Genomic DNA, 42,973 nt, shown 5'->3' with positions numbered 1-42,973 from the left:
GTGACCACGCTGTCGGCCTCGATGGGCGCGGCGTGGAGCGGGGTGTTGTCGGTGTTTCCGCTGCTCGGCAGCGTGCTCGCGGTGTCGGCGCAGCGCGAGCACGGCGCGGACTTCGTCGCGCGGCTGACGCGCGGCATGGTGATCGGGCGCGGCTCGTTCGCGGCGTTCTTCGCCGTGACCGCGACGATGCTGCCGCAATACGGCGTGACGGCGAGCTTCGCGTGCGCGGCGGTGGTATCGGTCGTCGTGCAGGGCTTGACGCGGCGCATGCTCGCCGCGCCGCGCAGCGAGCGCGCGGCGCGCGAAGTGGCCGCCGGGCCACGGGCGGAGTGAGGCACGCCGGGCGATGCACGATTACCTGACTTCTTCCGGCGTCCCGCCATCGGCGAATGCGCAGCTTCGGCCTCGCCAGATCGGCTTGCAGGACCGCCATGCGGGCGATCGGCGCGCCGGCACGGCGGGCAGCGCCTCGCGTGCGGACGAGGTGCGCTCCGTGCGCTCTTTCCCCCGCGCGAGCCGCATCGGGCTCATCTCCGACACGCACAATCTCGTGCGCCCCGAAGCTTTGCGCTACCTCGAAGGCTGCGACGCGATCGTGCACGCGGGCGACATCTGCAACCCGGACGTGCTCGATGCGCTCGCACGGATCGCGCCGGTCACGGCGGTGCGCGGCAACAACGATACCGGCGACTGGGCCGCTTCGTTGCCGACGCACGCGCGGCTGATCGTGCAGCAGGTGACGATTCTCGTCGTGCACGATATCGCCGACCTCGGTTGCGCGCCGCGCGACGAAGGCATCGCCGTGGTCGTGAGCGGCCATTCGCACAAACCGTCGATCGGCGAGCGCGACGGCGTGCTGTTCGTCAATCCCGGCAGCGCGGGGCCACGACGTTTCAAGCTGCCGGTGTGCGCGGGCATGCTGCTTATCGACGGCGAGCAGGTCAGCGCGACGTTCGATGCGCTGCTGACGTAAAAAAAGCGGGCCGGTGAAGGTCACCGGCCCGCTTTCGTCTGGCGGGAACTGCTTTCTGGGGGGGCGGAGCACTCGCTCACGCATCGCCGGGCTGAACGCGGGCAGTTGCGCCTGCGCGATGGCCACGCACTCGATTACCGAGGTCGGCGATTTGACCATGGAGTCGGCGCGCGGCTGCATGTGGTGCACGCATGTGATGTACTCACGCCGGCGGGTAATCGCAGATCAATTGCGTGGCGGCGAACAGCTTCGCTTGTGCGTGCGGTCCGTATTCAACAGCACCGCGCCATCCGCTCATGAATCGATCGGCATGTAGCGGTAGCGCGCGTGGCTTACTCCCGAGTCACACCATCAGGCACGCGCCGCCGCCGCATACCGCTCGTCCATCTCCTCGGCTTCGCGCTCGCCGCGCAGCACCGCGTGGGCTTCGGCGCGCGTCGCGACGCTCGGACCTGAGCCGGGCAGCGGCTTGCGCGCGGTTTCGCGCAGCGCGAGCACCGACACGATGCCGATCAGCGATGCGCCCATCAGGTAGTACGCGGGCATCATCAGATTGCCGGTCCGCTCGACGAGCCATGCGGTCATGAGCGGCGTGGTGCCGCCGAACAGCGATACCGAAATGTTGAAGCCGATCGCGAGCGCGCCGTAGCGGATCTTCGTCGGGAACAGCGCCGGCAGCGCCGACGGCATCACACCCGTGAAGCACGACAGCAGCATGCCGAGCATCATCAGGCCGGCGAATACCGGCAGCACCGTGCCCATGCGGATCAGCAGCAGCGCCGGCACCGACAGCGCGAACAGGCCCACGCAGCCGAACAGCATGACCGGCTTGCGGCCGACCGTGTCGGACAGGCGGCCGGCGGCAAGCGTCATCGGCATCATCAGGACCATCACGAGCAGCACGAGGAACAGGCCGTGCGTTTCGTTGAAGTTCAGCGTCGCTGACAGATAGCTCGGCAGATACGACAGCGCCATGTAGTCGGTCACGTTGAAGATCAGCACGAGGCCGACGCACAGCAGCAGCGGCTTCCATTGCTGCGCGAGCAACTGGCTGAACGACTGCTTCGGCAGCGCGCGGTCTTCGGCTTCGCGTTGCTCGGCCTGCTTCTTGAACGCGGGCGTTTCCTCGAGCTTCATGCGGATATAGAGGCCGACCAGGCCGAGCGGGCCGGCGATCAGGAACGGCACGCGCCAGCCCCACGAGAGCAGCGCATCGCTCGGCAGCGCCGCGCTCAGCAGTGCGACCGTGCCCGCACCGAGCACGTAGCCGATCAGCGTGCCGAATTCGAGGAAGCTGCCCATGAAGCCGCGGCGCTTGTCGGTCGAGAATTCGGCGATGAAGGTCGCCGCGCCGCCGTATTCGCCGCCGGTCGAGAAGCCCTGCACGAGACGCGCGACGAGCAGCAGCACCGGCGCCAGAATGCCGATCGTCGCGTAGTCGGGAATCAGGCCGATCGCGAACGTGCCGGCCGCCATCAGGATCATCGTCATCGCCAGCACGCGCTGACGGCCGATGCGGTCGCCGAGCGGACCGAACACCATGCCGCCGACCGGGCGCACGAGGAACGCCGCGGCGAACGTGCCGAACGTGGCGATCAGCTGCGCGGACGGGCTCGACGACGGAAAGAACACCTTGCCGAGCGTGACGGCGATGTAGCTGTACACGCCGAAATCGAACCATTCCATCGCGTTGCCGAGCGCCATCGCGCCGACGGCCCGTTTGAGGAGTGAGTGGTCGACGACAGTGATGTCGTCGAGGGAGAGGCGTTGTTCTTTTTTGTGATGTCGCCAGAAGCCGTTGCTGGAAGCGGTCAAGGTGATAACTCCACTGACTGCGACGAAACTCGGGATGCGTTCCGCCACGGTTGCTGGAAGTGCAATTTCGCGAGCAAGGCGGTGGCCTCCGCGGCACCGGTTACCCGGCGGCGGAAGAGGCGGCGAACCAAAGCAAACGCCCATGCCCCGCGACTATGTCGCGAAAAAACACTCGTCTAGATTATGCTGACTGTTGCACCTGCGTGGCCGTGGAAGGGGGGCAGATGCATGACGGACGCCGGGTTGGCCGGAAGCTGACCCATGCGCCACTGAAGGCTTGAAACGAAAAAGGCCGATCTTGAATTTGCCGCTTGCGCGGGGAAACGACCGACGAGCCTTCTTGTTTAAAAACAGCTCGATTCAGGATGCCGCACGCGCGGAAAAAGCGTGGCGAACCAACTTGAAAAGAGCGCGAATGAAGGTGAATTGCTGTTGAAACGAAGCACATGATAGCACGATCGCAGAGGATCGTGCAAACCGGGTCTCCCCGCGAGAGCCGGTTGGATGGCGCCATCCCTTGCTGGGCGGGGGATTGGGCGGGGTCGGAACAGCCGTAAAAAACGGACTGTTTAGAACATTGGCGGGCCATGCCGGCGACAGGCCGACCACAGGCCAACGAGGTGAGGACGAAAAGAGGGCGAAAAAAATCCGCGCTCGCGGCGCGGATTTTCTGTGTCGATACCGCTCTGTGGACCGGCGTGGGCATGGGCCGGTTAGGTGACGGCGCGCGCCGATCCTCGCGCCGCCAACCAAACCGGTCCGGAAGCGGCAGACTTACGCCGAGGGCGGCACGTAACCCGAAGCCGTATCCGCGCCTTCGCCGAAGAAGAACTTTTCGGTCTGCTTCATCAGATACTGGCGCGCGCGCGGATCGGCCATGTTCAGACGGTTTTCGTTGATCAGCATGGTCTGCTGCTTCAACCAGCCTTGCCAGGCTTCCTTCGAGATGCTTTCGTAGATCCGCTTGCCGAGTTCGCCCGGCAGAGGCGGGAAATCGAGGCCTTCGGCTTCCTTGCCGAGCTTCGTGCATTGAACCATACGAGTCATGCTGTGATTCTCCTGTAATCGTGTTGGGGCGGGCAGACGCCTGTCGGGACCGGCCGGGACCGGTTAGCGGGCTAGTGGGCCGTAGGCCTGTAAGCCGCTCAAAGCTGCTTCATCAGCACGAGCGACTTGCGCTGCCAGTTGTAGAGCCGGCGCCGGTCTTCGGGCAGGTCGTCGACCGTGGCCTTGACGAAGCCGCGCTTGAGGAACCAGTGCTCGGTGCGCGTAGTGAGCACGAAAATGCGCGTGAGGCCGCGTGCCCGCGCGCGCTGCTCGATGCGCTTCAACAGACGCTCGCCGTCGCCCGTGCCTTGCGCCTCGGGGGCGACCGTCAGGCACGCCATTTCGCCGATGCGCTCCTGCGAATACGGATACAGCGCCGCGCAGCCGAACAGCACGCCATCGTGCTCGATCACCGAGAAATGGTCGATGTCGCGCTCGATCTGGTGACGGCCGCGCCGTACCAGCGTGCCGTCCGCTTCGAGCGGCTCGATCAGCGAGAGAATGCCGCCGACGTCATCCGGCGTCGCTTCGCGCAGGCTTTCGAGGTTCTCGTACGAGATCATCGTGCCGACGCCGTCGTGCAGGAACAGTTCGAGCAGCAGGCTGCCGTCGAGCGCGTACGGGATGATGTGCGCGCGCGGCACGCCGCCGCGGCAGGCGCGGATCGAATGCTTGAGGTAGAAACCCGCGTCGCCGGTGACTTCGCCGCTTTCGTGCAGCTTGTAGGCGTCGTCGAGCGAGAGTTCGTGGATCAGTTCGGGGCTTTCCTCGCCGGCGCCCATGAGGCCCGGCGTTTCGGTCAGGAAGACGATCTTGTCGGCGCGCAGCGCGATCGCGGCGGCCGAGGCCACGTCTTCCATCGACAGATTGAATGCCTCGCCCGTTGGCGAGAAACCGAGCGGCGAGAGCAGCACGAGCTTGCGGCTCGCGAGCGAGTGGCGGATCGAATCCGCGTCGATCTTGCGCACGAGGCCCGTGTGCTGGAAGTCGACGCCGTCGAGAATGCCGACCGGCCGCGCCGTCACGAAGTTGCCCGACACCACGCTGATGTGCGCGTGCGCCATCGGCGTATTCGGCAAGCCCTGGCTGATCGCGGCCTCGATGTCGAGGCGCACTTCGCCGGCCGCTTCCTTCGCGGATTCGAGCGCATGCGCGTCGGTGATGCGCATGCCGTGCGAAAACTCGGACTCGACGCCGTGCAGACTCATCTGCTCTTCGACCTGCGGACGCGAACCGTGCACGAGCACGATCTGGATGCCCATTGCCTGCAACAGCGCGATGTCGGACACGAGCGCATTCAGGAGTCCCTGATGCACCACTTCGCCGCCGAAACCGACAACGAACGTCTTGTTGCGGAACGCGTGGATATAAGGCGCGACGGAACGCATCCAGTCGACGAATTGCGCGTGCTGGGCGAGGGTTTCCGGCGAGTCGGCGGGGGCCGGACCGTTCGCGGGCGCGGGGACGAGGTCGGTTTGGGAATTCATGCCGGGGATTATAATGCGCCCCCATGTCAAATGTACCCAAAAGCCCCGCTGCGGCGAACGAGAATCCGGCGCCGTCCGCCGCTCAGACGAACCCCGGCGACGCGCCGCGCGCCCCTGCGCGGGAAACGCAGTCCGATGCATCGCAGGCGGCGCGCGAATTGCGTCGAGGGGGCGAGGCGCAGCGATCGTCTGCGTCGCTTTCCGAGCAGTTGTCCGGGCTGAAAGGCAGTTTGTCGGCGGCGCGCGAAATGCGCCGCGATGAGGGCGGTGGCGAGGTGAAACAGGGCGATGAGGGGAAGCGGGGGAAGGTTGCGCCGGCTGCCGCTGCTGTTCCGGCTGCGGGCGCCGAGCGGGATCGGCGCGGCGGGGCGCGTGAGTCCCGGCACGGCCATGCGCCGGTGCCGAGCGGTGAGTCGCGTCGCGCGTCGGATATGTCTGCGCAGAAATTGTCGTCTTCTGTGGGCGCTGCCGAAAGCGGCGGCGGACGCGATGAGGGGCGCGGCGACGGGCGGCGGGAGTCGCATCGGCCGCATGCGGAAGGTGAAGCGCGCGGAACAGGTGGGACGGGCGGACATCGCGCGACCGGTGAGGCGCGTGAGCAGCGTGAGCCACGTGAACCCCGCGCTCCGCGCGAAGTCCGCGAAGCCAGCGGCTCAAGCGGACCTCGCACGAGCGACCCACGCGAACCCCGCGCTCCGCGCCCTTCACGCGTCGTCGAGCCGAACCCGATTCCGCCGATCACGTTCCCCGAAGCGCTGCCGGTCTCCGGCCGTCGCGACGAAATCGCGCGGGCCATTGCACAGAATCAGGTTGTGATCGTCTCGGGCGAAACCGGCTCGGGCAAGACCACGCAGCTGCCGAAAATCTGCCTCGCGCTCGGCCGCGGCCTCGGCGCGGGCGGCACGGGTCTGATCGGCCATACGCAGCCGCGCCGGATCGCCGCGTCGGCGACGGGCCGCCGCATCGCCGAAGAACTCGGCACGCCGTTCGGCGAAGTGGTCGGCTACAAGGTGCGCTTCAACGACAACCTCGCGCCGGGCGCGTCGGTCAAGCTGATGACCGACGGTATCCTGCTCGCCGAAACGCAGACCGATCCGCTGCTCAAGGCGTACGACACGCTGATTATCGACGAGGCGCACGAGCGCAGCCTGAACATCGATTTCCTGCTCGGCTACCTGAAGGAAATTCTCGCGAAGCGCCCCGACCTGAAGCTGATCGTGACCTCGGCGACGATCGACGCCGACCGCTTCGCGCGCCATTTCGGCAGCGAGGACCGACCCGCGCCCGTGATCGAGGTGAGCGGGCGTCTCTATCCGGTCGAGGTGCGCTACCGGCCGATCGTCGAGGACAGCCCGGCGGTGAAGGCGGCGCAGGGTACGGCGTCATCGTCTGGACAGTCCGGGCCGTCCGGGCGCGAGCGGCCGAAAACCCAGCGCGAGACCGACCGCGATCTGATGGAAGCGATCGTCGACGCCGTCGACGAACTGTGCCGCGAAGGCCCCGGCGACGTGCTCGTCTTCCTGCCCGGCGAGCGCGAGATTCGCGACGCGGCCGAGGCATTGCGCAAGCATCATCCGCCGCATACGGAAATTCTGCCGCTGTTCGCGCGGCTGTCGGCGGCCGAGCAGGAGCGCGTGTTCCGCACCTCGAACGCGCGCCGCATCGTGCTCGCGACCAACGTCGCCGAAACCTCGCTGACGGTGCCGGGCATCCGCTACGTGGTCGACACCGGGCTCGCGCGCGTGAAGCGCTACTCGTATCGCAACAAGGTCGAGCAGTTGCAGGTCGAGTCGATTTCGCAGGCCGCTGCGAACCAGCGCGCCGGGCGTTGCGGCCGCGTGGCCGACGGCATCTGCATTCGCCTGTACGAGGAAAGCGACTTCCAGGGCCGCGTGCGCTTCACCGATCCGGAAATTCTGCGCTCGTCGCTCGCCTCGGTGATTCTGCGCATGAAGTCGCTGCATCTGACGGCGATCGAAACCTTCCCGTTTATCGAGCCGCCGCCGGGCCGCGCGATTTCCGACGGCTACCAGCTGCTCAACGAACTCGGCGCCGTCGACGACGACAACCGCCTCACGCCGCTCGGCCGCGAACTCGCGCGCCTGCCGCTCGATCCGCGCGTCGGCCGCATGATTCTGGCCGCGCGCGACCAGCAGGCGCTGAAGGAAGTGCTCATCATCGCGAGCGCGTTGTCCGTGCAGGACCCGCGCGACCGCCCGATCGAGGCGCAGGAGCAGGCCGACCAGGCGCATCGCCGCTTTGCCGACGAGCGTTCCGAGTTTCTGCAATGGCTGAGAATCTGGAACTGGTTCGAGGAAGCGATCGCGCACAAGAAGTCGAACCGGCAGTTGCAGGACGAGTGCCGCAAGAACTTTCTGTCGCAGTTGCGCTTGCGCGAATGGCGCGACGTTCACTCGCAATTGCTGACTGTGGTGCGCGAGCACGGCTGGCGCCTGAACGACGCCGAAGCGACCTTCGAGCAGATCCATCTCGCGCTCTTGACCGGCCTGCTCGGCAATATCGGTCTCAAGGCCGACGACGAGCCGTACTATCTCGGCGCGCGCAGCATCAAGTTCTACCTGTGGCCCGGCTCGGCGCTCGTGAAAAAGGCCGGCAAGTGGGTGATGGCCGCCGAGCTCGTCGAGACGAGCCGCCTGTACGCGCGCTGTATCGCGAAGATCGAGCCCGAGTGGGTCGAGAAGGTCGGCGCGCACCTGCTCAGGAAATCGCTCTCCGAGCCGCACTGGGAAAAGCGCGCGGCGCAGGTGTCCGCGTTCGAGCGCGCGATGCTGTACGGGCTGCCGATCTATCACCGGCGGCGCGTGAGCTTCGGCAAGCAGGACCCGGCGCGCGCGCGCGAGCTGTTTATTCGCGGCGCGCTCGTCGAAGGCGAGTTCGAGACGAAGCTCGCGTTCTTCGCGCACAACCGCAAGCTGCTCGCCGACATCGAACAGCTCGAACACAAGTCGCGCCGCCAGGACGTGCTGGTCGACGACGAACTGATTTTCGCGTTCTACGATCAGGCGCTGCCGGACGGCATATACACCGGCGCGTCGTTCGAGCGCTGGTATCGCGACGAGGTGAAAAAGAGCGGTCAGCCGGAAGACAAGCTGCGCCTGCTGTACCTGTCGCGCGACGATCTGATGCGGCACGAAGCGGCCGGCGTCACGACCGACCTGTTCCCGAAGCGGCTGACGATGGCCGGCATCGAGATGGCGCTCACCTATCACTTCGAGCCGGGCACGCCGCGCGACGGCGTGACGCTCGCGGTGCCGCTCTTTACGCTGAATCAGGTCGACGCGCGCCGCTGCGAATGGCTCGTGCCGGGCATGCTCAAGGAGAAAGCGCAACTGTTGCTGAAGTCGTTGCCGCAGAAGCTGCGGCGTCATTGCGTGCCGCTGCCCGAATACGCGGCCGGTTTCGCCGACCGGCACGGCGCGCAGCGTTTCGGCGCGGGCGGTCTGCTCGAAGCGCTGATCGCCGACGTGCGCGAACAGACCCAGGTCGCGATGAAGCAGTCCGACTTCAAACTCGAGACGCTGCCCGCGCATCTGTTCATGAACTTCAAGGTCGTCGACGAGCACGGGCGGCAGCTCGCGATGGGCCGCAATCTCTCGCAACTGCGCGCCGAACTCGGCGGCCAGGCGCAGCAGCATTTCCAGAAGCTCGTGTCGAGCGCGGCGGGCGCGGCGTTGGCCGATGCCGGCGGCGGCGGTGTGGCACCGCCCGCGCAAGCCGTCGATTCGAACGCGGGCGGCACGCCACGCGGCAAGGGGGCGGCCGCGGTTCCGCAGACCGCGCCGCAGGAGAGTGCGGCGGGCACGGCGCTGTATGAAAAACTGACGACGTGGAATTTCGGCAAGCTCCCCGAACTGCTGGAAATTCGCCGTGGCGGTCAGACGCTGTTCGGCTATCCGGCGCTCGTCGATCGCGGCACGCATTGCGACGTCGAGGTGTTCGATTCGCCTGAAGAAGCAGCACGGATTCATCGCGCGGGATTGCGCCGGCTGTTCGCGCTGCAACTGAAGGAGCCGATCAAGTACCTGGAGAAAAACCTGCCGGGGCTGCGCGAGATGGCGATGCAGTTCATGCCGCGCGGCACGCAGGAGGAATTGCGCGATCAACTGATCGACACCGCGCTCGACCGCGCTTGCCTGCAAGACCCGCTGCCTGACGACGACGCGAGTTTCCACACGCGCCGCGACGAAGGCCGCAGCCGCCTCACGCTGCTCGCGCAGGAAATCTCGCGGCTCGTCGGGCAGATTCTCGGCGAATACGCGAGCTTGACGAAGAAGCTGCTGCAAGCGAAGCCGTTCGCCGCCGCCTATGCCGATTTGCAGAGCCAGCTCGATGCGCTGGTTGGCAAGCGTTTTGTGGTCGATACGCCGTATGCGCAGCTTGCGCATTTCCCGCGCTACCTGAAGGGGATGGCGCTGCGCATCGACAAGCTGCGCGCGGACCAGACACGCGACGCCCGGCAATTCGCCGAATTCCAGCCGCTGCTGCAGCACTACCAGCGCGCGGTGTCGCAGCGCGGCGGTGTGCTGGACCCGCGTCTCGCCGAATTCCGCTGGCTGCTCGAGGAGTTGCGGATCTCGCTGTTTGCACAGGAGCTGCGCACGCCGATGCCGGTTTCGGTCAAGCGCCTGTACAAGGTCTGGGAGTCGATGCAGCGGTGAGGGCAGGGCGTGGCGCATGTGGCGGCATGCCGGACGCTGTCTGGGAGCGTCGCGCGCGATTCACGCTGTGCGAGTGAATCGCCGCGCGCAACGACTAGCGCGTGACGCTTGTGGGAGCGATGTCACGCGCTGGCCGTGCCGTCATTGCGTGCCTGGGTGCCGCTATGACCACTCGCTGTCTGCGCGGCTGTGATAACCGGGGCGGTCGATTATCCCGACGCACCCCGCTCGAAGCCCTAAGCCATTCCTGCTACCAGTGCATCCCCGCACCGATCGAGGCACCGAGTTGGCCACGCGAGTCCGCGCTGCCCTGGACCTTGTAGACCCATTTGCCGGTATTCGATAGCTGCGACACACCGATCGCCACCGCCGACTGCCCGCCGTAAGTGCCGCCCGCCACGGCAACCATGCCGCGTCCCGGCAAGACCGCTTGTGGCAAGCCGGCCATCGCGAGGGCGGTTGCCGTGCCGCCGTATCCGTCGCGGCGTGCCGAGCGGATCTGGTCGTCGGTGTAATGGTTGGCCTGGCTGACTGCGCCGCCCATGCCTTGCTGCAGTTGATTGACGTTGACCGCGTCGGTGCCTTGCACGCCGGCCGCGACGTTGGCGATCGTACGCTCCTGGCCTGCCGCGCCGACCGACACTGTGTTCGCCCGATCCGCAACCGAGCCTTGGCCAAGCGCCACCGAGTTGTCGGCGCTCGCGTTCGCGGCCGCGCCAAGCGCGGTGGCCTGGTTGCCGCCGGCGACGGCGTTTGCGCCGATGGCGGTTGCGTTCGCCGCGGTGGCCTGCGCGTTGGCGCCGACCGCGACCGCGTGCGTGCCCGACGCCACCGCGGCTTCGCTATTGCGGTCGCCGTCCGCGCTGAAAAGCGGGTTGGCCGAGTCGGCCACCGCGTTGCTGATCGCACCGCTGAGCGCCGAGTTCAACTGACCGAGGTTGACCGCGTCGGACGCCAGCACGCCGTCGGCGACGTTGTGAATCACGGTGCCGCTTGCCGGGTCGCCGCCGAGCGTGACGCTGTTGCGGTTGACGCTGCCGTCGGCGTTCGTGTCGTACATGACTGCACCGTCGAGCTTCGCGGCCGTCGCCGCGCTCTGGTCGCTCACCGCCTTCAACTGGGCGACGTTGACCGCGTCGGTGTCGGCGGTACCGGCGGCCACGTTCGTGATCTGGCGCTCGTTGCCCGCGGAGCCGACCGACACCGCGCCCGCGCGATCCGCAATCGACCCCTGGCCGAGCGCGACGGAGTTCGGGGCCAGCGCACTCGCGTTATAGCCGAGCGACACCGCATTGGTGGCCGTTGCGCTGGCCCCGTAACCGAGGGCGATCGCACCGGCGCCGTTCGCGACGGAATACGCACCGAGCGCGGTTGCGTCGGCACCGAAGGCCGACGAGGACGCACCGACCGCGGTCGCGTTCGTCGCGCTGGCCGCGGCTTGCGCGCCGAGCGCCGTCGTGGCGGTGCCATTCGCACTGGCGCTCGCGCCGAAGGCTGCCGCGTCGGCGCCCGTTGCGTTCGCGTTGCTGCCGGCCGCCAGCGCGTGCGTGCCGTCGGCGACGGCGTCGTCGGAGCCGTCCGCGGGATCGTCGGCCTTGAAGTAATGCTGGCTGCTGCTTTGTGCCAGCGCATCGACCTTGCCGTCGACCGCGCTCAACTGGCTGACGTTGACGGCGTCCGTGGGCGCCGCGCCTGCCGCGACATTCGTCAGGCGGCGCTCGTTGCCGGCCGAGCCGAGCGAGACTTCGCCGGTTGCGACGGGCGCCGCAATCGCTGTCGCGCCGGTTCCCGCCGGCGCATAGGCGCTTTGGGACAGGTCCGCGGTGGTGCTCGAATTTGCGCCCAGTGCGACGCTGTTGTCGGCGCTTGCGTTCGCGTTGTAACCGAGCGCAATGGCATTGCTGCCCGAGGCCACGGAGCCCGGGCCGATCGCGCTCGCATTGCCGCCGCTTGCCTGTGCGGCCGCGCCGAGTGCGACGCCGCTCACACCGCTGACGGCGGCATGAGCGCCGATCGCAATGCTGGAGTCCGCGCTGGCCGAGGCGAGGAGTCCGGCTGCGAACGCGTTGTCGCCGTTCGCCGTTGCCGCGTATCCGAGCGCGGTGGAGCCGAAGCCCGCTGTGTTGGCAAAGGCGCCGAATGCGGAGGTGGCGTCGCCCGCCGCCGTCGCGGCCGAACCGGCCGCGATCGAATCGATACCGAGCGCGGTGGCGTTGATGCCCACGGCGGTGGAACGGTCCGCCTCAGCGCTTGCGTTCATGCCGACGGCGCTGGAACTGTCGCCTTGCGCGACGCTGCCCTGGCCCAGGGCAAGACTGGCCTGGCCTTGCGCATTGGCGGACAAGCCGAGCGCCGTCGCGCCGTTGCTCTGCGCGCTGGCCTGCCGTCCGACCGCGACTGCGGCGTCGCCGTTCGCATTGGCCGCGTCGCCGATGGCGACCGCGAAATTGCCCGTGGCGCTGGCGGTGTCGGATTGAACCGTATTGATGGCGGCCGCCGCGTCTGCGGCGTAGAGCGCCGCCGCGGCCACTGCGATACCGGCCGCGCCCTGCAGGGCCCGCGCGGTGGTTTTTCTGCGCGTCGACAGACGGTTTCCGGTGAAGGGGGCGGCCTGCGGATCGGTCTTCAAAGCGGCTTCCAAAGCGGCCGGCGCCGGGTGCGACGCGGTACGGCAAATCACTACCAGGTTTTTACTCGTCAATGCAACCTCTACGTTATGGTTTGGCGCGCGGCACGCGAATCAATCGGGCGCGACCGGTCCGCTCGGTCCGTTCGGCCCGTTTGATGGCTCCGGTCAATCCCGACAACAGGCAAGGCGGAAGCGCACGGTGCCTGACAAGGTGCTTCAGGCCCGTCCGTCTGCGCTTGCGTGCGGGTGCGCCCGAGCCCCCGCGTCACGCGCCTGGGTTGATGGGGTAAGCGTCTGGAAGAGCACCGGCGCGAACGCCGGTGCCCGTGCGCTGAGAAGAAGTGTCCGGTCTCGCAGGGGCGCCTGGATATCAGAGGATTCCGAAATGCACGCAAGCCGTCGCGACGCATCGCGCCCTTCATTTTCACGGCGTCTCGTGGCGACCTGAGTCAACCGCTCGGCCCGGCAAACGTTCTACAATGACGGTTGTTCTCCGAAGCGAGTTTTCATGCGTAATTTTTTTCTTCCCGGCTTGACAGCAACGTTTGCCGCGGGCGCGGCGCTGGTCGCCGCAGCAGGCTTTTTTTCTCCGGCGGCCCACGCCAATAACGTGATCGTGCTCAATTCCGGCGAAGCCACGCTGAGCCTGATCGACGAGAACAGCCACCAGGTCGTCGGCACCGTGCCGACCGGCAAGGAACCGCACCACCTGATGGTCACGCCGGACAATTCTTCGCTGATCGTCGCCAATTCGGTGTCGAACAACCTGATGTTCGTCGATCCGAAGTCGGGCCAGGTGCAGCGCTGGGTCGAAAACATCGAAGACCCGTATCAGATCGGCTTTTCGCCCGACCACAAGTGGCTCGTCACGACCGGCCTGCGGCTCGACCGCCTCGACATCTATCACTACGACAGCCAGAAGAACCAGATGACGCTGGCGTCGCGCCTGCCGCTCGCGGTCATGCCGAGCCACATGGCGTTCACGAACGACAGCAGGACGGTGTTCGTCACGCTGCAGGTCTCGGGCGAGCTCGCTGCGATCGACCTGGCCACGCAAACCGTGAAATGGAAGATGAAGGTCGGCAAGGTGCCGGCGGGCCTGTGGATGACGCCGGGCGAGAAATACCTGCTCGTCGGCATGACCGGCGAGGACTACGTGGCGGTGGTCGACTGGCGCAACCAGAAGGTCGTGAAGACGATCCACACGGGCAAGGGCGCGCACAACTTCCGCTCGCTCGACGACGGCCGGCACGTTGCGGTGTCGAACCGCGTCGCCAGCACGATCAGCATCATCGACGAAGACACGCTCACCAATGTCGGCGACATCACCGGTCTGATGCCGGGGCCGGACGACATGGAACTTTCGGCCGACAAACGCTATCTGTGGGTTACGTTCCGCTTTGCGAAGCACGTCGGCATCATCGACCTGAACACGCGCAAGCTGATCCAGACCATCGCGGTCGGCCGCTCGCCGCACGGCATCTACTTCTTCAATCGCGCGCCGGTCACCGCGCCGAATGGAGCCTGAGGGAGCCCGCGCGGCGGCGTGACCGGATGCGGCAACCTCACGAAGCAACCAGGCCAGCACCATGTTCCATCTGATTTTCTCTTCGCTCGACAGCTTCGTCTCGGCCGTGCAAACCTGGCTGTACGTCGACGTGGTGCAGCCGCTGCTGTACCGCTTCGACCTGATGGACTACGACGAAGACACGTACGACAGCCTGTACTGGGTCATCGTCGGCGTGTTCGAGGTGCTGGCGATGTACGCGCTCCTGCGGCCGCTCGAGGCGCTGCGCCCGGTCGAGCGGTGGGACAACCGCAAGGCGGTGCGCGTCGACGTGCTCTACACGTGGATCGCCAAGCTCGGCATTCTCAACCTGTTCTTTTTCTTCGCGCTGCAGCCGTTCTTCGACAACGTGCAGGGCTGGCTGCGCATGCGCGGCATCGCGAACGTCAATTTCGACAATCTGTGGCCCGGCGTGACCACGCAGCCGCTCGTCACGTTCGCGATGTATCTGCTCGTGCTCGACTTCGCCGGCTACTGGTATCACCGCTGGCAGCACCGCATCGGCGTGTGGTGGGAGCTGCACGCGGTGCATCACAGCCAGCGGCAGATGTCGCTGTGGGCCGACGACCGCAACCATCTGCTCGACGATCTGCTGCAGGCCTCGTTCTTCGCGGTGATCGCGCTCGTGATCGGCGTGCCGCCGTCGCAGTTCGTCGTGCTCGTCGCGATCACGAATCTCGCACAGAGCGTGCAGCACGCGAACATCCGCCTGTATTTCGGCTGGCTCGGCGAGCGGCTGCTGGTCAGCCCGACGTTTCATCGCCGCCATCATGCGATCGGCTACGGTCACGAAGGGCTCCAGTACGGCTGCAACTTCGGCGTGCTGTTTCCGTGGTGGGACATGCTGTTCGGCAGCGCCTCGTGGAATCGCGAGATGGAGCCGACCGGCATCCGCGACCAGCTCGAAGGCCGCCGTTACGGCGAGGGTTTCTGGGCGCAGCACTGGCTTGCCTTCGTGCGCATTGCGCGACGGCTCGCGCCGAAGCGCCGCGCGCCCGGCAACGACGCCGCCGCGGTTTGAGTTCGCCCGCGTTGGACCGCCGGCGCGGCCCGATCCGCCTGAACCCACCCGACGCCTGTCCGGGCACGCTTACTCGCACCGCCGGCTTCTCCCGGCGGTGCGTCCTGCTGGTTTATCCTGTCCACGTTCGCGCGCACGCGCCGGCTTCCCGGTATGTCGGGTCGGCGCCGGCGCGATTTCTCTTTCACCGTTTCGTTCGCAGGCACCGGCTCGCATGAATGATCTGTTGCGCTCGTTCGGGCGCGCGCTCGCCAGCGCGTTCCATCCGCGCATGCTCTGGCTGACCTTCAAACCGTTCATCGTCGCGACGGTCAGTTGGGGCGTGGCCCTGTGGTTTTTCTGGCAGACGCTCACGGGCGCGACCCGCTCGTGGCTCGACGACTGGTCTTTCACCGCGACGCTTTACCATCTGTTCGACTGGCTCGGCTTTTCGACCCTGCATGCGGTGATCGCACCGTTCATCGTGATCGCGGTGGCGATTCCGCTGATCGTCGTCACGGTGCTGCTGCTGATCGCGATGCTGTCGATGCCGGCCGCGATCCGCTTTCTCGCGGACCGCCAGTTCGCCGGGCTCGAAATGCGGCGCGGCGGAACGTGGTACGGTAGCCTCGGCCAGGCGTTGTGGGCCACGCTCGTGTGTCTCGTGCTGCTGATCGTCACGCTGCCGCTGTGGCTCGTGCCGCCGTTCTTCGCGCTGATTCCGCCGCTCCTGTGGGGCTGGCTGACTTATCGTGTCATGAGCTACGACGCGCTGGCCCTGCACGCGACACCTGAGGAGCGGCGCGAACTCGTGCGGCGCCATCGGTTGCCGCTGCTGCTGATCGGCGTCGCGAGCGGTCTGCTCGGCTCGCTGCCGACGCTGCTGTGGGCGTCGTCGGTCTGGCTGATCGTGCTGTTCCCGGTGATCACCGCGGTGACGATCTGGATTTACGCGTTCATCCTCGTGTTCTCGGCGCTGTGGTTCGGCTACTACTGCCTGCGCGCGCTGCAGCGCATGCGGGCGGAAGAGCATGGCGGCGTGCGCCGGAGCGCGCCGGTTCCCTATTGATCCAACAAGAAGAGGCCGCAATGGCATTTGGCGTCATCATCATTGGCGATGAAATCCTCTCGGGCAGGCGTGTCGACAAGCATCTGCCGAAGGTCATCGAATTGCTCGGCGCGCGCGGGCTGTCGCTCGGCTGGGCCGAGTACGTCGGCGACGACCCCGAGCGCATCACGGCGACGCTGCGGCGCACGTTCGACTCGGGCGACATCGTTTTCTCGACCGGCGGCATCGGCGCGACGCCTGACGATCACACGCGCCAATGCGCGGCGGCCGCGCTCGGCGTGCCGCTCGAACTGCATCCGGACGCCGCGCGGCTGATCCAGGAGCGCATCCGCGACATGTATCCGGCGAACTCGCCGGCGCCGCTCGATCTGAACACGCCCGAAAACCGGCATCGCCTGAACATGGGCACGTTTGCGCAGGGCGCCGAGATCATTCCGAACGGCTACAACAAGATTCCGGGCTTTTCGATCCGCCAGCATTATTTCGTGCCGGGCTTTCCGGTGATGGCCTGGCCGATGATCGAATGGGTGCTCGATACGCAGTACGCACACCTGCATCACGCCATGCCGCATGCGGAGAAGTCGCTGCTCGTGTTCGAGTTGCCGGAGTCGCGCCTCACGCCGCTGATGGAGAAAATCGAAGGCGATTTTCCGGGCGTGCGGGTGTTCAGCCTGCCGAGCGTCGGCGACGCGGAGCGCGGCGGCGTTTATGCACGGCATCATATCGATCTCGGCGTGAAGGGCGAGCCGGAAGCGGTGGCCGCGGCGTTCGTGAAGCTGCGCGAAGGCGTGCATCTGCTCGGCGGCGATATCGTCGAGCCCGAGGTGGCGGCCGCGACGGCGAAGCCGGGCAAGTGACCGGCGGGCGAGTGGTGGGCTGAGGGCAGGCCGAATCGCGGCGGCTGAACTCTCCGCCATCACTCGCGCTGCGGCTGCGATGTGATGGCGAGCAGTTCAACCCGTGCCCCGGGGCATTCGACAAGACGCATATCGGGCCGCTCGCGAATCCTTGGCCTGTCACATTGAACCTCGACCATGTGCAGGCTCGGCGCGCGGCTTCCCGCGGCGCCCGGGACTTCAGGCGGCGAGCGGCCGGCCGCCCTCGCGCCGTGTCAGGCCACGGGTTCACCGCAGCCGAAGCGCGGCCCGTCAGCTTCCAGAGCGCGGGCCTTCAGGCGCCGATCCACGGCAACCCGCGAAAACACCAGCCCGACACCGTCTTCCGATGCCCTTGGCCGTCCTTGTCGCCTTCGAAACCTTCCAGCAGGTCGTATGCCTTGGTGAAGCCGGCCTGGGTCGCGGCGATCGCGGCGAGCTTCGAGCGCGCGGCGCTGCGGCACAGGAACAGCACCGGCGTATCGGGCGATGCCACCTGCGCGAGTTGCTGCATGAATTCCTGATTGGGCACCGCGCCCGGATAACGCGTCCATTCGACATGCGCGTATTGCCCATCGCCGATAACCGGCCGGCCGACCCAGTCGAGTTCGGCACGCGTGCGCACGTCGACGAGACGCGTGCGCGGATCGAGTTGCAGCAACTCGAACGCCTCGGCGGGCGATACCGCGCCCGCGTAAGGCAGTTGATTTCCGGTGCGGCGGGCGTCCGCCTGCGCGTACAGCTGTTCGAGCGTGCTCATGAGCGTCAATCTCCTTCGGACCAAATGATCATTCTAGCGCGCGGTGCATACCGCGCAGGTGTGCGGGGCGCCGGCGGCGCGCAACGGCGCACTCAACCGCCGAAGCATCATGAATGCGCGAAAATGGTGCATTTTTATTCAAATGCACCAAAATGAAGATATGAGTCGTTGCCAAACCGGTGAATGCACGTAACTGGTGCATTCAAATCCCGCCGGATGGCGCGGCGGCCCGGCGCGGGCTGTGTCCGCCGCCGGCAAACGCAGATGCAGCAAGGCTGTGCGCCAGATCGGACGGCCTGGTTCGCAAACATGGCACAGAAGCTGCTTTATTGGTGCCGATCGATTCGCCCCGCAGATTTTTCGGGTTTTCACCGTGTCCGAGCCTCTTTCGGGTGGACGCGCCGGGGTGGGTCAGCTAGATTGGGCGGCGGCTGAATCCGCCGAATTCGTTAATCAGGAGATAGGTTATGAGTAAATCCGTGGCCGACGTCATGCAACTCGTCAAGGACGAGGACGTCAAGTTTGTCGACTTCCGTTTCACCGACACGCGCGGCAAGGAACAACACGTTTCGGTGCCGGTGTCGGCATTCGAAGAAGACAAGTTCGAAAGCGGCCATGCGTTTGACGGTTCGTCGATTGCCGGCTGGAAGGGCATCGAGGCATCGGACATGCTGTTGATCCCGGACGCGAACACGGCCTTCATCGACCCGTTCTTCGAAGAATCGACCCTCGTGCTGACCTGCGACGTCGTCGAACCGGCCGACGGCAAGGGCTACGAGCGCGACCCGCGCTCGCTCGCGAAGCGCGCCGAAGCGTACCTGAAGAGCTCGGGCCTCGGCGACACGGCCTTCTTCGGTCCGGAACCGGAATTCTTCATTTTCGACTCGGTCCAGTGGAACACGGATCAGTCGGGCTGCTTCGTCAAGATCGGTTCGGAAGAAGCACCGTGGTCGTCGGCGAAGGAATTCGAAGGCGGCAACACCGGCCACCGTCCGGGCACGAAGGGCGGCTACTTCCCGGTCGCGCCGGTCGACACGTTCCAGGACATCCGCTCGGAAATGTGCCTGCTGCTCGAACAGATCGGCATTCCGGTCGAAGTGCATCACCACGAAGTGGCGGGCCAGGGCCAGAACGAAATCGGCACCAAGTTCTCGACGCTCGTGCAGCGCGCCGACTGGCTGCAGCAGATGAAGTACATCATCCACAACGTCGCGCACACGTACGGCAAGACGGCGACGTTCATGCCGAAGCCGATCGTCGGCGATAACGGTTCGGGCATGCACGTTCACCAGTCGATCTGGAAGGACGGCCAGAATCTGTTCGCGGGCAACGGCTATGCCGGCCTGTCGGAATTCGCGCTGTTCTACATCGGCGGCATCATCAAGCACGCTCGCGCGCTGAACGCGATCACGAACCCGGGTACGAACTCGTACAAGCGTCTCGTGCCGCACTTCGAAGCGCCGGTCAAGCTCGCTTACTCGGCGCGCAACCGTTCGGCATCGATCCGTATTCCGCACGTGTCGAACCCGAAGGGCCGCCGCATCGAAACGCGCTTCCCGGACCCGCTGGCGAATCCGTACCTGTGCTTCTCCGCGCTGATGATGGCGGGTCTCGACGGCGTGCAGAACAAGATTCACCCGGGCGAAGCCGCCGACAAGAACCTGTACGACCTGCCGCCGGAAGAGGATGCCAAGATCCCGACCGTGTGCGCCGGCCTCGACCAGGCGCTCGACGCGCTCGACGCGGACCGCGAGTTCCTGACGCGCGGCGGCGTGTTCACGGATTCGATGCTCGACGCGTACATCGAACTGAAGACGGGCGAGCTGCAACGCTATCGTCAGTCGGTGCATCCGATCGAATTCGAAATGTACTACTCGCTGTAAGCGGTCATGGCGCTTCGCCCGTCACCCGGCGAAGCGCTTTGCCCGACGCTCGCGATCGGTCACGAAGGGACGGCGGCGCCGTCCCTTTTTCGTTAGGGCGCGGGCGGAACAAAGGCGGGCAGCCCCGCAAGGGCAAGCCGAAGCCATCCCCCGACCTCTCACGCTCTCCTACCGGCCGGACTGCAAGATGGTTCTCAAGAATCTGATCAAGGCAAGGAAAGGACACGAACAGACGCTGTCGGACGATCCGCAGCTCGTGAGTTCCGGATTGCTGCCGGGCTTCGAGGCGCTGCCGACCGTCGTGCTGGTGCTCGACAAGCGCACGCTGCGCGTCGCGTTCGCGAATCCGTCGGCGGAGTCGATGCTCGAAATGTCGCGCCGGCAACTGACGCAGATGGCGTGGCCCGACATCTTCTCGAACGCGGACGAACTGGTCGCGACGATCACCGCGATCGCCGCGCACCGTTTTCACGCGACGCATCTCGATGCCGTGCTTGAACGACCGGGCCACGAGCCGCTGCACGTGCATGCGATCGTCGGCTTTCTGGAAAGCGCGCAGGACTACGTGCTGCTCGAACTGTTCGAGAACGAGCGGCATCTGCGCACCGACCGCGAGGAGCGCATCAACGACCTCACGGCCGTCAACAAGCAACTGATCCGCAATCTCGCGCACGAGATCAAGAATCCGCTCGGCGGCATCCGCGGCGCCGCGCAACTGCTCGAATTCGAACTCGGCGAGCGGCAGCGCGACGAATTGCGCGAGTACACCCAGGTCATCATCAAGGAGTCGGACCGGCTGCAGACGCTCGTCGACCGCTTGCTGGAGCCGCACCGGCATCCGCATATCGTCGGCGACGTGAACATTCACGAGGTGTGCGAGCGCGTGCGCCAGGTGATTCTCGCGGAGTTTCCGCGCGGCCTCACGATCGCGCGCGATTACGACGTCAGCGTGCCGGATTTGCGCGGCGACAAGGAGCAGTTGATCCAGGCGCTGCTGAACATCGTGCGCAACGCGGCCGAGGCATTGCGCGAGCGCATCTCGCAGGGCGATGCGCGCATCGAACTGCGCACGCGCATCGCGCGCAAGGTCACGATCTCGAAGCGCCTGTGCAAACTGGCACTGGACTTGCATATCGTCGACAACGGCCCCGGCATTCCCGAAGAGATTCGCGACCGCATTTTCTATCCGCTCGTGTCGGGGCGCGAGGACGGCAGCGGTCTCGGTCTCACGCTCGCGCAGACCTTCGTGCAGCAGCACGACGGCCTGATCGAAGTGGATAGCCGGCCGGGCCATACCGAGTTTCAGATTCTGCTGCCGCTCGACTGCTGATGCAGATACTCCATGCATTTCAAGACTTCTGACCGACCTATATGAAGCCGATCTGGATAGTAGACGACGATCAATCGATTCGCTGGGTGCTCGAAAAAGCGCTCGCCCGCGAAAACTTCGCGACGCGCAGTTTCGCGAACGTGCGCGAAGCGTCGGCCGCGCTCGATCACGACAGCCCGCAGGTGCTGGTCTCCGACATCCGCATGCCGGGCGGCTCGGGGCTCGAATTGCTGCAAACCGTGCGCGACAAGGTGCCGGGCTTGCCCGTCATCATCATGACCGCGTTCTCGGACCTCGATAGCGCGGTCGCCGCATTTCAGGGCGGCGCGTTCGAATATCTCGCCAAGCCGTTCGACATCGACAAGGCGGTCGAGCTGATTCGCCGCGCGGTCGACGAAAGCATGCGCGGCGAGCAGACGTGGGACGAGCGCGTCGCCGAAGCGCCCGAGATGCTCGGCCAGGCGCCCGCGATGCAGGACATGTTTCGCGCGATCGGCCGTCTGTCGCATTCGGCGGCGACCGTGCTCATTACTGGCGAATCGGGCACCGGGAAGGAACTGGTTGCGCGCGCGTTGCACCGGCATAGCCCACGCGCGAACGGTCCCTTCATCGCGCTGAATACGGCGGCGATTCCGAAGGATCTGCTGGAGTCCGAACTGTTCGGCCACGAGCGCGGCGCGTTCACGGGCGCGCAGGCGATGCGCCAGGGGCGCTTCGAGCAGGCCGAGAACGGCACGCTGTTTCTCGACGAAATCGGCGACATGCCGTTCGATCTGCAGACGCGTTTGTTGCGCGTGCTGTCGGACGGGCAGTTCTATCGCGTGGGCGGCCATAATCCGCTGCGCTCGAATGTGCGCGTGATCGCGGCGACGCATCAGAACCTCGAAGCGCGCGTGCGTCAGGGGCTGTTTCGCGAGGACCTGTACCATCGGCTCAATGTGATTCGTTTGCGCTTGCCGGCCTTGCGCGAGCGCAGCGAGGACATTCCGCTGCTCACGCGGCACTTCCTGCAGAAGAGCGCGCGCGATCTCGGCGTCGAGCCGAAGCGGGTCTCGGATGAAGCGCTCGCGTATCTTGCGTCACTGCCGTTTCCGGGCAACGTGCGGCAACTCGAAAATCTCGCGAACTGGCTCACGGTGATGGCGCCCGCGCAGACGATCGAGATCAAGGATCTGCCGCCCGATCTTGGTCCCGTGCAGGTTGCGGCAGGCGATGCCGCCGGCGCGAGCGCGGCCGCTGCGATGGATGGTGCCGCTGTTGCGCCAGGTGCCGGATTCGCGGGCGGGGCGCCGCTCGCTGGTGCGAACCCCAGTGCCGTGCATCCGCTCGGCGCTGCGGGTGTGGCGGTGGCGGCTGCGTTGAGCGCGTGGGAAGGCGGCTTGCGTACCGAAGTCGCGCGCATGCTGCGCGAAAACGCGGCGGACGTGATGGACGAACTCGCTCGCCGCTTCGAAGCCGCGGTGATTCGCGAGGCGCTCGACTTCACGCGCGGCCGCAAGGTCGAGGCGGCCGAGCGTTTGGGGATCGGCCGCAATACGATTACGCGCAAGATTCAGGAGTTGAATCTCGAGCCTTGAGCGCGCGTCGAGTGCACATCGGGCGCTCATTGAGTGCTCATTGGGCGTTCATTAGGCAATGACGCATGGCAGACGAAGGCGGCGCGAGCCGCCTTCGTCGTTTTGGGGAGAGCTTTCCGCAAATCGGCCGCACGCTCTCCCAAGGCATAATCGACGCTGTTTCCATTCGACAGCCGACGATGCCTGCTTCTTCCGCTTCCTTCCAGTGGCCGCTTTCCCCCGATCCTTTCCTGTCGCTCGAAGCGCTCGACGACCCTGACGCGCTCGGGTGGGTCGAAGCGCAGAATGCGCGTACGCGCGCCGCGTGGTGCAGCGGCAAGCCGTTCGACACGCTGCGGCAGCGGCTCGCCGACGCGTACCTGCCGCGCGAGCGCCCGGTGATTCCCGATCGCTGGCGGGAGTGGGCCTACGATCTGTGGCAGGACGAGCGCAATCCGCGCGGTATCTGGCGACGCACCGCATGGTCGGCGTGGCGCAGCGGCGCGCCCGTGTGGCAGAACCTGCTCGACTTCGACGCGCTCGGCACCGCCGAAAAAACGCCGTGGGTCTGCGTCGACCTCGACATCCTTTATCCCGACGGCGACCGTGCGCTGATCACGATGTCGCCGGGCGGCTCGGATGCGCTCGTCGTGCGCGAGTTCGATATCGAGGCGCGATGCTTCGTCGACGCGGGCTTTGCGATTGCGAAGGCGGGCAAGCACACGGCGTCGTGGATCGATCGCGATACGCTCTACGTCGGCTGGGACAACGGCCGCAAGACGCTGACGCGCTCGGGTTATCCGCGCGAGGTGCGGCGCTGGACGCGCGGCACCGCGCTGGCCGATGCGCCCGTGGTGTTTCGCGGCGAGTTCGGCGATATCGGCGTGGAAGCGCATTACGATCCGCTCGAAGGTCGCCACACGGTGACAAGCAGCGTCGATTTCTTCGATTCGCACACCTACTACCTCGACGGCGCAACCGATGCATGGCATCGCTATGACGTGCCCGCGCACGTTGCGGTGGGCGCGTGGCAAGGCTGGCTGCTGCTCGAACCGCGGCTCGACTGGGCGTGTGGTGGGGCAGGCAAGGGTGCGCACTATCCGGGCGGTGCGCTGCTCGCGATTCGCGAGGACGCGTTTTTGCGCGGCGAGCGCGAGGTGACGCCGCTGTTCGTGCCGACGCCGTTGACCTCGGCCTGCGAGTGGTCGCATACGCGCCATCATCTGATCGTCTCGTATCTCGACGACGTGCGCGGCAAAACGCTGATCTGGACGCCAACGCCAACGCCGACCTCGGGCGACGATCGGACATGGCATTGGCGCGAGCGCGTATTCGAGTCGCACGGCGATGCGCAGGTCGACGTGTCGCCGGTCGAAGCGACGCTCAACGACGAAGTATTCGTCGATGCCGACGACTATCTGCAACCGCCGGCCTACTGGCTCACCGACCTCGCGCGCGACGATCCCGGCGAGCCTGGCGAATGGGAATTGCTCGACCGCTGGCCGACGCAGTTCGACGCGACGCGTTGCACGGTGACGCGCGGGCATGCGGTGTCGGCCGATGGCACGCGTGTACCTTACACGGCGATTGGGCCGAAGCAGGACGAAGCACGCCCGCTTGCCCGTCCTTGTCTGCTGAGCGGTTATGGCGGCTTCGCGATTCCGCTGCTGCCGAGCTATCTGACCGGGCAGGGCATCGGTTGGCTCGAACGCGGCGGCGTGTACGTGGTCGCGCATATTCGCGGCGGCGGCGAGTTCGGCACGCGCTGGCATATGGCGGCGCAAGGAGAGCATCGGCAGCGCGCGTTCGACGATTTCATCGCGGTCGCGAAGGCGCTGATCGACACCGGCGTGACGAGCGCCGCGCAACTCGGCATTCAGGGCGGCAGCAACGGCGGCCTGCTGGTGGCCGCCTGCATGGTGCAGCGGCCCGAGCTGTTCGGCGCCGTCGTGTGCGAGGTGCCGTTGCTCGATATGAGCCGCTATCACCTGCTGCATGCGGGCGCGTCATGGATCGACGAATACGGCGACCCGGACGAACCCGGCGAAGCGCGCGTACTGGCCGCGTACTCGCCATATCACAACGTCGCGGCGGGCGTTGCCTATCCGCCCGTGCTGTTCACGACCTCGACCGCCGACGATCGCGTGCATCCCGGCCACGCGCGCAAGATGGCCGCGCGCATGCAGGCGCTCGGCGTGGACAACGTGTGGTATCGCGAGAATACGGAGGGCGGCCACGGCGGCTCCGATGAACTGGAGCAGGCCGGGCACGATGCGATGGTGTTCGGGTTTTTGTGGGGCGTGTTGGGTGGCGAGGCAGTCGCTGATGCGGATATCGAGGGCAGGTAGTGCTGGGGTCGCGGCCGAGGTGAGTGGGGTAGGGGTAAAGCAGGAAGCGTAAGGCAGGAAGCGTAAGGCAGTGAGGCATGATCCGGCGCTGCCTCGCTGCGTTCAATGCTTGTCGCTCACCCTCAACCCAGCTGCGCGAAAACCGGCGCGTGATCCGAAGGCTGCTCCCATTTGCGCGGCACCTTGTCGACGTCGCAGGCGGTGCAGGTATCGGCGAGCGCTTTCGACAGCAGGATGTGGTCGATGCGCAGTCCCGCATTGCGGCGGAACGCCATCATCCGGTAGTCCCACCACGAATAGATTTTTTCCGGCTGCTCGAACTGACGGAATGCATCGAACAGACCGAGGCCGATCAACTGCACGAATGCCGCGCGTTCTTCGGGCGACACGAGATTCTGGCCTTCCCATGCCTTCGGATCGTGCACGTCGCGATCGTCGGGCGCAATGTTGTAGTCGCCCAGCAGAGCGAGCTTCGGATGCGTGCTTATCTCGGTCGCGAGCCACGCGTGCAGTGCGTCGAGCCAGCGCAGTTTGTAGGCGAATTTTTCGGTGCCCGGCGCCTGGCCGTTCGGGAAGTATGCGGAGATGATGCGTACGCCTTCGATGGTCGCCGCAATCACGCGTTGCTGCGGGTCCTCGAAACCGGGGATATTGCGCACGATGCTGCTTTCGTCGACGTGCAAGCCTTCGCGCACCAGAATGCCGACACCGTTATAGGTTTTCTGCCCCGCGTACCAGCTGCGGTAGCCGACTGCCTCGAGTTCTGCGCGCGGGAATTTGTCGTCGGTGAGTTTCAGTTCCTGCAGGCACAGCACGTCGACGCCGCTGCTCGCGAGCCAGTCGATCACGTGTTGCTGGCGGACTTTGAGGGAATTGACGTTCCAGGTGGCGATTTTCATGACGGCCTCGTATTCCAGTAGTCCCGCATCTTATCGTGCGCGGGCGGGCGCTGTGGAGAGGGCCGCCGGTGTGTCCGCCGATGTCGCTCGCGGGTGTAGTCGCCGGCGTCTTGCCGCGCGTGCGGGGTGTCGGGCGATTCGGGAGAGCGCCGCGCGCGGACCAAGGCGCGTCGATGCTAAATATCCTTTGTGAACATTTGACGTTTTGTGAATGCCCCGATATAATCTCTTTTCTCTGACGCGGGGTGGAGCAGTCTGGCAGCTCGTCGGGCTCATAACCCGAAGGTCGTAGGTTCAAATCCTACCCCCGCAACCAAAGCTCAGTAAGGCTTTCCTCGATTTAGCCCATTTTCGGAAACAGGTTTTTTATTCGATTTTGGGCGCTATGTGGGCGCTGGCCGCGAAAAACCGGCAAAAAGCAGCGCCCAAGCAAGCCCGCCCAAAGCGGGCTTTTTGCTTTCCGGGCCTGTCGCGGCCCCACGCGCCCCGGCCTTTCCTGCTACCTGAAATTCGCGCCATCGGCACCACGGGGCGGATTCTTGCCTTGGCGCGCCTTTTCCCCGGCTACGCTTCCCCCGCTTCTGACGCATGACCTTCTCGACCCACGCCGCCCTATGATGGAAGCATGGGTGGTGCATGTTTGCGCGCTGGCGAATTGACTCAGAAGGGAAAGCCGCCACAAGGGCGGCCTCTTGGTTTTTACTGGCAAAGGCGTCATTGATATTCGTCAATCTCGACCGTTCCACCCATTGCTTCCATCATCGCCCGAATGTCGTCAGGCACATCGGGTACGCGGTCGCCACTTTCGTTGTACCAGTAGCAGAAGAAACGCATATGCGCGCCAGTGCGCTTAAGTAATTCGGGCAAGTCTGGTCGCGGTAGCGCCAAGTGTTCTACAAGATAGCGAAGGTGAGGGGCGAGAAGATTGCTCTGAACGTGCTCTTTGCTACGCACACCCCATAGGCCATTTCGCGCCGGGAATTTACTCTTCTGGCCCGATGATGTAAGCCAGAACTGGTCCTTTATGCGCTGTGTATCAGGCGCAACTCCAAAGTAGTTTGTCCAGAATTCAGGCGGCTCAACGTCCTGATAGATCGTAAACGACGCATGTGCAAGTTGATGTATGGATGTCATTTTGCGCTCAGAAGGCGTAGTCGTGCATGTTGCCGATGATGTTTTTCCTGAATTCAATGTCTCCTGTGTCATGCCAGATAACATTGTCATCGCCTCGTAAATCAAGATCGTCCTTCATGACGTGGACCATATCGCCAAACGTCTTGCGCTCATACCCGTTCGGTTAATTTTCAGCGGTACTCGTAAGGAAAGACCCGATAGCGGGCCTGTTAGTTACTCCTTGGTGTACTCGTCTCTCCGTTCCTTCAAACGCTCGCTGTCCCATACGCCAAGCGCAATTGCTTGTTGAAGCATTGCCACAGTTAGCGGCTCCGTTTGATCGTACTTCTTGATCCCCCAGCGCCGATGCAACCAGTTGGTAAAGATGGAAAACGGCCATACGCTAAATCCCTCCATTTCGAAGTAGCGAAGGAATTCAAAATCGCCCGGCTTGACGTTGAAGTGTTTCGAAAAAGCGTCCATGAAGTCATCGGCATCATCCCCTGTGACTCCAAGATCGTGTTCCAAAGTATCAGAAGGGTTCAACTGTTTCTTCGGAGATAAACCAATCTCCTTCCGTATAAACGCCTCCAGTTCAGCCGAAACTTCCTGCGGTCGCATCGTTGATTTGATCCTCTGGCTTGACAAGCTGGTTATAGTGAAGAAGCGTTAATACGGAGATTTTTATCACATCGGCGGCGGTAATAGCCCAACCGACCATCGGTGTCCACCGTCCGATGAATACCCCTAGATTGTTCACCATCCGAAAACGAAACGTGAGTATGGACTTGTTCGTAAGGGTCGGCAGAATATTCCGCTCAAAATCGTAGTCGAATAGCGCGCGACTAACTTTCGATGCAATAGATGTTCCCTTTGTTGCACCACCGAATTTGCCGCGCGTGGGAAGTATTGGCTGGCCCGCAAGAATCGCAATTACTGCACCGATATCTTCTACCCCCAAAGTCTTGACGGTCTGTTCAACCATTACGCAGAAGAAAAGACCTTGCGGCGTTAGGCTATCGTGCTCTCCATACACATAAGTATTCGGCTTTTGGCTCGGAGCATCGCTGATGAGGTGTTCATATTCATTCATTGTCAGTTTCAGCGATCACGTGGTGCTATTCTGCTTAACGTCAATAAGCGCGGTCACGGTTCCCTGACTGCCTCCTATTACGCTCTGAACCACATATTCCTTTTTCATTCGTGCAAAAGACAAAGCAACGTGTTCTGGCGCAAATCCGGCTCCAGCCGCCGGTTCTACGTGCGTAATGACCACATCGGACATCGTGATTTTCAGATATTCGAGCGGCAAGCCACCCGCTTTGCGCATGGTCAGCAAGACCTTTGGAATATGCTTGCGCTGAAAGCAATAGCTCGCGAGATTTGGGCTTGCACGGTCGATCGTGTGTGTAAAATTCAAATCCGAAACTGAAGCCTTCGCCGCGCCGCCACCCGATCCGGAATGCATGCTGGATTTCTGCGTAACATTCCAGTTCCAGCTAAGAACCTCAATTTCGTCGAAGTGCGTCGCGTCTTGCGACTCGCCAGCAATACCATCAATCTTGATAAAAATATCAGCCATTAGGATTCCAGACGTGTTTATGGAGTTTCGAGCATATCGCCAACCCGGAGAGAAATTTGCAAAATAGTGTCAGGAAAGCCGAGGCAAATCGCGGCGGGACGCAGAGCCTGTCGGGCGCACCGACGAAAAGCCCCGCCGAAGCGGGGCCGTGATAGACCTGCGCGATTACTTCGACTTTGCCGACGCCGTTGCGGGCGCGACGAACGAACCATGCAGCACCAGTTCCGGGTTCGCGATCACGAGTGCCATGCGACATTCCGTGAGCAGCGTGACCATGTTGCGGCGGAAATTGTCGGCGTCCTCGCGCGAGACCTCCAGCGTAACGTCTTGCCGCAAAGCGGTGTATGCGCCCTGCGGCGTCGCTGCGGCGACATACGAGCCGCGCGGGATCGACGAGGCTGCGGTGAAGGACGCGCCGAGCACCCCCGACAGCGGCACTAGCGGGTTCATCAGGTACGCGCCGCTCGCATCCTTCATGGTCGCCATTGCGATGATGTCCATCGGATTCAGACCAACGACCACGCGCTGCGCACCCTGCGCCTGAAGCGTTGCCACCGCGATCAGCACGGTGTCGAGCCTGTTGTCGCCCACTACGCCATCGAGCGCGGTGCCCGCCGTGAGCAGCCCGGTCAGGTTGCCGGGTTGACCGTCGCCGGTCAGCACTTCACGGTCGATCTTCTCCTGTAAACCCTCACGCATCTGCAAGTCGACAAAGCCCTGCAATGCCGGTTCGTCATCGAGCACCTGTCGACTCGCGAGAATCCAGTGCGCAATCGTCGCCACCGGAAACAGCGTATCGGCAAAGCTCAGCGTGCTCTGCTTCTTCAGTGAGCCCTCGGGATACTGCGGCGCGGCGTTGTTGGTGAGGTCGCCCGTAACTGGTAAAGACCGAAAAGCCCCACGATATGACATCAAGTCGAAGCGAGAGGCATTGGATAAGATGTTTCCCTTTTCTCATTCTTTTGAAGTGATGAAATCCGTTTTTCAGCAGCCGATGGAGTCGGCAGAAATTTCGGGGCTTCCTGAATTTCCACTGGTTTCCAATGTCGCGGACCTGGGCTTGCAGGCTGTGCTGGTAATACGCCACATGGAAATCGAATCATTTCCTCGTTATCTTGGCAGTGTGCGTAAGGGTTATGAAGAAGTCGGGCTTTTTCATTATCAAAAAGACAATTTTCACACCTTCGTTTCTTTCAGCGATGAATTAGGTGGACGGAATGCTTACGTCCTCACTAATTCTATTGATCTGGTCGTAGAGCTGGCTAAAGAGGAGTTCAGCCCGCCGCCGCCCTGGATCGCATGGTGTCACTACGGTCCGTTTGTACGCTACAACGAAGGAGCAGAACAGTATTGGGATGTAAATATTTGGACTCCGTTTTGGCGGCACCTAATGCCGGAAGCGCGCGACGCATACATAGATCGGCGCAGCGTCGCCGCACTTGCGTATATGTCTGACGAAGAATGGGGCGATTGGGTGTATTCCACGCGCAAGAACGACCCTGAATATAGGGAACGTCACGGCTTTTAATTGACGGAACCCGCAATCTGCAAATGCTCAGGCGAAAGCGCTCACTCACTCGGCCCCAATCGCCCACTCCACCGCCGCCTGCGCATGCAGCGCCGTCGTATCGAACACCGGCAGTGCCGAATCTTCCGGCTTGATCAATAGCGTGATTTCCGTGCAGCCGAGTATCACCGCCTGCGCGCCGCGCGCGGCGAGGTTGTCGATCACGCGCTGATAGACCTTGCGCGATACGTCGTCCACGTGGCCGTGACACAGCTCGTCGTAGATGATGCGATGCACGTCCGCGCGCTCCGCTTCATCGGGAATCAGCGTGTCGAGACCGTAGCGCTCGCGCAGGCGGCCCGTGTAGAACATCTGCTCCATCGTATAACGCGTGCCGAGCAGGCCGACGCGCTCGACACCCGCCGCGCGCAGCGCCGCGCCGGTCGGATCGGCGATATGCAGGAACGGCACCGTGATCGCCTGCTCGATCGAGTCGCACACGCGATGCATCGTGTTCGTCGCGAGTATCACGAGATCGGCGCCGCCGCGTTCGAGCTGGCGCGCGGCCTCGGCCATCTGCGCACCGAGCGCGGACCAGTCGCCGGCGCGCTGGTGGGCCTCGACCGACGCGAAATCGACGGTCAGCAGCAGGCTGCGCGCGTTGTGATGGCCGCCGAGGCGTGCCTTCGCGTGACGGTTCAGCAGCCTGTAGTACTCGGTGGACGATTCCCAGCTCATTCCGCCGATCACGCCGATCGTTTTCATTCGTACGCTCCGTGAATGCATGCCTGAAACGGCGAGTATAGGCGCGCCGCGTCGTACGCCGCCGGTACGGATTGCTCCTTGCGCGCCGGTACGCATCGGGGATTGCATCGGATCGCATCGGCGAGAAGCCCGCCCGCATTTTTCTGGCGCCGATAGAATCGGTAGCGAATCCGAACGCGATCAACCGATCAACGGAAGCGATCAACGGGAGCGAGACATGGACCTGATCATCCGCCGCGCGATGCTGCCGCGCAGTGCGTGCCAACCGCAATTGCAACGGCAACAGCAATCGCAACCCCAGCCAGTCGATATCGGCATCGACGCGGGCCGCATCGTCGCGGTCGAACCGAATCTCGCCGCAGCCGCGCGCGAGGAAATCGACGCGGCCGGTTCGCTCGTCACGCCGCCGTTCGTCGATCCGCATTTCCACATGGACGCGACGCTGTCGTACGGTCTACCGCGCGTGAATGCGTCGGGCACGCTGCTCGAAGGCATCGCGCTATGGGGCGAGCTGAAGCCTCAGCTCACGCAGGACGCGCTGATCGAGCGCGCGATGCAGTATTGCGACTGGGCCGTCGCGCGCGGCCTGCTCGCGATTCGCAGCCACGTCGACGTGTGCGATCCGCGTCTGCTCGCGGTCGAGGCGTTGCTCGAAGTGAAGCGCCGCGTCGCGCCGTATCTCGATCTGCAACTGGTGGCGTTTCCGCAGGACGGCGTCCTGCGCGGCGCCGGCGCGTTCGACAACCTCAAGCGCGCGATCGGCATGGGTGTCGACGTGGTCGGCGGCATTCCGCATTTCGAGCGCACGATGGCCGACGGCGCACAGTCCGTGCGCATGCTGTGCGAGTACGCGGCCGAGCAGGGCTTGCGCGTCGACATGCATTGCGACGAATCGGACGATCCGCTCTCGCGCCACATCGAAACGCTCGCGGCCGAAACGCACCGGCTCGGCTTGCACGGACGGGTGGCCGGTTCGCATCTGACCTCGATGCATTCGATGGACAACTACTACGTGAGCAAGCTGTTGCCGCTGATACGCGAGGCCGGTGTTGCGGCGATCGCGAATCCGCTCATCAACATCACGCTGCAAGGCCGCAGCGACACCTACCCGAAACGGCGCGGCATGACGCGTGTGCCCGAGCTGATGGCGGCCGGCATCGACGTCGCGTTCGGCCACGACTGCGCGATGGACCCGTGGTACAGCCTCGGCTCGGGCGACATGCTCGAAGTCGCGCACATGGGCTTGCACGTCGCGCAGATGACGGGCGTCGACGCGATGCATGCGTGTTTCGACGCGGTCACGGTAAACGCGGCGCGCATTCTCGGTCTGGAAGGCTATGGTCTCGCACCCGGTTGCGCGGCCAATCTCGTCGTGCTCGATGCATGCGATGCGGTTGAGGCGATCCGCTTGCGCGCCGCGCGGCTCGCAGTGGTCAGCCGGGGCAGGGTGGTGAGCCGCGCGCCGGCGGCGCGAGCTTCGCTATCGATCGAGGGGCGTCCCGGGCAGGTGGATTTCAAACTGCATCGCGCCTAGCGGCTGCGGTGCATTTCGCTCGTTGCTCATCGGGACGGCGAGGAGCGGCGAGGAGCGGCAAGGAGCGGTGAGGAGCGGTGAGGAGCGGTGAGGAGCGGTGAGGAGCGGTGAGGAGCCGTGGAGCACGGCGGTGCACGGCGGGGCACAACGAAAAACGGCGGCCTGCCTGCGCAGACCGCCGTTCCTGATCGCATCGTTCGGCGCCGTCTCAGCCGCGCCGCACGATGAGGCGACGACGCGTCAACCCCTCAATGCGCGGCATCCGGCGCCATGCCGTTATGCCGCAGCAGCGCGTCGATATTCGGCTCGCGGCCGCGGAACGCCTTGAACGAGTCCATCGCCGGACGGCTGCCGCCCACTTCGAGAATCTCACGGCGATAACGCATGCCGGTCGTCTGATCGAGCACGCTGCCCGCCGCTCGCGCCGCCTCCTCGAACGCCGCATAGGCGTCGGCGGACAACACCTCGGCCCACTTGTAGCTGTAGTAACCCGCCGCGTAGCCGCCCGCGAAAATATGGCTGAACGTATTCGGCCAGCGCGAGAACGGTGCTTGCGGCACGACGTGGAAGCGCTCGTTGATTTCGCGTGCGAGGTCGTTCGCGCTCTTCGTGCCGTTCGCGTCGAAGCCCGTGTGCAACTGCATGTCGAACATCGAGAACACGATCTGCCGCAGCGTGCCGAGACCGCTCTGGAAGTTCTTCGCAGCGAGCATCTTGTCGAACAGATCGCGCGGCAAGGGCTTGGCCGTTTCGACGTGCGAGGTCATGTCGGAGAGCACGTCCCATTCCCAGCAGAAGTTCTCCATGAACTGCGAGGGCAGTTCGACCGCATCCCACTCGACGCCGTTGATGCCCGATACGCCAAGCTCGTCGACGCGCGTGAGCATGTGATGCAGGCCGTGGCCGAACTCATGGAACAGCGTGATGACTTCGTCGTGCGTGAAGCACGCGGGCTTGCCGCCGACCGGTGCCGAGAAGTTGCAGGTCAGATACGCAACCGGCGTTTGCACCGCGCCGTGCGCGAGCTTGTGACGGCCGCGCGCGTCGTCCATCCAGGCACCGCCGCGCTTGCCTTCGCGCGCATAGAGATCGAGATAGAACTGCGCGACGAGGCCGCCATCCTGATTCTCGACGCGGAAAAAGCGCACGTCCGGATGCCACACGGCTGCTTCGTCGCGGCGGATGCGCACGCCGAACAATGTCTCCGTGACCTTGAACAGGCCCTTGAACACCGCGTCTTCCGGGAAGTACTGCTTCACTTCGTTTTCCGAGAACGAATAGCGCTTCTGACGCAGACGCTCGGCCGCGAACGTCATGTCCCACGGCTGCAGATCGCTCATGCCGAGTTCGCTCGCAGCGAATTCGCGCAGTTCCTTCCAGTCCTGTTCTGCATGCGGACGCGCGCGCGTCGCGAGGTCTTCGAGAAAGGCCATGACTTGCGCCGGCGATTCGGCCATCTTCGGCGCGAGCGACACTTCGGCGAAATTACCGTAGCCGAGCATCTGCGCTTCTTCGGCGCGCAGCTTCAGTTCGTCGGCGAGCACCGCGGTGTTGTCCCACTCGGGTTTGCCGTTGCCGTATTGCGCACCGAGTTCGGACGCGCGCGTCACGTAGGCACGGTACATCGCTTCGCGCATCGGACGGTTTTCCGCGTACTGCATCACCGGGAAATACGACGGGAAGTGCAGCGTGAACTTGTAGCCGGTCTTGCCTTCGCGTTCGGCGGCTTCCTGCGCGGCTTCGATCACGTCTTCGGGCAGGCCGGCCAGTTGCGCTTCGTTGCCCGCCTCGACGACGTACGCGTAGGCGTTGGTTGCATCGAGCACGTGATCCGAAAACGCCTTCGACAGCGCCGCCTGACACTCCTGCAATTCGGCGAAACGCGGCTTCTGGTCTTCGGGCAATTCCGCGCCCGACAGACGGAAGTCGCGCAGCGCGTTGCCGAGAATTTTCTTGCGCTCGCCGGTCAGCGAAGCGAAATCGCTACTCGCGTTGAGTGCCTTGTACTTCTCGTAGAGTGCGAGATTCTGGCCGACGCTCGACCAGAATTCCGTCACGCGCGGCAGGTTTTCGCCGTACACGGCGCGCAGTTCGGGCGTATCGGCGACCGCGTTCAGATGGCCGATCACGCTCCACGCGCGCGACAGCGGTTCGGTGGCGCGCTCGACCGGCTCGACCACGTCGGCCCACGAGGCGGGCGTGACCGGCAGCGCGGCGCGCTCGACCGCGGCGGCCGCGTTGGCGAGCAGCACGTTGAGCGCGGGCGTGACGTGTTCGGGGCGAATGTCGCCAAAGCGCGGCAGGTCGGAGAAATCGAGGAGCGGATTGTCTTGAGGCGTGGCGGTAGTGGACATAGGGCTTCCTGTCTGACGCGGGTGAATGGGGCGGTGCGGCGGCGCGCGCGTTCCTCGGGCGGGGTTGCGTCGAACGCGCGGCGTACGGCCTTGCCGGCACCGGATACGAACATTATTGGGGCGGCGCGCGCGGATTCCAATCCGTTGGCGGACAAATTAACAGAGGTCGCGGCGGGCGGGGCCGTTTGGGGGGAGCCTGGGCGGGCGCGTAGGGAGTACGCGTGGGGCGCGCATGGAGCGGGGATGGCGGCGGGCGATCGAGCAATCGGGCGATGCCGTCGATAAAGCGAAAAACGCTGGCGGGAAGCGAATCAACGCGGGGTCGACGCGCGACGAACGGCGCATCCGCAAGCGAGGCCCGAGCTTCGCACCCGCCGGGCCTCGCCGATACCGGCGTGATCGAGCCGCGCCTACGTTCCGATCACGCGAGGGTCACCTTGCAATCACGCCTTCGACGCCTGCGCGTTCGCCTCGCGCTCGGCTGCTTCGATCGTATTGACGAGCAGCATCGTGATCGTCATCGGGCCGACGCCGCCCGGCACCGGCGTGATATGGCCGGCCACTTCCTTGACGCCCGCGAAGTCGACGTCGCCGCACAGCTTGCCGGCGTCGTCGCGATTCATGCCGACGTCGATCACGGTGGCGCCCGGCTTCACCATCTCGGCGGTCAGAATGTTGCGCAGGCCCGTCGCGGCGACCACGACGTCGGCGTGGCGCGTATGCGCGGCGAGATCGCGCGTCTTGCTATGGCAGATCGTGACGGTCGCGCCCGCTTCGAGCAGCAGCAGCGCCATCGGCTTGCCGACGATGTTCGAGCGGCCGATCACCACGGCGTTCGCGCCCTTCAGGTCGATGCCGTAGGCCTCGAACATCTTCATCACGCCGTACGGCGTGCACGGACGGAACAGCGGCTGGCCGGTCATCAGCGCGCCGGCGTTGGCGACGTGAAAACCGTCGACGTCCTTTTCCGGCGCGATGGCCTCGATCACCTTGTGGCTGTCGATATGCTTCGGCAGCGGCAGTTGCACGAGGATGCCGTGGATGGCCGGATCGCGGTTCAGTTCGTCGATGCGCGCGAGCAGATCGGCTTCGGACAGCTCGGCCGGATAGCGGTCGAACGACGAACCGAGGCCGTTGTCGTGGCACGCCTTGATCTTGTTGCGCACGTAGACCTCGCTCGCCGGGTTGTCGCCGACCAGAATCACGGCGAGGCCCGGCTGATGGCCGCGGGCGGTGAGGGCGGCGGCGCGCGCGGCGACGTCGGCGCGCAGGGTCTTGGAGAGGGCGAGGCCGTCGATCAGTTTGGCAGTCATGGTCGGTCGAGGGTAGGGTCGAGAGTTGAGTCGGACAGGCGTGGCAAGCGGAGCGAAGCGGGGGCGCGGGCACGCAGGCAAGTTCGTGCGCGGGTGTTTTTCGACGGCAGCCGGCGGCGGGTCCGTGAAAACATGCGATGCCGCTTCGGGCAAGGCGCTGCTGCAAAGTCCGACATTATACCGGCGCGGGACCTGCGCCAGAGGTGCCGGCGACGCACCGATTGGCTTCGTCGCGGCAGCGAAGTGGGGGCCAAAGCGGGTGCAAAGCGGGCGCGTGCGGAGAGATAAAAAAGAAACAGGAAAAAGAAAAGGCCGCCCGCAAGGCGGCCCTTCGATGGCCTGTCTATGGCAGGCCGCATCATCCGGCGGGCCTTCGTGCGAAGGGCCGCACGCGCCGGTGCCGGTGCGCCGTGGCGTGTGCCGCGACTATGACTGCGCGGCCTGCGGCTTGTTCGACAGCGCGAGGCGCAGCAGATCGGCGACCGTGTTGACGTTCAGCTTTTCCATGATGTTCGCGCGGTGCGCCTCGACCGTCTTGATGCTGATGCCGAGGTCATCGGCGATCTGCTTGTTCAGACGGCCGGCGATGATGCGTTCGAGCACCTGATGCTCGCGCGCGGTCAGCTTGCCGAGACGCTCGGCTGCGGCGCGCTGCTGCTGCACGCTGCTGCTTTCGCTGCGCGCCTTGTCGAGCATGCGCTCGACGAGCTTGCGCAACTCGGCTTCGTCGAACGGCTTTTCGATGAAGTCCATCGCGCCTTTTTTCATTGTCGAGACCGCCATCGGCACGTCGCCGTGGCCGGTCACGAAGATGATCGGCAGCGCCGCGTTGTCGGCGATCAGGCGCTCCTGCAATTCGAGCCCGCTCATGCCGGACATCCGCACGTCGAGGATCAGACACGCGATCTGGCCCGGATGCTGATGCGGTTGCCATGCGTCGAGGAACTGCTCGGCGCTGGAGAAGCATTGAACGCGGTAGCCGTTCGCTTCCAGCAGCCAGCGCAGCGAATCTCGCACGGCCTCGTCGTCGTCGACGACAAAGACGGTTTCCTGTGTGGTGACTGGGCTGTTCATAGCTCTCCCGTAACGGTTTGTGGTGTCGGCGCCTCGGACCCGCCGCTGCTCGGGCCGTCGGGGTCTCCAATAGGCAGACTGCAATGGAACGTGGCGCCCGTGATGTGGCCGTCGGATTCGACGTTGTTGACCACCCACAGACGCCCGCGATGCGATTCGATAATCGAACGGCAAATGTTCAGCCCCATGCCCATGCCATCGGACTTGGTGCTGTAAAACGGTTCGAACAGACGCTCGGCGGTCGCCTCGTCGACGCCGGGCCCCTGATCGACGACGCTGATGCAGACGAAGCCGCCCTCGAGCCGCACGACCACGCGGATCACCGGGTCGACCGCGTTCGGGCGGGCTTCGGCCATCGCCTCGGCGCCGTTCTTCAGCAGGTTCACGAGCACCTGCTCGATCAGCACCGGATCGACGTAGATCACGGGCAGGCGCGCGCGCAGATCGGTGACGATGCGAATGCGGCGCTTGCGCGTTTCGATTTCGGCGAGACCGACCGCATCGGCGACGATGTCGGCGACGCGCGTGGCCTGGCGCTTCGGCTCGCTGCGCTTCACGAACTCGCGGATGCGCTTGATGATCATGCCGGCGCGCACCGCCTGCTGGGCGGTCTTTTCGAGCACGGGCAGCAGGTTGTCGGGCGTCGTCCGGCCGGATTTAACCAGCGCGACGGTGCCGGAGCAATAGTTGTTGATCGCGGCGAGCGGCTGGTTCAGTTCGTGCGCGAGCGACGAGGCCATTTCGCCCATCGTCATCAGGCGGCTCGTGAACTGCAGCTTTTCGTCCTGCTGGCGCGACAGTTCCTGGGCCTGCTTGCGCGTCGTGATGTCGGTCGCGATCTGCATCTGCGCGAGATGGCCGTCGACCCACTGGATGTACTGGCGGCGCACCTCGAACCATTTCTGGATGCCCGGAATATAGATTTCCTGGGCGTCGGCCGTGCTTTCGGTCAGCGCGGCGGCGGGCAGGCCCGCGTAGGTGTCGACCATGTCGATCGAATCGGACGAGGCCTGCGCGCTGTCGAAGCCGCCGCCCGCGAGTTCGAGATGGCCGTCCGGGCGGATGCCGAACAGGTGCCGGTAGTAGCGGTTCGCGAACAGCAGCTCGGCTTCGTCGGCGGCGAGCACGGAGACGGCCGCGTCGAGGCTTTCGAGCACGGTCGTGAAGCGCTCGTGCGCGGCGGCGAGTTCCTCGCGCGCGCGCTTCGGCTCGGTGATGTCGGTCATCGACGACATCCAGCCGGTCTGCCGGCCGGAACTGTCGATCAGCGGCGACACGTAGAGCCGCGCGTGAAACGTCGAGCCGTCCTTGCGGCGCACGCGCAACTCGAAGCCCGAGGACGGCGCCTTGCCGCGCAGCGTCATGTCGAGCTGGCGCTGCATCTCGGGATACGAGTCGCGCGGCCAGTAGGCGAACGGCGCGCTCTTGCCGACGAGATCGCTTTCGTCCCAGCCGGTCATGCGGCAGAACGCCGGGTTCACGTGCGTGATGCGGCCGTGCATGTCGAGCACGCGCATGCCGATCAGCACCGAGTTTTCCATCGCGCGGCGAAAGAACGCTTCCGCATAGAGCGCCTGCTGCGCCTCGAAGCGCTGGCGCGTGTGCTTCCACAGGCTCCACAGGCTCCACAGCACGAAGCACGAGAGGCCGGCGACGAGCCACACGAGCGTGTTGTTGGTGAAGTTGGTGATCTGCGGGAACGCGTAGACGCGCACCGAGATGCCCTGGCCCGGCGGATCGAGCGGCAGGTCGTAGAACATGTCGCGCGGCAGGCGCGGGCGCGTCGACGTGGTGGTCAACTCGCGGTTGTTCACGTCGATGATCGAAATCTTGTACTTGGCCGACAGCTCGGGCGGGATGTCGCGCTTCAGGATGCCTTCCACCGAGAACACCGCGGCGATCGTGCCGAGGAAATCGCGGTCGCGGAAGATCGGCGTCTGCAGCGTGATGAAGCCGTTGCCGAGGTCGTCGTAGATGAGCGGCGAATAGACCTGGCGGCGCGTGTTGCGCGCCTCGGCGAAGCCGGCCTTGACCGCTTCGTCCATCTGCGCGTCGTTGGGGCGCGCGAGACGCTGGCCGAGCACGGGCGGCGCGGCATTGGGCCAGCGCGGCTGCTGCTGCCCCGTGTACCAGTTCAGGTAGAGGATTTCCGGGTGCCCCTGCATGATGTCGGTGGTGGTCACCTGGAACGAATGCTCGTCGGCATGGCCGGCGGCGAGATCGCGCGCGAGCGCCTGGATCTGTTCCTGCGCGCCTGTCATGGACAGGCGGATCTGCTGCTGCGCCCACGCGACGTTGCGGTAGAGCGTGTCTTCCTGCTGCTGCTGTTCGCGTCGGTTCAGACTCCATAGAATCAGGCTCATGACGACCAGAAACACGAGGATCGACAGGAGCGGCGTCAGCAAATAGGAATTGGACCACCATGGTCCATGGTGCCAGCGAGTGGACGGCGACGAATCCGCGGGCGTTCCGGCGGTGCGCGCCGAGCGAGCGAAAAGCCGTTCGGTCAACATGCGTGGCATTGTAGCGCAGCGCGTCCCGGACAAATGTCGCAAAAAAGCGCAGAAAGTCACGTTAATCGGCGCAAACTAGCCGGCGGTTCCGTCGATCGGCAGTCAAATCAGGTTGCGTTGCAACAATTTTCCGCATTATGAGAATTGATCTCGTAATTTGAAAATTTGGTTGCGCTGATGTCGGGACCCTTATTACAATCGGCCGGAGCTTCCGCGGCCTATCCTGCGTCCGCGTGGTCTGTTCAAAGTGCGTTCCCCATACCCAGGAGACGAGCATGTCCGCTGTACCCGACGAAGTCATGAAATATGTCGCCGCCGAAAAAGACGACGATCCCCAGGAAACCGGCGAATGGCTGGAAGCGCTGGATGGCGTGATTTCTGCTGTGGGCCCCGATCGCGCTCACTACCTGATCGAGAAGCAGATCGAATTCGCGCGCGTGCACGGCGAACATCTGCCGTTCTCGGCCAACACCCCGTACATCAACACGATTCCGGTCGCGGGCCAGGCGAAAAACCCCGGCGACCAGGACATCGAACACCGTATCCGCTCGTACACGCGCTGGAACGCCATGGCCATGGTGCTGCGCGCCGGCAAGGAAACCAACGTCGGCGGCCATATCGCGTCGTTCGCGTCGGCCGCCACGCTGTACGACGTCGGCTATAACCACTTCTGGCACGCGCCGTCCGCCGAGCATGGCGGCGACCTCGTGTTCGTGCAGGGCCACTCGTCGCCGGGCGTCTATTCGCGCGCGTTCCTGCTCGGCCGCCTGACCGAGAAGCAGCTCGACAACTTCCGCCAGGAAGTCGGCGGCGAGGGCATCTCGTCGTATCCGCACCCGTGGCTGATGCCGGACTTCTGGCAGTTCCCGACCGTCTCGATGGGCCTCGGCCCGATCATGGCGATCTACCAGGCGCGCTTCATGAAGTACCTGCAGGCGCGCGGCATTGCCAAGACCGACGGCCGCAAGGTCTGGGCCTTCCTCGGCGACGGCGAGACCGACGAGCCGGAGTCGCTCGGCGCGATCGGCATGGCCGGCCGCGAGCGTCTGGACAACCTCGTGTTCGTCATCAACTGCAACCTGCAGCGTCTCGACGGTCCGGTGCGCGGCAACGGCAAGATCATCCAGGAACTCGAAAGCGAGTTCCGCGGCGCGGGCTGGAACGTCATCAAGGTCATCTGGGGCAGCCGCTGGGATGCGCTCTTTGCGCGCGACAAGTCGGGCGCGCTGATGCGCCGCATGATGGAAGTGGTCGACGGCGAGTACCAGACGTACAAGTCGGAGTCGGGCGCGTTCGTGCGCGAGCACTTCTTCAACACGCCGGAACTGAAGGCGCTCGTCGCCGACTGGTCCGACGACGACATCTGGAATCTGAACCGCGGCGGCCATGATCCGCACAAGATCTACGCGGCGTTCGCGGCAGCGACGAATTCCAAGGGCCAGCCGACCGTCATCCTCGCGAAGACGATCAAGGGCTACGGCATGGGCGAAGCCGGCCAGGCGATGAACATCACCCACCAGCAGAAGAAGATGCAGGTGGAGCCGCTGAAGAAATTCCGCGACCAGTTCCGTTTGCCGATCACCGACGAGCAGATCGCCGACGTGCCGTACCTGACGTTCGAGGAAGGCTCGAAGGAGCTCGAATACATGCGCCAGCGGCGCATGGACCTCGGCGGCTATCTGCCGGCGCGCCGTCAGAAGGCCGAGTCGCTGCCGGTGCCGGAACTGTCGGTATTCGAGCCGCTCCTGAAGGGCACGGGCGAAGGCCGCGAGATTTCCACGACGATGGCGTTCGTGCGGATTCTGAACATCCTGCTGAAGGACAAGGCCCTCGGCAAGCGCGTCGTACCGATCGTGCCGGACGAATCGCGTACCTTCGGCATGGAAGGCCTGTTCCGCCAGATCGGTATCTGGAATCAGGACGGCCAGAAGTACGTGCCGGAAGACTCCGACCAGCTGATGTTCTACCGCGAGTCGGAAACCGGCCAGATCCTGCAGGAAGGCATCAACGAAGCCGGCGGCATGGCCGACTGGATCGCAGCCGCGACGTCGTATTCGACGCACGGCGAGATCATGATCCCGTTCTACATCTTCTACTCGATGTTCGGCTTCCAGCGTATCGGCGACCTCGCCTGGGCGGCGGGCGACATGCGCTCGCGCGGCTTCCTGCTGGGCGGCACCGCGGGCCGCACGACGCTGAACGGCGAAGGTCTGCAGCACGAAGACGGCCACTCGCTCCTGTGGGCCGCTTCGGTGCCGAACTGCATCAGCTACGACCCGACGTTCGGCTTCGAACTCGCGGTCATCATGCAGGACGGTCTGCGCCGCATGGTCGCCGACCAGGAAGATGTGTACTACTACATCACGGTGATGAACGAGAACTACGAGCACCCGGCGATTCCGCAGGGCGAGACCGTAGCCGCGGACATCATCAAGGGCATGTACTCGTTCAGCAAGACCGCGGCCGAGGCGAAGACGCCGCACGTGCAGCTGATGGGCGCGGGCACGATCTTCAACGAAGTGATCGCGGCAGCCGACCTGCTGAAGAAGGACTGGGGCGTCAACGCCGACCTCTGGAGCGTGCCGAGCTTCACCGAACTCGCGCGCGAAGGCCACGACGTGCAGCGCTGGAACCTGCTGCATCCGACCGAAGAGAAGAAGCTCTCGCACGTCGAGAAGCTGCTCAAGGACGCGCCGGGTCCGGTCATCGCATCGACCGACTACGTGCGGGCGCTGACCGAGCAGATTCGCGTGTTCGTGCCGCAGAAATTCGTCGTGCTGGGCACCGACGGCTATGGCCGCTCGGACACGCGCGAGAAGCTGCGTCACTTCTTCGAAGTCGATCGCTACTGGGTCACGGTCGCCGCGCTCAACGCGCTGGCCGACGAAGGCACGATCGAACGCAAGGTGGTCGCCGAGGCGCTCAAGAAGTACAACCTTGATCCCGCCAAACCCAACCCGATGACCGTCTAAGGCATCCTTCCCCGTGTGCCACGGCGCGCGCGCCTGCCCCTGACCAGAAGGGGCGGGCTGCGTGCGCGGCCCAGGAGACACTAACAATGAGTCAAGCGATCGAAGTCAAGGTGCCGGACATCGGCGATTACAAGGACATCCCTGTGATCGAGGTGCTGGTGAAGGCGGGCGATACCGTCGAGAAAGAGCAGTCGCTCGTTACGCTGGAATCCGACAAGGCGACGATGGACGTGCCGAGTTCGGCGGCCGGCGTCGTCAAGGAAGTGAAGGTCAAGGTCGGCGACAACGTGTCGGAAGGCTCGCTGATCGTGATTCTGGAAACGGAAGGA

30 protein-coding genes, 1 tRNA gene and 1 pseudogene are annotated in these 42,973 nt (G+C 64.6%); 16 read left to right on the top strand and 16 right to left on the bottom strand.

Features of this window, described 5'->3' with window-relative positions; all coding sequences use genetic code 11:
- Together G3N58_RS24915 and G3N58_RS24910 are read left to right on the top strand one after the other, a co-directional pair.
- Positions 1-333, top strand: a pseudogene (locus G3N58_RS24915) (hypothetical protein); the annotation flags it as partial.
- A 151-nt stretch (positions 334-484) separates the two neighbouring features.
- Positions 485-973 carry a metallophosphoesterase family protein gene (locus G3N58_RS24910; protein ID WP_346778297.1) on the top strand — a complete coding sequence of 163 codons (489 nt, stop codon included), beginning with the start codon at positions 485-487 and terminating at the stop codon, positions 971-973.
- A gap of 351 nt (positions 974-1,324) precedes the next feature.
- On the opposite strand, the gene proP is transcribed toward G3N58_RS24910, so the two are convergent.
- The 3 genes from proP to argA form a co-directional block, all read right to left on the bottom strand.
- Positions 1,325-2,788: a glycine betaine/L-proline transporter ProP gene (gene proP / locus G3N58_RS24905; RefSeq protein WP_167043303.1), complete on the bottom strand. Its 1,464-nt coding sequence runs from the start codon at positions 2,786-2,788 to the stop codon at positions 1,325-1,327.
- 774 nt (positions 2,789-3,562) lie between these two features.
- Positions 3,563-3,835, bottom strand: coding sequence for an oxidative damage protection protein (locus tag G3N58_RS24900; protein WP_167043301.1), 273 nt, complete (start codon positions 3,833-3,835; stop codon positions 3,563-3,565).
- Between the two features lie 98 nt (positions 3,836-3,933).
- Positions 3,934-5,322 (bottom strand): amino-acid N-acetyltransferase, encoded by a 1,389-nt coding sequence (gene argA, locus G3N58_RS24895; protein WP_167043299.1) that lies wholly within the window; start codon positions 5,320-5,322, stop codon positions 3,934-3,936.
- 431 nt (positions 5,323-5,753) lie between these two features.
- Here argA and hrpA point away from each other — a divergent pair, with 431 nt between their 5' ends.
- Positions 5,754-10,001, top strand: a complete 4,248-nt coding sequence (hrpA, locus tag G3N58_RS24890; protein ID WP_241017228.1) for an ATP-dependent RNA helicase HrpA — start codon at positions 5,754-5,756, stop codon at positions 9,999-10,001.
- Between the two features lie 250 nt (positions 10,002-10,251).
- On the opposite strand, the gene G3N58_RS24885 is transcribed toward hrpA, so the two are convergent.
- The gene (locus G3N58_RS24885) at positions 10,252-12,630 is read right to left on the bottom strand and encodes a YadA family autotransporter adhesin (protein ID WP_241017227.1); all 2,379 of its coding nucleotides are present in this window, start codon (positions 12,628-12,630) and stop codon (positions 10,252-10,254) included.
- A 508-nt stretch (positions 12,631-13,138) separates the two neighbouring features.
- On the opposite strand from G3N58_RS24885, the gene G3N58_RS24880 reads away from it, so the two are divergent.
- The 4 genes from G3N58_RS24880 to G3N58_RS24865 all read left to right on the top strand — a co-directional run bounded on the left by G3N58_RS24880 (position 13,139) and on the right by G3N58_RS24865 (position 17,123).
- On the top strand, positions 13,139-14,158 hold the full coding sequence (locus tag G3N58_RS24880; protein ID WP_167043293.1) for a beta-propeller fold lactonase family protein: 1,020 nt from the start codon (positions 13,139-13,141) through the stop codon (positions 14,156-14,158).
- A 61-nt stretch (positions 14,159-14,219) separates the two neighbouring features.
- Entirely contained in the window at positions 14,220-15,218 is a 999-nt protein-coding gene (locus tag G3N58_RS24875) for a sterol desaturase family protein (protein ID WP_206000457.1), read from the top strand.
- A 214-nt stretch (positions 15,219-15,432) separates the two neighbouring features.
- Positions 15,433-16,266, top strand: a complete 834-nt coding sequence (locus G3N58_RS24870; protein ID WP_167043289.1) for an EI24 domain-containing protein — start codon at positions 15,433-15,435, stop codon at positions 16,264-16,266.
- Between the two features lie 20 nt (positions 16,267-16,286).
- Positions 16,287-17,123 carry a molybdopterin-binding protein gene (locus tag G3N58_RS24865; RefSeq protein ID WP_167043287.1) on the top strand — a complete coding sequence of 279 codons (837 nt, stop codon included), beginning with the start codon at positions 16,287-16,289 and terminating at the stop codon, positions 17,121-17,123.
- A gap of 313 nt (positions 17,124-17,436) precedes the next feature.
- Here G3N58_RS24865 and G3N58_RS24860 read toward each other — a convergent pair whose 3' ends face one another.
- Complete coding sequence (locus tag G3N58_RS24860) at positions 17,437-17,901, bottom strand: rhodanese-like domain-containing protein (RefSeq protein ID WP_167043286.1); 465 nt, start codon at positions 17,899-17,901, stop codon at positions 17,437-17,439.
- A gap of 467 nt (positions 17,902-18,368) precedes the next feature.
- Between G3N58_RS24860 and glnA the strand changes: the two genes are divergently transcribed.
- The 4 genes from glnA to G3N58_RS24840 all read left to right on the top strand — a co-directional run bounded on the left by glnA (position 18,369) and on the right by G3N58_RS24840 (position 25,018).
- Positions 18,369-19,784, top strand: a complete 1,416-nt coding sequence (glnA, locus tag G3N58_RS24855; protein ID WP_167043284.1) for a type I glutamate--ammonia ligase — start codon at positions 18,369-18,371, stop codon at positions 19,782-19,784.
- 187 nt (positions 19,785-19,971) lie between these two features.
- Entirely contained in the window at positions 19,972-21,114 is a 1,143-nt protein-coding gene (gene glnL, locus G3N58_RS24850; protein ID WP_167043282.1) for a nitrogen regulation protein NR(II), read from the top strand.
- A gap of 41 nt (positions 21,115-21,155) precedes the next feature.
- Positions 21,156-22,691, top strand: a complete 1,536-nt coding sequence (gene ntrC, locus G3N58_RS24845) for a nitrogen regulation protein NR(I) (RefSeq protein ID WP_167285601.1) — start codon at positions 21,156-21,158, stop codon at positions 22,689-22,691.
- 179 nt (positions 22,692-22,870) lie between these two features.
- On the top strand, positions 22,871-25,018 hold the full coding sequence (locus G3N58_RS24840) for a prolyl oligopeptidase family serine peptidase (RefSeq protein ID WP_206000462.1): 2,148 nt from the start codon (positions 22,871-22,873) through the stop codon (positions 25,016-25,018).
- A 122-nt stretch (positions 25,019-25,140) separates the two neighbouring features.
- Here G3N58_RS24840 and xth read toward each other — a convergent pair whose 3' ends face one another.
- Positions 25,141-25,917, bottom strand: coding sequence for an exodeoxyribonuclease III (xth, locus tag G3N58_RS24835; RefSeq protein ID WP_167043276.1), 777 nt, complete (start codon positions 25,915-25,917; stop codon positions 25,141-25,143).
- Positions 25,918-26,156: 239 nt separating this feature from the next.
- On the opposite strand from xth, the gene G3N58_RS24830 reads away from it, so the two are divergent.
- A tRNA-Met gene (locus G3N58_RS24830) sits at positions 26,157-26,233 on the top strand.
- Between the two features lie 398 nt (positions 26,234-26,631).
- On the opposite strand, the gene G3N58_RS24825 is transcribed toward G3N58_RS24830, so the two are convergent.
- The 5 genes from G3N58_RS24825 to G3N58_RS24805 form a co-directional block, all read right to left on the bottom strand.
- On the bottom strand, positions 26,632-27,156 hold the full coding sequence (locus tag G3N58_RS24825) for a DUF4279 domain-containing protein (protein ID WP_346778296.1): 525 nt from the start codon (positions 27,154-27,156) through the stop codon (positions 26,632-26,634).
- Between the two features lie 108 nt (positions 27,157-27,264).
- Positions 27,265-27,651: a DUF1493 family protein gene (locus tag G3N58_RS24820; protein ID WP_205990277.1), complete on the bottom strand. Its 387-nt coding sequence runs from the start codon at positions 27,649-27,651 to the stop codon at positions 27,265-27,267.
- Positions 27,626-28,123: an STM2901 family protein gene (locus G3N58_RS24815; RefSeq protein ID WP_167043272.1), complete on the bottom strand. Its 498-nt coding sequence runs from the start codon at positions 28,121-28,123 to the stop codon at positions 27,626-27,628. Before G3N58_RS24815 ends, G3N58_RS24820 begins: the two co-directional genes overlap by 26 nt.
- Positions 28,124-28,138: 15 nt before the next feature.
- Complete coding sequence (locus G3N58_RS24810; protein ID WP_206000456.1) at positions 28,139-28,612, bottom strand: type VI secretion system tube protein Hcp; 474 nt, start codon at positions 28,610-28,612, stop codon at positions 28,139-28,141.
- A 165-nt stretch (positions 28,613-28,777) separates the two neighbouring features.
- Entirely contained in the window at positions 28,778-29,524 is a 747-nt protein-coding gene (locus G3N58_RS24805; RefSeq protein ID WP_167043268.1) for a phage major capsid protein, read from the bottom strand.
- Positions 29,525-29,543: 19 nt separating this feature from the next.
- Between G3N58_RS24805 and G3N58_RS24800 the strand changes: the two genes are divergently transcribed.
- Entirely contained in the window at positions 29,544-30,140 is a 597-nt protein-coding gene (locus G3N58_RS24800; protein ID WP_206000455.1) for a hypothetical protein, read from the top strand.
- Between the two features lie 45 nt (positions 30,141-30,185).
- Here the strand turns inward: G3N58_RS24800 and G3N58_RS24795 are convergent, their stop codons facing one another.
- A complete protein-coding gene (locus G3N58_RS24795) occupies positions 30,186-30,884 on the bottom strand; it encodes an aspartate/glutamate racemase family protein (protein ID WP_206000454.1) in 699 nt (232 codons plus the stop codon).
- Positions 30,885-31,101: 217 nt separating this feature from the next.
- Here G3N58_RS24795 and G3N58_RS24790 point away from each other — a divergent pair, with 217 nt between their 5' ends.
- Positions 31,102-32,418: an amidohydrolase family protein gene (locus tag G3N58_RS24790; protein WP_206000453.1), complete on the top strand. Its 1,317-nt coding sequence runs from the start codon at positions 31,102-31,104 to the stop codon at positions 32,416-32,418.
- 248 nt (positions 32,419-32,666) lie between these two features.
- Here the strand turns inward: G3N58_RS24790 and G3N58_RS24785 are convergent, their stop codons facing one another.
- From G3N58_RS24785 to fixL, 4 genes are all read right to left on the bottom strand, one after another.
- Positions 32,667-34,772, bottom strand: coding sequence for a M3 family metallopeptidase (locus G3N58_RS24785; protein ID WP_206000452.1), 2,106 nt, complete (start codon positions 34,770-34,772; stop codon positions 32,667-32,669).
- Between the two features lie 443 nt (positions 34,773-35,215).
- Positions 35,216-36,085, bottom strand: coding sequence for a bifunctional methylenetetrahydrofolate dehydrogenase/methenyltetrahydrofolate cyclohydrolase FolD (gene folD, locus G3N58_RS24780; RefSeq protein WP_167285763.1), 870 nt, complete (start codon positions 36,083-36,085; stop codon positions 35,216-35,218).
- 426 nt (positions 36,086-36,511) lie between these two features.
- Complete coding sequence (gene fixJ, locus G3N58_RS24775) at positions 36,512-37,159, bottom strand: oxygen response regulator transcription factor FixJ (RefSeq protein WP_167043258.1); 648 nt, start codon at positions 37,157-37,159, stop codon at positions 36,512-36,514.
- Positions 37,156-39,672: an oxygen sensor histidine kinase FixL gene (gene fixL, locus G3N58_RS24770; protein ID WP_167043567.1), complete on the bottom strand. Its 2,517-nt coding sequence runs from the start codon at positions 39,670-39,672 to the stop codon at positions 37,156-37,158. Before fixL ends, fixJ begins: the two co-directional genes overlap by 4 nt.
- 275 nt (positions 39,673-39,947) lie before the next feature.
- On the opposite strand from fixL, the gene aceE reads away from it, so the two are divergent.
- Positions 39,948-42,644, top strand: a complete 2,697-nt coding sequence (aceE, locus tag G3N58_RS24765; protein ID WP_206000451.1) for a pyruvate dehydrogenase (acetyl-transferring), homodimeric type — start codon at positions 39,948-39,950, stop codon at positions 42,642-42,644.
- Positions 42,645-42,730: 86 nt separating this feature from the next.
- A partial coding sequence (locus G3N58_RS24760; RefSeq protein WP_346778295.1) for a biotin/lipoyl-containing protein occupies positions 42,731-42,973 on the top strand: 243 nt, incomplete at its 3' end.

The sequence above is a fragment of the Paraburkholderia sp. Ac-20342 genome (assembly GCF_017104985.1).
In the GTDB taxonomy this organism is placed as follows: domain Bacteria; phylum Pseudomonadota; class Gammaproteobacteria; order Burkholderiales; family Burkholderiaceae; genus Paraburkholderia.
The sequence above is the reverse complement of the archived record's forward strand: the minus strand, read 5'-3'. Positions and strand labels throughout refer to the sequence as shown.

Coding starts and splice junctions, on each gene's coding strand:
- G3N58_RS24900 (WP_167043301.1), bottom strand. CDS start 3,835: ATGACTCGTATGGTTCAATGCACGAAGCTCGGCAAGGAAGCCGAAGGC.
- argA (WP_167043299.1), bottom strand. CDS start 5,322: ATGAATTCCCAAACCGACCTCGTCCCCGCGCCCGCGAACGGTCCGGCC.
- hrpA (WP_241017228.1), top strand. CDS start 5,754: ATGTCTGCGCAGAAATTGTCGTCTTCTGTGGGCGCTGCCGAAAGCGGC.
- G3N58_RS24880 (WP_167043293.1), top strand. CDS start 13,139: ATGCGTAATTTTTTTCTTCCCGGCTTGACAGCAACGTTTGCCGCGGGC.
- G3N58_RS24875 (WP_206000457.1), top strand. CDS start 14,220: ATGTTCCATCTGATTTTCTCTTCGCTCGACAGCTTCGTCTCGGCCGTG.
- G3N58_RS24870 (WP_167043289.1), top strand. CDS start 15,433: ATGAATGATCTGTTGCGCTCGTTCGGGCGCGCGCTCGCCAGCGCGTTC.
- G3N58_RS24865 (WP_167043287.1), top strand. CDS start 16,287: ATGGCATTTGGCGTCATCATCATTGGCGATGAAATCCTCTCGGGCAGG.
- G3N58_RS24860 (WP_167043286.1), bottom strand. CDS start 17,901: ATGAGCACGCTCGAACAGCTGTACGCGCAGGCGGACGCCCGCCGCACC.
- glnA (WP_167043284.1), top strand. CDS start 18,369: ATGAGTAAATCCGTGGCCGACGTCATGCAACTCGTCAAGGACGAGGAC.
- glnL (WP_167043282.1), top strand. CDS start 19,972: ATGGTTCTCAAGAATCTGATCAAGGCAAGGAAAGGACACGAACAGACG.
- ntrC (WP_167285601.1), top strand. CDS start 21,156: ATGAAGCCGATCTGGATAGTAGACGACGATCAATCGATTCGCTGGGTG.
- G3N58_RS24840 (WP_206000462.1), top strand. CDS start 22,871: ATGCCTGCTTCTTCCGCTTCCTTCCAGTGGCCGCTTTCCCCCGATCCT.
- xth (WP_167043276.1), bottom strand. CDS start 25,917: ATGAAAATCGCCACCTGGAACGTCAATTCCCTCAAAGTCCGCCAGCAA.
- G3N58_RS24820 (WP_205990277.1), bottom strand. CDS start 27,651: ATGCGACCGCAGGAAGTTTCGGCTGAACTGGAGGCGTTTATACGGAAG.
- G3N58_RS24815 (WP_167043272.1), bottom strand. CDS start 28,123: ATGAATGAATATGAACACCTCATCAGCGATGCTCCGAGCCAAAAGCCG.
- G3N58_RS24810 (WP_206000456.1), bottom strand. CDS start 28,612: ATGGCTGATATTTTTATCAAGATTGATGGTATTGCTGGCGAGTCGCAA.
- G3N58_RS24805 (WP_167043268.1), bottom strand. CDS start 29,524: ATGTCATATCGTGGGGCTTTTCGGTCTTTACCAGTTACGGGCGACCTC.
- G3N58_RS24795 (WP_206000454.1), bottom strand. CDS start 30,884: ATGAAAACGATCGGCGTGATCGGCGGAATGAGCTGGGAATCGTCCACC.
- G3N58_RS24790 (WP_206000453.1), top strand. CDS start 31,102: ATGGACCTGATCATCCGCCGCGCGATGCTGCCGCGCAGTGCGTGCCAA.
- G3N58_RS24785 (WP_206000452.1), bottom strand. CDS start 34,772: ATGTCCACTACCGCCACGCCTCAAGACAATCCGCTCCTCGATTTCTCC.
- folD (WP_167285763.1), bottom strand. CDS start 36,085: ATGACTGCCAAACTGATCGACGGCCTCGCCCTCTCCAAGACCCTGCGC.
- fixJ (WP_167043258.1), bottom strand. CDS start 37,159: ATGAACAGCCCAGTCACCACACAGGAAACCGTCTTTGTCGTCGACGAC.
- fixL (WP_167043567.1), bottom strand. CDS start 39,672: ATGTTGACCGAACGGCTTTTCGCTCGCTCGGCGCGCACCGCCGGAACG.
- aceE (WP_206000451.1), top strand. CDS start 39,948: ATGTCCGCTGTACCCGACGAAGTCATGAAATATGTCGCCGCCGAAAAA.